Consider the following 55,524-nt stretch of genomic DNA (forward strand, 5'->3'; position numbering starts at 1 on the left):
CGGCTCAGCAAGCGTCGCCTGAAGCGCGGCGTGTTCCATTCGCTGGTCGACCTGCAGGCCGCCATCAATCGCTTCGTCGCCGAGCACAACCAGGAGCCCAGGCCGTTCGTCTGGACCGCCGATCCCGACAGGATCATCGAAGCCGTCAAACGCGGGCACCAAGAGTTAGATTCGCTCCACTAGAAGAACGCCTGGATGCCGGTCTGGGCGCGGCCCAGGATCAGCGCGTGGACGTCGTGCGTGCCCTCATAGGTGTTCACGGTCTCCAGATTGATGGCGTGGCGCAGCACGTGATATTCCTCGTGGATACCGTTGCCGCCGTGCATGTCGCGGGCCATGCGCGCGATATCGAGCGCCTTGCCGCAGGAATTGCGCTTGATGAGGGAGATCGTCTCCGGCGGGCAGCGGCCTTCGTCCTTCATCCGGCCGGCGGCGAGACAGGCCTGCAGGCCGATGGAAATCTCCGTCTGCATGTCCGCCAGCTTCTTCTGGACCAGCTGGTTGGCCGCCAGCGGGCGGTCGAACTGCTTGCGGTCGAGGACGTATTCCCGCGCCCGATGCCAGCAGAACTCGGCCGCTCCGAGCGCACCCCAGGCGATGCCGTAACGGGCGTTGTTGAGGCAGCTGAACGGCCCGCGCAGGCCCTGCACGTGGGGCAGCAGGTTCTCCTCGGGCACGAAGACGTTGTCCATGGCGATCTCGCCGGTGATCGACGCCCGGAGCGAGAGCTTGCCCTGGATCTTCGGCGCCGTGAGACCTTCCATGCCCTTCTCGAGCACGAAGCCGCGGATCTTGTCGTCGTCGGTCTTGGCCCAGACGACGAAGACGTCGGCGATCGGCGCGTTGGAGATCCACATCTTGGAGCCGCTGACGCGGTAGCCGCCGTCCACGGACTTCGCCCGGGTCTTCATGCCGCCGGGATCGGAGCCGTGATCGGGCTCGGTCAGGCCGAAACAGCCGACCCACTCGCCGCTCGCCAGCTTCGGAAGGTACTTCTCGCGCTGGGCCTCGGTGCCGAAGGCGTGGATCGGATGCATCACCAGCGAGGACTGCACGCTCATCATCGAGCGGTAGCCGGAATCGATGGCCTCGATCTCGCGCGCGATCAGGCCGTAGGTGGTGTAGTTGGTGCCGGCGCAGCCATAGCCGTCGATGGTGGAGCCGAGCAGGCCCAGTTCGCCCATCTCGTTGAAGATCGCGCGGTCGGTCTTCTCCTCGCGGAAGGCCTCGATGACCCGCGGCAGCAGCTTCTCGCGGGCGTATTTCCGCGCCATGTCGCGGACCATCACCTCGTCTTCGGTAAGCTGCCCGTCCAGGTCGAAGGGATCCTCCCAGTTGAAGCTCGCCTCGGGCTTCCGGGTCGGCGTGGTGTCCGCGTTCATGTCATTCACTCCCGTCCGGGCCGTCCTCAGTCGGGGACGACCGCCGTTGTCTCGATCTCGATCTTCGCGCGGTCCTCGACCAGCGCCGTGACTTCCACCACCGCCATGGCGGGGAAGTTGCGGCCGAAGACGTCCCGGAAGGCCTGGCCGACCTCCCGGGCATTGTCGAGATATTCGCGCTTGTCGGTGACGTACCAGGTCTGGCGCGCCATGTGCTCGGGCGACGCGCCGCCTTCGCTGAGCACCGCCAGCGTGTTCTCGAAGGCCTGACGGGCCTGGCCCGCGAAGTCGTCGGTCTCGAAGACCCCTTCGGGCGTCCAGCCGATCTGGCCGGCGACGAAGACCATCGTCCCGCGCGCGGCCACGCCATTGGCGTAACCCTTGGGCCGGGGCCATCCCGGCGGCTGCAGCAACCTGTTCATGGGCTGGTTTTAGCCTCTGCCGCCCGGGGCGGCAAACGGCTTCGCTCAGGCGGAGCGCTGGGCCAGTTCCGACAGCGTCAGCGCCAGGCGTTCGCCCTCGTGGGCGTCGACGAACTGCAGGCCCGTGCCCTGCTTGCGATGGCCGGCAACCCGGGCCATGACGCCGTGGGCGACATCGCCGATGTCGAGCGCCAGTTCGCCGCCGGGCGCCACGTGCGCCTGCGCCGGCGCGATCAGCATGCCGCCTGTCGAGATGTTGATCGCCATCGCTTCCGTGACACGGCCTTCCCGGTCCCGGATCCTTACCGGCATCCGGATGGGGAAACGGGGTGCGGCGCGCCGCTCGCTGAAGCGCAGGACGCCCTGCGCGCTCATCTGGTTCATGTCGGGTGAGGCCTTCGCATTCGACCGTGGCAACCAATTACCTACGGTAGCGTGCGCAGGGTTAACGAACTCTCAACGCTCGGCGGAGCCCCGCCGCAGGTGTGACGGCAACCACACGGCGCCCGACCGCCCCGGCTGGCGGTCGTCCCAGTAGGGCATTGGCTGGCGGGCGCTACTCCGCCGCCGCAATCTGGCCGCTGACGCCGTCCCTGACGAACTGCTTCGCGTCGAAGTCCTCGGCCACCTTGTTGTCAGCGTCGAGCAGCGCCTCGGCGTCGATCTCGGAGAACTGGATCACGCCCATGTCCTGATAGGCCTTGCGCACGCGCTCGCCCCACAGGCCGATGTCCTTGACTGTCGGAACGATGCGGGTGAACAGCCGCTGGCGGAACTGTGCCATCACCTCGCTGGTGCCGACGGCGTCGGCGATCTGTTCCCGGGAGAAGCCCAGGTTCTCCCAGACCTCGATCTGGTTGAAGCGGTCGCGCATGTGGTAGCAGGCCTCGACCACGAACTCCTCCCGCTCGTCGCGCTCGGCCTCGGTCAGTTCCGGATAGAAATCGCGCAGCGCCAGCCGGCCGAAGGCGACGTGGCGCGCCTCGTCCTGCATGACATAGGCGTTGACGGCCTGGACGAGATCGTTGCCGGAATGGTCGCGCTGACGCTGGAAGGCGGCGAGCGCCAGCCCCTCGATCAGGATCTGCATGGTCAGATAGGTCATGTCCCAGCGGCGGTCGCTCAGCCCCTGCTCCAGCAGGGACTTCAGCCCCGGCGTGATGGGATAGGCCAGCTGAACCTTCTCGTGCAGCAGGCGCGAGAACGCCTCCACGTGGCGGGCCTCGTCCATCACCTGGGTGGCGGCGTAGAACTTGGAATCGGCGTCCGGCACCGTGGCGACGATCTTGGATGTGGCGATCAGCGCGCCCTGCTCGCCGTGCAGGAACTGGCTGAGGGTCGCGCCCTGGAGATGGCGGCGCAGCTCGGCGCGCTCGTTCTCGTTCATCTTGTTCCAGGCGTCGGTGCCATAGATCGGGATCTGCTCGTCGGGCAGCGCCATCGGATTGGCCCAGTCGACCTCCTGGGTCCAGTCGATCCGCTCCGCGGCGTCCCATTGCTGCTTCTTGCCCTTGTCGTAGAGCGCCAGCAGGGCGGCGCGTTCGTCATCGTACTCCCAAGTGAAACTGATCTCGGTCGCGCCGTCGAACTCCCAGCCCGTCTGCTCGACCGGCATCGCGTAAAGGTGTTGGGTCGCCATCCGTTTCCTCCCGGCCATGGCATGCATTCGCATTCTTGTTCGAATGGCAGTCTGTTACCTAAATGACCGCCGGTCAACAATCGCGGGCTTAACGCTTCCTTCAGGACAATATTGTCGAATACAGGCGGTATTCCTGGACAAGTGACGGCGCCGTGTCGGGAAAGAAGCACACACAGAACGCACCCTATATCGACGACGGACGGGGCCTGATCCTGGGCGACCGTTTCCGCCTCGACGTCGGCAGCGCGTTGCCGCATCTGTCCCTGCCCGGCGCCGACGCGGTGGCCGTCACCGACCAGCTCAGCGGCGCCGACGAATACTACGCCCTGCTCTGCAAGCCCGGGGTCCATGTCCGTCAGTCCGCCGCCGACACACTGATGACCAAGGAGCCGCGCAACATGCGGCTGCCCCAGGCGTCCGGCACGGTGATGCTGAACGACGGGCGTCACTTCTTCGCCATCGTCTTCGACCGGCGCAATGCCGTCCCCATCCTGTCGCGCTATCCCCGGAGCGGCGTGCCGGAAAAGGACCTGATCCAGACCGTCCTGCCCGCGGTAATCGGCGCCATGGTCGACATGAAGGCCCGTGCGGTGCTGCACCGCGCGATCCGCCACGACACCATCCTGGTCGACCGCGGAGGCGACGTCATCCTGGACCAGTGCGTGGTGAACCTGCCGGGCGAGCAGCAGCCCATGGTCTACGAGCCGATCTCCTCCGCGCTGGCGACCGAAGGCGCCCGCGGCGAAGGCGTCGCGGCCGACGATTGCTACGCGCTGGGCGTCGCGGCGCTGCATCTGCTGACCGGCGAGATGCCTTGCAAGGGCATGAGCGCGCAGGAGATCCTGTCCACGAAGGTGACGCGCGGATCCTACGAATGCCTGCTCCAGCGCCGCAAGTTCGCGGCGGCGCTGCAGTCGCTGTTCGCCGGCACGCTGACCGACGAGGCGATCATGCGATGGTCCAGTGAGGAACTGAAGAGCTGGGCCGCCGGCAGCTGGGACGCGCCGCGCCCGACCATCGGCGGCCGCCGCGCCATCCGCCCCTTCCTGTTCCGCGACCGCGACTACTACAGCCCCGAACTGCTTGCCTGGGCGCTCTATACCTATCCCGAGGACGCCATGGCCTGCATCGAGGCCGGGCGGCTGCTGAAATGGACGCGCAACGTCCTGGACGACAACACCGCCGCCGACCTGATCCAGACGGCGGCCCTCTCCGGCGAAGCGACAAGGGAGGGTCCCGCCGCCGACCGTCACGAGATCATCGCCCGCGTGTGCATCGCGCTCGACCCCAACGGGCCGCTGCGTTTCCGCGATGTGGTGGTTACGCCGTCGGGCATTCCGGGCGCGATCTGGACCGCCTTCCGCAATGGCAACAAGGACCGGATACGGACCCTGAACCAGTTGCTGTCCTCGCCGCTGCTGGAGGAGTGGAGCAACATGGGCTCCCGCGCGGTGCGGGCGGCCCTGCCCGGCTTCGTCACCAGCACGATCAAGTCGATCATGCGGGAGGAGCAGAAGCGCGGCTACGGCCTGGAACGCGTGCTCTACGAAATGCTGCCCAGAACGCCCTGCATCGGCGAAAGCGTTCTGGACGCCATCGTGCGTTCGCCGGCGGAGATGATGCTGGCGCTCAACCGCCGCGCCGAGAAGAACCCGCAGACGGGCCTGGAGATCGGCCGCCACGAGGCCGCCTTCATGGCCGCCCAGGACAAGAACATCGAGAAGGAGGTGCGCGCGCTCGACGCCAGGCACACGACCAGGACAGCGGAACTGGTCTCACTGGTCGAGTTCTACGCCTCGGTCCAGCGCAGCCACTACCGCCACCCGATGCCCGGCATGACGCGGGCGTTCGTCGCAGTCCTGGCGCCCGCCGCCTCGGAAATCCGCAGCCGGCTGCGCCGCATGGTGGTGGAGAAGAAGGTCGAAAGCCTTGCCAAGCGCGGCGACATGGCGGCCATGCTGGAAGAACTGGACCTCAACCGCACGCTCGAACAGGACCGCGTCGAGTTCGAGCGCGCGAAGGACCGACTGCAGCGGCTGGACAATCTGATCGCCATCGTCTCCGCCAACGGCCCGGCCCAGGCCATCCTCGCCAAGCGCCGCGGCTACCGCTACGCGCGCCTGCTCAGCATGTCGCTCGCCTTCCTGACTGGGTTCTACTTCACCATGATTGAACTGCTGTGAGCGCCGCGGCCGCCGAAACCGGGGAGAAGACCGGCGCGCGACCCGCCCGCGCCGCCGGCGGGCGTTCCACCATGGTCATGATCTTCGCCATGGCCGGCCTGCTGATGCCGATCGCGCCCGCCAGCTTCACCGTCGTAGCCGTCTATCTCTCGCCGACATTCATCATGGGCTGCTTCCGCGGCCTTCAGGCGCCGGGCGCAATCTCCACCGTCGCCGGGTTCAATATTGCCGGCCTGCTGCCGGCGCTCTATCACCTCTGGCACAGCGGTAACGACTTCGATACTGCCCTGGCGCTGTTGTTCCACAGCGAATTCCTGGTGATCAACTTCGCCGCCGCCGGGCTCGGCCTGTCGTTGCTGGTGATCGCACCGTTCATCGCCCGTACATGGGTCGATATCGCCGGTCAGCGCCTGCTGCGCCGCGCCGAGGCGGAAAGGCGCAAACTGCTCGACGAATGGGGCGAGGCGCTGGAGCAGCAGAACAAGGAATCCTCGTCCGGCGCCAAGGCATCGGAGAAGGCCGCCGCGCGCGATTGACGCGGAAGCGGTTTCGCAGCGGCCGAACTTGCTCTACCTATCGGGCATGGCTGAAACAGCGGCAAATGGCGGCTTGCGCCGCCACGTTCCCAACCTGCTGACGGCGACGCGGATCGCGGTGATCCCGCCGCTGGTCGCCGCCTTCTACCTGCCGGACCCCTGGCGGGCATGGCTGCCGCTCGCGCTGTTCGTCTTCGCCTCGGTCACCGACTGGTTCGACGGCCTGCTGGCGCGCCGCTGGCAGGCCGGCTCCAAGCTGGGGCAGTTCATGGACCCGATCGCCGACAAGCTGCTGGTCGTCGCCGTGATCCTGATGCTCGCCGCGGACGGCCGGCTGGAAGGCGTCCACGTCATCCCGGCCATCGCCATATTGTGCCGCGAGATGTTCGTCTCCGGTCTCCGCGAGTTCCTTGCCTTCCGCGGCGCGGAGATGCCCGTCTCCAACCTGGCCAAGTGGAAGACCGCGACGCAGATGGCCGCGCTCACCATCCTGCTGCTGCCGGCGCCCGAGGCCGGTGCGCCGGGCCTGGTGCTGTTCTGGATTTCCGCCGCGCTGGCGGTGCAGACCGGCTGGGCCTATGTGGGCGCGGCGCGGCCGCACTTCCGGGAGGAGGAAGACACGCCATGAAGGTGCTGGGACTGGCGGGTTGGAGCGGTTCGGGCAAGACCACGCTGATGGTGGCCCTGATCCCGCTGCTGCGGCGGCGCGGCCTGACCGTCTCCACCATCAAGCATGCCCATCACCGCTTCGACGTCGACACGCCGGGCAAGGATTCCTGGCGCCACAGGGATGCGGGCGCCAGCGAGGTCATGGTGGCCTCGTCCCAGCGCTTCGCCCTGATGCACGAACTGCGCGGCGCGTCGGAGCCGACGCTGGACGAACTCCTGGCGCGGATGGCCCCGGTTGATCTGGTTCTGGTCGAAGGCTTCAAACGCGAGGGGCACAGCAAGATCGAGGTCCATCGCGCCGCCACCGGCAAGCCGCCGCTCTATCCCGACGACCCTGCCATCGTCGCCATCGCTTCGGACATGCCGATCGAAGCGGGCGAACTGCCCCTTCTGGACCTCAACGACGCCGAGGGCATCGCCGAGTTCGCCGCGCGCTTCGCACGCCGGCCGGGACGGGCCGCATGAGCCAGATCACCGACGACTGCTTCGCCTTCGGCGGGCCGCTGATGCGGGCGGCGGAAGCCTTGGAACTGATCCGGACCCGCACACCGGCGGTGACCGGACCGGACACGCGCCCGCTGGCCGACGCCGCCGGCCATGTCCTGGCGGAGGACATCACCGCCCTCTCCGCCTCGCCGCCGCAGGACAATGCCGCCGTGGACGGCTACGCCTTTCGCGGTGCGGATCTCGACCCGGACGGCGAGACCGCACTGACGCTCAGAGGCCGGGCGGCCGCCGGCCATCCCGAGGCCCGGCCGCTGGAACCGGGCGAGGCGGCGCGCATCTTCACGGGCGCGGCGATGCCGCGCGGCGCGGATACCGTCGTCATGCAGGAAGACGTGACGCTCGCCGAGGGCCGCGTCGTGGTGCCCGCCGGCCTGAAATCCGGCGCCAACCGCCGCCGGGCCGGCGAGGACGTCGCAGCTGGCCAGACGCTGCTGAAGGCTGGCATCCGCCTGGGACCGGCCGAGCTGGCCCTGGCCGCCGCCGGCGGGATCGCGCATCTGCCGGTGCGGGCGCGGCCACACGTGGCCCTGCTCTCGACCGGCGACGAGATCCGGCCCGCCGGCTCGCCGCTCGACCACGGCGACGTTCACGACGCCAACGCGCCGATGCTGATGGCGCTGTTGAGGCGCATCGGCATCGAAGCGCATCATCACGGCATCGTCGCCGACAGTCCCGCAGCCGTGCGCGAGGCGCTGGAACGGGCGGCCGAGGGCGCCGATCTGGTGATCACCTCTGGGGGGGCGTCCACGGGCGACGAGGATCATGTGCGCGACGCCGTCGGCGCGCTGGGCGCCGTGCATCTCTGGCGGCTGGCGATCAAGCCCGGCCGGCCGCTGGCCTTCGGCCATGTTCGCGGCACGGCTTTCGTCGGGCTGCCGGGCAACCCGGTCGCGGTGATGGTCTGCTTCCTGATGTTCGTGCGGCCCCTGCTCGATCGTCTGGAAGGCGCCGAAGCGGCGCCGCTGCGGCGCTGGCCGGTGACGGCGGGATTCGAAATGCGCTCCAAGGCCGACCGCCTGGAATGGCTGCGCGGCACGCTCCGCCAGGGGGAGAACAACGAAATGATCGCCGACCGCCATCCGCGCCAGGGATCGGGCATCATCCATTCCCTGACCGACAGCGACGGCCTGATCGAAATACCCGAGGCGACGACGGCGGTCCGGCCCGGCGACAGACTGGGATTCATTTCCTTCAGGGAGGCGCTGTCTTGAAGCTGCTCTATTTCGCCTGGGTCCGCGAACGCACCGGCATCCACGAGGAGGACTACGACCTGCCCGACGGCGTCGCCACGGTCGCGGACCTGGTCGAGCACCTCAGGGGCCGGGGCGACGGCTTCGCCCGCGCCTTCGCCGACACGGGCCAGATCCGCGCGGCGGTGAACCAGGAGACAGCCGGCCCCGGCGACGCCGTCGCCCAGGGCGACGAGGTCGCCTTCTTTCCGCCCATGACCGGAGGCCGGGCTTGAGCGTCAGCGTGCAGCGCGGGGACTTCGACCCGGGGCGCGAGCTCGAATCGCTGCTGGAAGGCCGGCGCGACATCGGCGGCGTCGTCAGCTTCGTCGGACTTGTCCGCGACTTCTCGGAGGGGAGCGGCGTCGGAGCGCTCACTCTGGAGCACTATCCGGGGATGACGGAGAAAGCGCTGGAGAAGATCGAACGCGAGGCCCATGACCGCTTCGACATCGACGCCACGCGGATCGTCCACCGCCACGGCCGGATGGAGCCGGGCGAGCGGATCGTGCTGGTGATCGCCGCCTCGTCCCATCGCGGCGAAGCCTTCCGGGCCTGTGAGTTCCTGATCGACTGGCTGAAGACGAAGGCCCCGTTCTGGAAAAGCGAGGAGACGCCCGAAGGCGCCCGTTGGGTCGAGGCCCGCGGCAGCGACGAGAACGCGACGCGGCGCTGGGACGACGAGGGCTGACTCCCGGCACTTGATCCAGTCCCTCCCCGACACGATCTCCCTCAACAGCCGGTCCACGGCCCGTACAAGAACAAGATCCGCAAGGGACGGGGGAGCAAGTCGTGAGTTCCAATACGTACCAGTCGGAGGGTCAGGCGCGGCGTGATCCTTCCGGAGACGAGGGCGGCGAAGGCCTGACGACTGTCTTCCAGAGCCTGACAGAGCAGGCCGATCACCACGAGAAGGTCTCGGTCGGAAGCCTGCTCGAAGCGTTCAGCCATCGCGGCTTTGCGCCGCTTCTGCTGATCCCGGCGGTCATCATCATCACGCCGCTTGGGGCGATTCCGGGCATCTCGGTGACGGCCGGCGCAATCTACATCCTGATCGGGGGCCAGATCCTGTTCGGGCGGAATCACCCCTGGCTGCCCGGACGCCTGCTGCGCATGACGCTGCCGGCGCAGAAACTGAGAAAGATCATTGAAAAGTCGCTGCCGGTGACGCGGTTCGTCGACCGCCTTCTGGCACAGCGGATGGAGTACATGACCCGCGGGGTCTACGGCCGCGCGGGCGGACTGCTGTGCGTGCTTATGGGGCTGCTGATGTTCCCGCTGGCTCTGATGCCGATCGGCGTCGCCGCGCCTTCCGCGGCGGTGGCCGTCTACAGTCTCGGACTGGTGGCGCGGGACGGCGCATTCGTCACCGCCGCCTATCTGCTTGGCGGTGTGAGTGTCGGCGTCGCCTTCTGGCTCGGCGGAATCCCATGACGATGGAGGCGGCCTCTCCCGGCAGGGCGCGCGGCCGCGCGGCGGGCGGCGGCGAACCGGAATCCCTGACCGAGGTGCTGGACCGACTGCTCGATCATGCGGACGGCAGACAGGTTTCCGTCGGCGAGATGCTCGACGCCTTCGACAAGCGCGCCTTCGCCCCGCTGCTGCTGGTGCCCGGCCTGGTGGCGCTGGGCCCCACGGGCGCGATCCCGGGCGTGTCGATCGCGACGGCCACCATCATCGTCCTGGTGGCCCTGCAGATGCTGGTCGGCGCGGACCATCCCTGGCTGCCCGACCGGGCGCAGCGTGTTCGCTTTCCCAAGAGCAAGCTGCAGACACTCGTGCAGAAGTCGCGGCCCGTGGCGCGCTTCATCGACCGTTTCCTGAAGCACCGTCTGACCACCCTGACCGACGGCATATTCGGCCGCCTGGGCGCCATATTCTGCATCGCCATGGCGGCAACGATGTATCCACTGGCGCTGGTGCCCTTCGGCGTCGCCCTTCCGTCGGCGGCGATCGTGGTCTTCAGCCTCGGGCTGGCCGCACGCGACGGCGTCATGGTGATTCTCGCCAACGCGCTCGGGCTTGGCGCCCTCGGCCTGGCCGGCTGGTTCGTGATGAACGGCGCCAGCCAGGTGGCCAGCGGCTGAGACGGATCAGCGCGGCAGCAGGGAACTGCCCATCAGATACTCGTCAACGGCGCGGGCGCACTGCCGGCCCTCGCGGATGGCCCATACCACCAGCGACTGGCCGCGGCGCATGTCGCCACAGGCGAAGACCTTGTCGACCGAGGCGCTGTAGCTCTCGGTGTCCGCCAGGACGTTCTTGCGCTCGTCCAGCGCAACGCCGAGGTTCTCGATCATGCCCTCGAGCACCGGGTGGACAAAGCCCATCGCCAGGAGAATGAGATCCGCCTTCAGTTCGAATTCGGTGCCCTCGATCCTGGCGAACCCCTTGTCCGGCCCCTCGCAGCGGGCGCATTCGATCGCGGTGACATGGCCGTTCTCGCCCTTGATCTGAGTGGTCATGACCGAGAAATCGCGCGTGGCGCCTTCGGCCTGGCTGGAAGAGGTGCGCATCTTCAGCGGCCAATTGGGCCAGGTCAGGCCCTTGTCTTCCTTCTCCGGCGGCGCCGGCATGATCTCGAGCTGGGTCACCGACTTCGCGCCCTGGCGGAAGCTGGTGCCGATGCAGTCGGAGCCGGTGTCGCCGCCGCCGATGACGATGACGTGCCTGTCGGTGGCCAGGATCTCCTTGTCCACGTCCAGCCGCTCCTTGCCGACGCGGCGGTTCTGCTGCGGCAGGAAGTCCATGGCGAAGTGCACGCCGTCGAGTTCGCGGCCCGGCACCGGCAGGTCGCGCGGATGCTCGGCGCCGCCGGCGAGGATGACGGCGTCGTACTTCGCCATCAGCTCCTCGACCGGCTTGGAGACGCCGATGTTCATGCCGCCGAAGAAGGTCACGCCTTCCGCCTGCATCTGGGAGATGCGCCGGTCGATGAGGTGCTTCTCCATCTTGAAGTCCGGAATGCCATAGCGGAGCAGACCGCCCATGCGGGCGTTCTTCTCGTAGACGTCGACCTTGTGGCCGACGCGCGCGAGCTGCTGCGCGGCCGACAGTCCGGCCGGGCCGGAGCCGATCACGGCGACGGACTTGCCGGTGCGGTGCGCCGGGATCTGCGGCTCCACCCAGCCCTCCGACCAGGCGCGGTCAGCGATGGCGCACTCGATCGACTTGATGGTCACGGGGTTGTCGTCGATGTTCAGCGTGCAGGCCGCCTCGCACGGCGCCGGGCAGATGCGGCCGGTGAACTCCGGGAAATTGTTGGTCGAGTGCAGAACCTCGGTCGCCTCGCGCCAGTCGCCGCGATAGACCATATCATTCCAGTCGGGAATGATGTTGTTGATCGGGCAGCCGGTGTGACAGTACGGAATGCCGCAATCCATGCAGCGTGCGCCCTGGATCTTCAGCTCGTCCTCCGGCAGGGGGACGACGAACTCCTTGAAATGGCGGATGCGCTCTTCGACGGGACGGTAGACCCTGTCCTTGCGCTGGTACTCCTTGAAGCCGGTAATCTTGCCCATCAGTCGTCTCCCGCCAGGGCCGGGACGGTCTCGTCGGCGCCCTCGGCCGCGGCGCGCAGCTCGGTCAGCGCCCGCGCGTAGTCACGCGGGGTGATCTTCACGAACTTGGTCAGGGTGTCCTCGAAATCCTCGAGCAGCGCCCTGGCGCGCCGGCTGTTGGTGTAATGCGCATGCCGCTCCAGCAGTTCACGGATGCGGCTGACGTCATGCTGCAGGTGATCGCCGATATCGCCCCCGGGCGCAACGTCCTCGGGATCGATCATCGACAGGTCGACCATTTCCGGATTGCAGCGCCGGGAGAAGTCGCCGGCTTCGTCAAGGACATAGGCAATGCCGCCCGACATGCCCGCGGCGAAGTTGCGTCCCGTCGGGCCGATCACCATGACGACGCCGCCGGTCATGTACTCGCAGCCGTGATCGCCCACGCCTTCGACCACCGCCGTGGCGCCCGAATTGCGCACGCCGAAGCGCTCGCCGGCGACACCCCGGAAATAGCACTCGCCCGCGATCGCACCGTAGAGCACGGTGTTGCCGACGACGATGCTGGTCTCCGGCTCGATCCGGCTTTTCGGATTCGGATAGATCGAGATACGGCCGCCCGACAGACCCTTGCCGACATAGTCGTTGCCGTCACCGATCAGCTCGAAGCTGACGCCGCGAGCCAGGAAGGCGCCGAAGCTCTGCCCGGCGGTGCCGGTGAAGCGGAAGGAAATGGTGTCCTCCGGCAGCCCGGCATGGCCATAGCGCTTGGCGACCTCGCCCGACAGCATCGCGCCGGTCGTGCGGTCGGTGTTCTTGATCGGCATCTCCGCCTGCACCGGCTTCTTGTCGGTCAGGGCGGGCTGAGCCGTTTCGATCAGCTTGCGGTCCAGGATCTCGTAGATGTCGTGGGCCTGGCGTTCGGAGTTGTAGATGGCGACGTCCCTGGCGACCCTGGGCCGGAAGAACAGGCGCTCGAAGTCCAGCCCGCGGGCCTTCCAGTGATCGATCGCCTTCTTCTTGTCCAGCAGGTCGGTGCGCCCGATCAGATCGTCGAACTTCCGGATACCGAGCCGGGCCATGATCTCGCGGACTTCCTCGGCCACATAGAAGAAGTAGTTGATCACGTGCTCGGGCGTGCCGGTGAACTTCTTGCGCAGTTCCGGGTCCTGGGTGGCGATGCCCACCGGGCAGGTGTTCAGATGGCACTTGCGCATCATGATGCAGCCCGCGGCAATCAGCGGCGCGGTGGCGAAGCCGAATTCGTCCGCGCCCAGCAACGCGCCCACGATGACGTCGCGGCCCGTGCGCAGGCCGCCGTCGACCTGCACGGCGATGCGGCTGCGCAGCCGGTTCAGCACCAGCGCCTGCTGGGTTTCGGCCAGCCCGATCTCCCAGGGACTGCCGGCGTGCTTGATCGAGGTCAGCGGACTGGCGCCCGTGCCGCCCTCGTAGCCGGCGATCGTCACGTGATCGGCCTTGGCCTTGGAAACGCCCGCGGCGACCACGCCCACGCCGACCTCGGAGACCAGCTTGACCGAGACGTCGCCGTCCGGATTGACGTTCTTCAGATCGTAGATGAGCTGCGCCAGATCCTCGATCGAGTAGATGTCGTGGTGCGGCGGCGGCGAGATCAGCCCGACGCCGGGCGTCGAGTGGCGCACCCGCGCGATCACCCGGTCGACCTTGTGGCCGGGAAGCTGACCGCCTTCCCCGGGCTTCGCGCCCTGGGCCATCTTGATCTGCATCATGTCGGAGTTGACGAGATACTCCGCGGTGACGCCGAAACGGCCCGACGCCACCTGCTTGATGGCGGAACGTTCGGAATCGCCATTCGGCTTCGGCACGAAGCGTTCCGGCTCCTCGCCGCCCTCGCCGGTATTCGACTTGCCGCCGATGCGGTTCATGGCGATGGCCAGCGTGGTGTGCGCCTCCCGGCTGATCGAGCCGAAGGACATGGCGCCGGTCGAGAACCGCTTGACGATCTCCGCGGCCGATTCGACCTCTTCCAGCGGCACGGGCTCGTCCTGATAGCGCAGTTCGAACAGGCCGCGCGGCGTCAGATACTGCTTGTTCTGATCGTTCACCGAGGCGGCGTAGGCCCGGTACTGGTCCTGGCTGCCGCCGCGCACGGCGTGCTGCAGCAGGCTGATGGTCTCAGGCGTCCAGATGTGGGATTCGCCGCGGACGCGGAAGGCATAGTCGCCGCCCACGTCCAGCGCGGTACGGTAGATCGGGGCGTCCGAATAGGCCAGCCGGTGGCGATCGACCGTCTCGGTGGCGATGACGTCCAGACCGACGCCTTCGATCTGGGTGTGCGTGCCGGGGAAGTATTCCGCGACGAAGGCCGACGACAGGCCCACCGCGTCGAAGATCTGCGCTCCGCAATAGGACTGATAGGTCGAGATGCCCATCTTGGACATCACCTTCAGTATGCCCTTGCCGATGGCCTTGATGTAATTCTTGTGCAGGCGCCGCTCGTCCTCCGGCGCGATGCCGGGATGCATGTCGGAGAGCGTCTGGAAGGCCAGCCAGGGGTTGATCGCCTCGGCGCCGTAGCCGGCGAGCACGCAGAAATGGTGGACCTCCCGGGCCTCGCCGGTCTCGACCACCAGGCCGACCGAGGTTCTCAGTCCGGTGCGCACCAGATGGTGGTGTACCGCCGACGTCGCCAGCACCGCCGGGATCGGGATCGAGTCCATGTCCACGTGCCGGTCGGAGAGGATGATGATGTTCTCGCCCCGGCGGACGCACTCCTCCGCCTCGAGCTGAAGCTCGGCAATGCGCTTGCGCATGCCGTCCGCGCCGTCCTCGGCCGGGTAGACCGCGTCGAGGGTCTGGGCATGGAAGGCGTTGGTCGGCACATCCTCGATGTGACGGATCTTCTCCAGATCCTCATTGGTCAGGATCGGCTGCGACATCTCCAGGCGCTTGTGGGCGCCCTCGCCCAGACCGAGCAGGTTCGGCCGCGGCCCGATGAAGGAGAGCAGCGACATGACCAGTTCCTCGCGGATCGGGTCGATCGGCGGGTTGGTGACCTGCGCGAAGAGCTGCTTGAAATAGTTGTAGAGCGGCCGGCCCTTCGACGAGAGAGCCGCGATGGGCACGTCGTTGCCCATGGAGCCGATCGCCTCCGCCCCGGTCTCCGCCATGGGCTGCATCAGGAACTTGAGGTCTTCCTGAGTGTAGCCGAAGACCTGCTGCAAATCGAGCAGGGTGGAGTGGTTGGGCCGCATCGGCGCGCTGGCCGGCGGCAAATCGTCGATCTTGAGCTGGCTCTCCTCGACCCAGCGCTGATAGGGGTGCTTCCGTGACAGTTCGGCCTTGATCTCGTCGTCGGAGATGATGCGGCCTTCCTCGGTGTCGATCAGCAGCATCTTGCCCGGCTGCAGCCGCCACTTGTGGACGATCTCGTCCTCGGGCACAGGCAGCACGCCGGCCTCCGAGGCCAGGATCACGCGGTCGTCGGTGGTAACGATGTAGCGCGCGGGCCGGAGGCCGTTGCGGTCCAGCGTCGCGCCGATCTGGCGGCCGTCGGTGAAGGCCACCGCGGCGGGGCCGTCCCACGGCTCCATCAGCGCGGCGTGATGTTCGTAGAAGGCGCGCCGCTCATCATCCATCAGCGGGTTGTCGTCCCACGCCTCCGGGATCAGCATCATCATGGCGTGGCAGAGCGAGTAGCCGCCAGCGACCAGCAGTTCCAGCGCGTTGTCGAAGCAGGCGGAGTCCGACTGCCCCTCGGCGATCAGCGGCCAGACCTTCCTCAGATCCTTGCCCAGCAGTTCCGATTCAAGCGCCTGGCCGCGTGCGGCCATCCAGTTGACGTTGCCGCGAACGGTATTGATCTCGCCATTGTGGCAGATCAGACGGAACGGATGCGCCAGGGCCCAGGCAGGGAAGGTGTTGGTGGAGAAGCGCTGGTGCACCAGCGCCAGCGCGGAGACCACGCGCGCGTCCTGCAGGTCCTCGTAATAGCTCTCGACCTGGCCGGCCAGCAGCATGCCCTTGTAGCAGACCGTGCGGCTGGAGGACGACGTGACGTAGAACTGCGCCGCCGACGGGTGCTCGACCTTGCGGACCTCGTTCGCGATCTGCTTGCGGATCACGAACAGCTTGCGCTCGAAGGCGTCCTGATCCGCCAGCGCGGGATCGCGGCCGACGAACAGCTGCCGGATGGTCGGCTCGACGCGCAGCACGCTCTCGCCGACGCCCTCGCGGTTCACCGGGACGTCGCGCCAGCCCAGGATGTGCTGCCCCTCGCCGACCACGTAGCGGTCGATGATGTTCTCGCACAGGATGCGGACGTCGCGGTCCTTCGGCAGGAAGACGTTGAGAACGCCGTAATGGCCCGGCTCGGGCAGCTCGAAGCCGCAGACCTCGCCGAAGAAGGCGTGCGGAATCTGGATGATGATTCCTGCGCCGTCGCCTTCCAGCGGGTCGGCGCCCACGGCGCCGCGATGGGTCAGGTTGACCAGGATCTGCAGGCCCTGGCTGACGATGTCGTGCGACTTGCGGCCCTTGATATCGACCACGAAGCCGATGCCGCAGGAATCCTTCTCCCGGCTCGGATCGTAGAGGCCCTGGCGGGGCGGCAGGCCAAAGGCGCGGGGCGTCTCAGTCTGTCGCGTCATGCAAACTCCGTCATCTTCCTTCGACTGCCTTGCTCGACGGGCCTGGCGTGCCTGTTCGAGCACGGCCGTCGTCGGCCCGACGGCGGTCGCAACTTATGCGCTTGATATGACAGGGGTGCTTCGACACGAGGCGGCGGCGTCCTGGCCACCGACTCATCCGACCTATCCCGCCCCCCTGCGCAGGCGCGTCTTGCACGCCTGCGGACGGCGGACTATGGCGATGCCCGCGCCGATTGGCAAGCACCCTGTTGTTTCTCTTCCATATACCGCCGGAGCAATATACGTCAATATTGTTGACGCGTTTGGGCAACACCCTTGCCCGCCGCCGCATCCCGGCGAGGGTGGAATTTCACGCTCCGGGCAGCTCAGCCGACATCGAGGGAGCGGATACGGCCGCCGCGGGCGTAACGCTGCAGATAGGCCGGGGCCACCGCCTCCATCAGGCTGAGATCTTCGATGCCGAGTTCGCCGAAGCCGGGATTGCCGCCCTCCACGACATTGTCGCCTTCCAGCGACTTCACCTGATCCAGCGTCAACGGCGGCGAGGGCAGCAACTGCAGCAGCGCACCCTGGATGCGGGCCACGCCGAAGGGGATGGGAACCAGCAGGCGCCGCCGTCCCGTCGCCTGCATGATGAATTCGAGGATTTCCTTGAAGGTGTAGATCCTGGGTCCGCCGAGGTCATAAGCCGCACCCGGTTCGCCCCGGCCCTGCAGCAGGGCCATGAAGGCGTCCGCGACATCGCCGACGAACACCGGCTGAAAGCGCGTCGTCCCGCCGCCGATGAGCGGCAGCACGGGCGAAAGCCGCGCCATCGCGGCGAAGCGGTTCAGGAAAGTGTCCTCCGGCCCGAAGATGACCGACGGCCGCACGATGGTCGCCGTCGGCACGGCTTCCAGCACCGCGGCCTCGCCGGCGGCCTTGGTGCGGCCGTAGAGCGAGGGACTGTCGGTGGAAACGCCCAGCGCCGACATCTGCACGAAGGTCTCGATGCCGGCCGCCGCCGCGGCCTCGGCGATGTGCTTCGGGCCCATGGCGTGCGCGGCGGCGAAGGACTGTTCACCCTGATGCAGGACGCCGACGAGATTGACCACCATGTCGGCGGTCTCCACCGCGCGCTGAACCGTCTTCGGCTTGCGGATGTTGGCGTAGAGCGGGGTGATCTGGCCGACATCGCCCATCGGCTTCAGGAACAGGGCGGCCTCCGGGTCGCGCACGGCCACCGTGACCTGGGCGCCGGCCTGAGCCAGTCGCCTGACCAGATGCCGTCCCACGAAACCCGATCCGCCGAATACCGCGACCCGCTTGCCACGCATTGCCCACTCCCGCCGTCAGGCCCTTGTTTCTCCGGCCCGGTCTACATCCACGCGCGCGCCTTGGCAATCGGGCCGCCGCCCTCTGCGGCGCTTGGCCCGGCGGCCGCCGCCATGCTATGGCGATGCCGCCGCCGATCACCGAGCCGTCAGGAGTCCGAGCCTTGGCCATCCACCTGCACCGCGACGACCTGCCCTCCGACATCAGCTTCGGCGACAGCGTCGCCATCGACACCGAGACCATGGGCCTGAACCCCATGCGCGACAGGCTCTGTCTGGTGCAGCTCTCCGCGGGCGACGGCGACGCGCATCTGGTCCAGATCCGGCCGGGCGGGCCGGAGGCCATCCATCTCAAGGCGCTGCTGTCCGACCGCTCCGTGCTGAAGATCTTCCATTTCGCCCGGTTCGACATCGCAGCGCTGCGTCAAGGCCTCGGCGCCGAGACGGCGCCGGTCTTCTGCACCAAGATCGCCAGCCGGCTGTGCCGCACCTATACCGACCGCCACGGCCTGAAGGATCTCTGCCGCGAGCTGCTGGGCGTCGACATCTCGAAGCAGCAGCAGTCCTCCGACTGGGGCGCGGAAGAACTGACCGAGGCGCAGATGGAGTACGCAGCCTCCGACGTGCTGCATCTGCATCGGCTGGTGGCGGCGCTGAGGCCGATGCTGGCGCGGGAAGGGCGGGCCGATATCGCCCAGGCCTGTTTCGACTTCCTGCCCGTGCGCGCGGCGCTGGACCTTGCGGGCTGGCCGGAGACCGACATATTTGCCCATTCATGAAGCAGACAGCTTCATCGGCAATCCATTGCCATGGCCAGCAATAGTCGCCATTATTGGCATGAATCTTGACTAGCGTCCGCCAACGGCGCGGGGACATGGAGTAGCTGATCGCATGGCCGATCAGACAAGGCCCGGAATTCCGGCAGCATCCGAGGATATCGTCGACGTCGGCCGCCGGGTCATCGAGACCGAGGCTGCTGCGCTTTCGGCCCTGGCCGATTCGCTGGGCCAGCCGTTCCGGAAGGCTGTCGGCCTCATCCTCGAGACCCAGGGCCGGGTGATCGTCACCGGCATGGGCAAGAGCGGCCATGTCGCGCGCAAGATCGCGGCGACCATGGCGTCGACGGGCACGCCGGCCTACTTCGTCCATCCCGGCGAGGCCAGCCACGGCGATCTGGGCATGGTCACGGCCGCCGACATCATGATCTGCCTCAGCAATTCCGGCGAGACCAGCGAGCTGGCCGACATGCTGGATTTCGCCGCACTAAACGACATCAGCGTCATCGCCATGGTCGGCCGCGAGAAGAGCTCGCTGGGCGACGCGGCGGACGTGGCTCTGGTGGCGCCGCCCGTCGAGGAGGCCTGCCCCAACCGGCTGGCGCCGACCACCTCGACCACCATGATGCTGGCGCTGGGCGATGCGCTGGCGGTGGCGTTGCTGGATCAGCGGCGTTTCACCGCCGACGACTTCCGCCGCTTCCATCCCGGCGGCAAGCTTGGCCGCAAGCTGCTGAAGGTCGACGACCTGATGCACACCGGCGAGCGCATGCCGTTGGTGGAGGAGGGCACAGGCATGTCCGACGCCCTGATCGTCATGACTCGGAAGAGCCTGGGCTGCGTCGGCATCGTCGACGGCGAGGGCGTCCTGAGCGGGCTGATCACCGATGGCGACCTGCGCCGCGGCATGGAGGAGAAGCGAGATCTGCTGGCCTGCCGGGTGGAGGACGTGATGACGCGCAATCCTCTCACCCTGCCGCTCGGGGCCATGGCCGCCGAGGCTGTGGGCCACATGAACCGCCGCAAGATCACCAGCCTGTTCATCGTCGATGGCAGCCGGCCGGCCGGTCTGGTCCACATACACGACTGCCTGCGGACGGGCGTACAGTGACCGATTCCGTCCTGGATCGGCAAAGACCGAAGCGCCACTGGACCGCGCAGCCGCGCCAGGATCAGGTGGGGGCGCCGTCGGCGCGCCGCAGCCGCCGGGTCGCGCTGCTGAAATACCTCCTGATCGGCGTCTCCCTGGCCTTGGTGGCGACGATCATCATCTGGCCCCAGTTCACCGAACGCCGCAACGGCCTGCCCATCGACTTCGCCGATGTCGACGTCAGCTCCCAGAGCTCCACCATGACCAACGCCCGCTTCGTCAGTGGCGGGGAACGGTCGTTCAACGTCACCGCCGACAAGGTGGTGCAGGATCCGGAGGTGCCGACGATGGTCCATCTCTCCGCCCTGGAGGGCGACACCACCACGGACGGCGGCGTCTGGATGCACATGTCGGCCCGTTCGGGCGTCTTCGACCGGGCGGCCGACCGCCTCGACCTTACGGGCGACGTTTCGCTCTATACCGACCAGGGCAACGAGATCCACAGCCCGAAGGCGACCATCGACATGGGCCGCGGCGAAGTCCGGGGCGACGACCGGGTCGCCGGCCACGGTCCCTATGGCCGCTTCCGGGCCGACAGCTTCGAGATCCTCGAGGAAGGTAACGTTCTGTTATTGCGCGGTAACGTTCAATTGGTGGTCGAGCCCAATGGAGAGAAGAATTGAGTTGGCGTCCTCTCTCATTGCTTCTGGCGCTGACGCTGCTGTCGTCGCCCCTGGCCGCCCAGCAGGCGCTGCAGCGCGATCCCGACGCCCCGATCGAGATCGAGGCGGACAACCTGGAGGTCCGGCGTGATCAGCAGATCGCCATCTTCACCGGCAATGTGGATGCCGTGCAGGGCGGCATGACCCTCAGGACGGACGAGCTGCGCGTCAGCTACCGCGAGGGCGACTCCGGCGGCGCGGATGTCGGCGGCGCCATCTCGAAGCTCGAGGCCGTGGGCAGCGTCGTGGTGCTGACCTCGCGCGAGCGCGCGACCGGCCGCCGCGGCGTCTACGACGTGGACGCCGGCCGCATACGGCTGGAAGGCGGCGTGCAGCTTTTCCGCGAAGACAACGTCCTGACCGGCCAGACCCTGGTGATGGACCTGAACACGGGCGTCTCCACCCTCGACGCCGAGCGCGGCGGCCGGGTCAAGGGCATCTTCCGGCCTGAGGGGGATTAGCTCCACGTCATGGCGACCCGCAACGACATCGATCAGGAACGGCCGCGTCTGGTGCACCAGAACCCGGGACTCAGCGCCCGTAATCTGGGCAAGCGCTACAAGAAGCGCCCGGTGCTGCGTGACGTTTCCATCGGTGTGCAGCGCGGCGAGGCGGTCGGCTTGCTGGGCCCCAACGGCGCCGGCAAGACCACGTGCTTCTACATCATCACCGGCCTGATCTCGGCCGACTACGGCCAGATCAGCCTGGATGGCCACGACATCACCACCCTGCCCATGTACCGCCGGGCGCGGCTGGGGATCGGCTACCTGCCCCAGGAGGCGTCGATCTTCCGCGGCATGACCGTGGAGGAGAACATCCGCGCCGTGCTCGAGGTGGTGGAACGCGAACGCGATCAGCGCGAGCAGATGCTCGAGGATCTGCTGGCGGAGTTCACCCTGACCCATCTGCGGCGAACGCCGTCGGTGGCGCTGTCGGGCGGCGAAAGACGTCGCGTGGAGATCGCCCGCGCCCTGGCCTCGCAGCCGTCCTTCATGCTGCTCGACGAGCCCCTGGCCGGCATCGACCCCATCGCGGTGGGCGAAATCCGCGACCTCGTCTTCCACCTCAAGGATCGCGGCCTCGGCGTGCTGATCACCGACCACAATGTCCGCGAGACCCTCGATCTGATCGACCGCGCCTACATCCTGCATGACGGCCGGGTCCTGATGGAGGGAACGCCCGACGACATCGTCAATCATGACGACGTGCGCCGGGTCTATCTCGGCGAACGGTTCCGCCTCTAGGATTCCGCGCGATGGCCCTCTCCACGCGACTCGAGCTCCGGCAGAGCCAGAATCTGGTGATGACGCCGCAGCTGCAGCAGGCGATCAAGCTGCTGCAGCTCAACAACATCGAGCTGAGCGCCTTCGTCGAGCAGGAGCTGGAGCGCAATCCGCTGTTGGACGACTCGGGCCCCGATGCGCCGGAGCCGGACAACCGACCCGAGTCCGATTCGGCGGACGCCGGCGGCGACGGCTTCGGCGACGAGCCTCTGAGCGAGATGTCGATCGACGCGGAGAAGGGCGGCGGCGCGGAGGCGGAGTCTGCCCTCGACGCCGGCTATGACGACGTCCATGGCAACGACAGCCCCTCCGACCGGTTGAGCGAAACGCCCGCCGGCGGCGGCGATATCGGCGACAGCGGTGGCGGAAGTCTCGGCCAGATCGGCGGCGGCGGCTCGCACAAGTTCGACGACATGGATCTGAGCCTGGAGAACACGCTCAGCAATTCCGAATCGCTCCGCGACCACCTCACGGCGCAGCTCAACCTGGCGCCGGCTTCGGTCGAGGCGCGGCTGATCGCGGCGGCGATCATCGATTCCATCGACGAGGACGGCTATTTCCGCGAGGACATCGAGGAAATGGCCGAGCGGCTCGGCTGTGCGCCCGCGGCGGTCGAAGACGCGCTGGCGCTGGTGCAGGCCTTCGACCCCACCGGCGTCGCCGCCCGCGACCTCGCGGAGTGTCTGGCGCTGCAGTTGCAGGAACTCGACCGCTACGATCCGGCGATGAAGGCCCTGGTCGGCCGTCTCGACCTGCTGGCCAGACAGGACTACCCGGCGCTGTTGCGCGAATGCGGGGTCGACGGGGAAGACCTGACGGACATGATCCGGGAACTGAAACGCCTCGACCCGCGACCCGGGCGGCAGTTCGAGACCGAAGAGGCGCAGACGGCGATCCCCGACGTCCTGCTGCGCCAGAAGCCCGACGGCGGCTGGCAGATCGAACTCAACCCCGAGACCCTGCCCAGGGTGCTGGTCAACAACCGCTACTACGCCGAGATCAGCGCCGCCACCAGGACAGCGCAGGACAAGACCTATCTGACCGACTGCTTCAACAACGCCAACTGGCTGGTGAAGTCCCTGGAGCAACGGGCCAACACGATCATGAAGGTGGCGACCGAACTGGTGCGCCAGCAGGATGGATTCTTCGCCCACGGCGTCCAGCACCTCAGGCCGCTCAACCTGCGCACCATCGCCGACGCGATCGGCATGCACGAGAGCACGGTCAGCCGCGTGACCTCGAACAAGTACATCGGCACGCCACGCGGCATCTTCGAGATGAAATACTTCTTCACCGCCTCGATCCCGGCGACCGACGGCGGCGCATCCCATTCCGCCGAGGCCGTGCGTCACCGCATCAAGGACCTGATCGAGGTAGAGACGCCGGAGGCCGTGCTTTCCGACGACCGGATCGTCGAGATACTGCGCGCCGACGGCGTCGACATCGCCCGGCGTACGGTGGCAAAATACCGCGAAGCCCTGCGGATTCCGTCGTCGGTCCAGCGGCGCCGGATGAAGCGGATGCAGCTCGACATGGCGCGCTGATACCCAGCTTGACTTGTCATGCGGCCCTACCTAAGGTCCGCGCCGCTTCGAGCGCCGGCTCCGACCATCGAGTTCGACAGACCTGTACCGGCCAAGAAGGGGTACCATGCACATCACCATTCAGGGCAAGCACATCGACCTTGGCGACGCGCTCCGCCAGCGCGTGACCGAGCGGCTGGAAGCCGCCGTGGGGAAGTATTTCGGCGACGCCATCGAGGGCAGCGCCACCTTCGCCAAGGACTCGGGCGATATCCGCGTCGACTGCCAGGTGCACGTGGGCCAGGACATTTATCTGAAGAGCCGCGGCAGCGCCGCCGACGCCCACAGCGCCTTCGATGACGCCGCCAACAGGATCGAGAAACAGCTTCGGCGCTACAAGCGCCGCCTGCGCGACCACCACGCCCGCCAGCATCAGCTCGGGCAGCCGGCAAGAGCCGCACAGGACTACGTCATCGCCGCGCAGACGGAAGACGAGGAGCCCGAGGCCGACCGCGGCGAACATCCCGCCGTCATCGCCGAGACCCGCGCCTACATTCCCTCCTGCACGGTCAGCGACGCCGTCATGCGCATGGACCTGGCCGACAGCCCCGTGATGATGTTCCGCAATCTCGGCAATGACCGGCTGAACGTCGTGTACCGCCGCCCGGACGGCAATATCGGCTGGATCGATCCCAGCGACGGCTGACGGGCCCGTTTCCGGCCTTCGCCTCGACAACACAAGGTGAGCGTAGTGGATATCTCCGATATTCTGGTTTCAGACGCCGTGGTCATCGACCTCAGGGCAGGCAGCAAGAAGCACGTGCTTCAGGAACTCGCCCGACTGGCGGCCGGCCAGACAAACCTGCACGAGCGGCGCATCTTCGACGTGCTGCTGGAACGCGAACGTTTGGGAACGACCGGCGTCGGCGACGGCGTCGCCATTCCCCACGGTCGGATCGGGGAGGTCGACCACATCACCGGCCTGTTCGCCCGTCTGAAGGAACCGGTCGATTTCGACGCCGTCGACGGCAAGCCTGTCGACCTGCTGTTCCTGCTGCTGGCGCCGGAGCAGGCCGGCGCCGACCACCTGAAGGCGCTGTCGAAGATCTCGCGTCTGTTGCGCGACAAGGACAAGTGCGAGAAGCTTCGCGGGGCGAAGTCGGCGGACGCGGTCTACGCGGTCCTGGCCAGCGGATCGGCCTCCCAGGCGGCCTGAAGCAGCCGCGGATCCCGCGCGATCCGCCAGATCGCGTGAGGTGTGCATGATCGGTCGGCTTCTTCTTCTCCTCGGCCTGGCGGCGGCGCCCGCGTTGGCGGCGGCCGCGGATGAACCGACGCTGGGGCTGCCGTTGCGTTGCGAACTCAACCGCACCTGTTTCATCCAGCAGTTCATGGACATCGATCCCGGCCCGGATGCGGCCGACTACACCTGCGGTCCGCTCACCTATGAGGGCCACAAGGGCACGGATTTCCGGCTGATCGACCGTCAAGCCATGCGCGACGGCGTCGAAGTCATCGCCGCGCTGGGCGGCGTCGTCCGCGGCACGCGCGACGGCATGGCCGATATCGACATCGCCTCGATCGGCGGCCGCGAGGCGGTTCAGGGTCGCGAATGCGGCAACGGCGTCGTCATCGACCACACGGGCGGCTGGCAGACCCAGTACTGCCACATGCGCGAAGGCTCGCTCAGGGTCCGCACCGGACAGCGCGTCGAGAAGGGCCAGACGCTCGGCCTTGTCGGCATGTCCGGCGCCGCGCAGTTCCCCCATGTCCATCTGGCGGTGCGCAAGGACGGCGCCGATGTCGACCCCTTCCGCGGCGTCGAGCCGGAGATTCAGTGCGGCGGCGACTACAACGGACTCTGGGATCGGGAACTCACCGCCCAGCTCGACTACCGTCCGGGCGGCATTCTGAGCGCCGGCCTCTATGGCAATGCGCCCCAGTACATCGACGTCAAGGAGGGCCGCGCCAAGGTGGCCCGGATCGAGCCGGGCAGCCCTGCGCTGGTGGTCTGGTTCCACGTCTTCGGCATCCGCGAGGGCGACGTCATGCGCTTGCAGATCGAAAGCCCGGATGGCGGCGCCTTCCACGATGACACCCGCCCCGCGCACCCCAAGAACCAGGCGCAGTACTTCGCCTTTTCCGGCCGCCGCGCGCCCGACGGCGGTTTGAAACCCGGCGTCTACAGCGGCCGGGTCCAGATGCTCCGCGACGGCCGCGTCTACGACGCACGCCAGGTCTCGGTCGAGGTGCGCTAGGCGGCCAGGCGCGCCATTTCCGCCCGCGCGGCACGCGCGCCCTCGGCGTCGCCGCAGAGGTCCAGCGCGTCGGCGTAGCGCCGCCAGCCATAGGCGCTGGTCGCCTTGGCGTCGACCCGCTCGGCCGCCAGCGCCCGCGCCAGCGCCCCCTTGCCGGCCGCCAGCGCGCTTTCCAGCAGCGTGCGTTCGAAGACGTCGCGCTGGGCGTGGCTGCCACCCACCAGCGCGATGTCCTCGCGGACCGGCAGCAGCGTGTCCAGCACCTGCTGGTGGCGACCGGCTCGGGCGGCCACAACCGCCTCTGCCAGCGGCAGGCCGATCCGGCGGTAGACCTCGCCCTGGCTGGAAAAGTCGCCGTCAGAAGCGTCGCGCATGGCCGCGATCATGTCCTTCGCCTCGGCCTCGCGCCCGGCGGCGGCCAGCGCCATGACATAGTGCATGTCGGCAAAACACAGGATGTGGTCGTGGACGCGCTCCGCGGAGCGGTCGGCAAGTTCGTCCCAGCGGCCGCCGACGTTCACGCCCTCCTGCTCCAGCCGCCAGAGCATGGCGACGCCGTTGGTGATGTCGAGATACTCATCGGTGCTCTCGGCCCTCACGGCCCGGTCGTAGAGCGCCAGCACCTCGTCGTGCTCGCCCAGCTCCAGATGGTAGAGGCAACGGTGCCACCAGACATGGAAGCGGAAATTGTTGGTCCGGTTCCAGTCGGCCTCGTTGGCGCGGATCCACCCGATGCCCTCGCGGTGGCGGCCCTGCATCTCCATGGCGTGGGCGACGGCGTGGGTCGCCCAGATGTCGGCCGGATTCATCTCCACGGCCATGCGGCCGTGTCGCTCCGCGTTCGCATAGTCGCCCGATTCTTCACAGGAGAAGGCGTGGACGCCGTGGATGAAGCCCGCGCCGGGCAGATCCCGCCCGGCCCAGTCGCGGATGACGCGCGCTGACTGCCGGCGCATGGCCGTGCCGCCGCGCATGTAAAAGCTGGTGTAATGCGCCAGACGGATTGCCATGGGATCGAACGGCCAGTCGAGCATGACCGCTTCCCAGGCGTCGTTGGCGCCCTGCATGTCGCCGTCGACCCAGAGATCGAGGGCGCGGAAATGAAGCCTCTCGCGGGCGTTGAGCGCGCCGCCTTCGGCCATCGGCAGCAACCGCTCGCGGGTCTCGGCCGCCTTGCGCGCCAGCGCCGGATGACAGAACAGAAGGAAGAAATAGCCGCGGTAGATCAGCGCCAGCGGCATCTCCGGATCGGCGGTCAGCGCCGCCTTCAGATGCGCGCCGGTGTCGAGGCGGAATCCCATATAGGCCAGCGCCGTCTCGTCCAGCGCCCGCGCCGCCTCAGCGCTCGCCGCGGTGACCGCGTTGCCCCAGGCATCCTCTTCCATCGCACCCTCCCAGCTGCCGAACGCTTGCAGCCTAGTACATCGGTCGACCATGCGGAACAGAGGGGACGATCCCCCGCCCCATCCCTCCCCCTTGGTCAAGGGGGAGGGGTGTTTCCACAACAGTGGAAACGGGAGGGGGTTCTCAGCATTGCCGCCATGCATGACCGGGATTCGTGATGACACGCCGCGGGCGAGCGGCGAGACTTCCCGCCCATGACTGCCGCCGCCGATCCACCCGACGTCCTGCACCGGGTCCTGCCCCATATCGCGCTGTTCTTCGCCGTGGTCTTCCTCGGCACATCCTTCGTCGCGGCACGCGCGATCATGGCGGACCACGAAGGACCGGCGACGCTGGGGCTCGCGCGATATGTCCTGGGCGCCCTGACGCTGCTGCCCTTCGCGCTCGCGCTCTCCAAATGGCGGATCGGCCCGAAGGCGCTGGCCCTGTCGCTCGTCCTCGGCATGCTGCAATTCGGCCTTTTCCACCTGTTCGTGAACACGGCGCTGCAGCAGATCCCGGCGGCGCGCGGCGCGGTGATCTTCGCGCTGATCCCGATCCTGACCATGCTGATCGCCGCCGCCGGCGGGCGCGACCGGCTGTCATGGGTAATGACGGCCGCCGCCGTCCTCTCCTTCGCCGGGGTGGCGCTCGCGGTGGGGGAGGCGGCATTCCGCCCCGCCGTCGGCGGCCACAGCTTCCTGGGCGAGGCGCTGTTCTTTCTCGCCGTCTGCTGCGGCGCGACCTACAACGCCTTCTCCGCGCGGCTCTACCAGAACCATTCCCTGTTCGCGATCTCGATCCTGACCATGACCGGCGGCTGCCTGTTCCTGCTGCCCTGGTCGCTGGCCGAGGGACCCGCGGACGTGCTCGCGACCTACACGGGCGACGACTGGCTGTGGTTCGCCTGGCTCGCCGTCTTCGGCGGCGCCGGCTCCATGGGCCTGTTCAATTACGGCCTGAGACGGCTTTCACCCACCCGCGCGGCCATCTACGTGCCACTCAGCCCCATCGCCGCGACCGCCGCGGGCGCCGTGCTGCTGGGCGAGACCATCACGCCGCTGTTCCTTGTCGGTCTCGCCTGCGCCGTCGCCGGGCCGTTCCTGGTCGCCTATAGTCGGAGAAGGGAGGCGCGCACATGAACACATCGGAGAACAAGGTCGCCATCGTCACCGGCGCGGCCCGCTATCGCGGCATCGGGCGGGCCATTGCGCTCCGGCTGGCGCAGGACGGCTTCGACGTCGTGGTCTCGGCGCGCAAGGCCGATCCGTCGACCTTTCCGGAACACGAACGCGCCATGGACTGGCAGGGCGCCGAGAGCCTGGCCGAGGAAATCCGGGCGATGGACCGGCGGGCGCTGGCCGTCGACTGCGACGTCACCAACCAGAAGCAGGTCGACGCCATGATCGCGGCGACCCTGACAGAGTTCGGGCGGCTCGACGCCGTGATCAACAATGCCGGCGTGCCCAGCGGCGCGGGCGACACGCCGATCCTGGAGATCGACGACGCCGAATGGCTGCGGACGGTCGACGTCAATCTGAACGGCGTCTACCGGGTCTCGAAGGCCGCGGCGCAGGCCATGGTCGAGGCGGGCAACGGCGGCGCCATCGTCAACCTGTCGTCGACCGCCGGCCGGGTGGGGATGCCGAACTACGGCGCCTACAGCGCCACCAAGTTCGCCGTGATCGGCCTGACCCAGCAGATGGCAGTCGAGCTGGCGCCCCACGGCATCAGGGTGAACTGCATCTGCCCGGGCTCGACCGACACCGACATGATGGACGGCACCTTCCGCCGCACCGCCGGCCGCGCCGGCACCGAGTTCGAGCGGATCAAGAAAGGCGTGCGCCGCCAGATCCCGCTCGGCCGCCAGGGCGACGTCGCCGAGCAGGCTTCGGCCGTGTCGTTCCTCGTCGGCCCGGACGCCAGCTACGTCACCGGACAGACGCTGAACGTCGACGGCGGGCTGAGAATGGATTGAGGGGGGCAGGAGAGATGAAGATCGACGGCGGCTGCCTCTGCGGCCATATCACCTACGAGGCGGATATCGACCCGGAAAAGGTCGGCGTCTGCCACTGCACCGACTGCCAGATCAACTCCGGCACGGCCTTCCGCGTCGCGGTCATGGTGCCGCGGGAGAACCTGCGCATTCTCACCGGCGAGATGAAGGTCTACGTCAAGACCGCCGAGAGTGGGAACAGGCGCGCGCTGTCCTTCTGCCCCGAATGCGGCACCTCGATCCACGGCGGCAATGTCGACGGCACGGGGCCGGTCTCGCTGCGCATCGGCACGTCGCGGCAGCGCGCCGAACTGCCGCCGCGGACGCAGATATGGTGCCGCTCCGCCCTGCCCTGGGTCGACGATCTGGGCGCGGTGCGGAAGATCGAGATGCAGGGCCGCCCGCCCCGCTGACGGCGTTTGGCCCCGCTTCCGCAATCGTCTACCCTGATGCCGCCGGGGAAAGCGATTGGGGAGCCATGCCATGAAACCGTCGATACTCGAAGCCACCAAGATCCAGGCCAGGATGCTCATTCCAGTGGTGAAAAGGCTGGAACAGGAACTCGGCAAGGAAGAGGCGCACCGCATCGTCGGCGAAGCCATCGCCCAGAATTATGTCGCCTGGCGCGAGAAGCTGGGTTTTGTCGAGGACAGCCATCCTTCAGAAGAACACGGCGAAGGCGGCAATGCGCCGGCCTTCCCCGTCGAGCAGGAAGTGGTCGAGAATACGCCCGACGCCTATGGCCACAACATCACCGGCTGCGCCTTCGCCGACTGGTTCCGCGCGATCGGGGAGCCCGAGATCGGCGCGCTGATGACCTGCGGCGTCGACTTCGCTGCGGAAGAACGCATCCGGCCGGGCTGGGAATTCACCCGCACCCAGACCCGGATGCAGGGCGCGCCGCACTGCGACTTCCGCTGGCGGCGCAAGACGGCCGGATAAGCGCGCTCAACCTACCTCGACGTCATCGCGATGGCCGGCGAGGCGGGCGGCATATTTCGGCATGACGTCGGGCATCATCGATCCGCCCGGCGGCGGCCGGCCGACGCCGAACACCACCTTCGGAAAATCCAGATCCTTCTGGACTGCCCAGATGGCGTCATGCTCCACCGGCGGCAGGATCCGGGCCGGATCGCCGACCGCCACCCAGCCGATGGGGACGGTCGCGCCCTCGGCCAGCACCGTGCGGATGTGGACCACGCCGTTGATGCGGACCTCCGCGCCTGCGCCGATCACCGCGCCGTTGAAGACCGATGCCCCCGTGGCGATGAAGACGTTGTGGCCGACCCGGCAGCCGGTCAGACAGGCGCGCGGGCCGACGAGGACGTTGTCGCCGATGACGAGGGCCGCGCCGCGCACGCCGCGCAGCACAGCGGTATCCATGATCACGCAGTTGGCGCCGACGGCGATCGGGCCCGATTCGGCGGTCAGCACCGCACCGAAGCCGACGGAGGTGTTGGCGCCCACGGTGACGTCGCCGCAGATGACGGCATTCGGTGCGATCCGCGCCAAGGGATCGATCCGGGGCGCCTTGCCCTCGTGCTCCAGCAGCGTCATGCGGACTCCCTGAGCGCCGCCGCCTGGGCGAGGTCGACGGAGACCAGCTGGCTCACGCCGCGCTCGGCCATGGTGACGCCGAACAGCCGGTCCATCCGCGCCATGGTGATCGGGTTGTGGGTGATCACCAGAAAACGCGTGCCGCCATGGCCGGCGAGTTCATCCAGCAGGTCGGCGAGGCGCTCCACATTGGAATCGTCCAGCGGCGCGTCGATTTCGTCGAGCACGCAGATCGGCGCCGGGTTGGTCAGGAAGACCGCAAACAGCAGCGCCGTCGCCGTCAGCGCCTGCTCGCCGCCCGAGAGCAGGGTCAGGATCTGCATGCGCTTGCCCGGCGGGCTCGCCATGATCTCCAGCCCGGCCTCCAGCGGATCGTCGGCCTCGGTCAGGGCCAGCCGCGCCTCGCCGCCGCCGAAGACCCGGCGGAACAGCTTCTCGAAATGCTTGTTGACGGTCTCGAAGGCTTCCAGCAACCGCGCCCGGGCTTCCCGGTTCAGACTGCCGATGCCCTGGCGCAGGCGCTGGATCGCGCCTTCCAGGTCGGCCCGCTCGGCGGCCAGGGTGTCCAGCTTCTCCTGCACCTCCTGGGATTCGATCTCGGCCCGCAGGTTCACCGGACCCATGTTCTCGCGCTCCCGGCGCAGCCGCTCGATCTTCCGCTCGCAGTCGTCCAGCGGCGGCAGTTCGGCGTCGGGCTCCAGACCCGCGACCTCGAGCACCTTCTGCGGCGGGCACTCCATGGCCTCGCGGACTTCCCGGGTCAGACGCTCGATCGCCTCGCGGGCATGTTCGGCGGCGGCTTCGCGGCGGACCAGGTCCTCGCGCGCCGCCTGCACCGTCGCCTGGACCTGTTTCAGCGCCCGGTCGGCCTCGGCCAGTTCGGTCTGGGCGGCGGCGAGGCGCTCGACGGCGCCGGCCCGCGCCTGCTCCGCCTCGGTGATCCTGCCCCCCAGTTCCACGCGCCGGGCGGCGATCTCCTCGGGACGATGCTTCAGATCCTCGATCGCCTGTGCGGAGGCATCGCGGCGCTCGGCGAGTTGCGCCATGCCCCGGGCCGCCTCGTCGGCGCGCTTCTGCCAGTCCTCCCGATCGCGGACGATCTCCTCAAGCCGGCGGCGGCGGAAGCGGCGTTCGCGCTCGATTCGATCCTGGGTCTGGCGCGCCTGATCAAGCGCTTCGCGGGCCTGCCGGACAGCCTCGCGGCGTTCGTTCGATTCCCGTTCGGCCGTATCGACCGCCGGCAGGCCGGCCATCTCCTTCTGCAGCGCAACACGGGAGCCGGCGGCCTCGGCAAGTTCGGTCTTCAGCGCTTCGAGCATGGAGCCCAGCCGGTCGCGCTTCTGGCGCTCGGCCTCGGCCTGCCGGCGCAGCACATCCAGTTCCCGCCCCGCCTCCGTGAAGCGGGCCTCGGCGTCCTTGCGTCTGGCCCGGGCAGCCCGCTCGGCCTCGATGGCGCGGGCGACGGCGTTGCGGGCGGTGTTCATCGCGGCTTCGGCCCCGGTCACCGCCTCGGCGGCGGGTTGGCGGTCGGTCTTCAGGGCCGCCAGCCGGTTCTGCTGCTCCAGCCGGATGGCGCCGGCGGCCTGCTTGCCCGCGCGGCGGCGGTAGCCGTCCCACCGCCAGAGATCGCCCGCGCGGCTCACCAGCCGCTGACCGGGTTTCAGTTCCGCCGCCAGTGCTTCGCCGGCTTCGATATCCTGCACAACGCCCGTTGCCGCCAGCCGCCGCGCCAGCGCTGCCGGTCCCTCGACCTCTTCAGCCAGCGCCGGGACGCCGCCGGGCAGCGAGCCCGCGTCCAGAGGGGCCATCTCGTCCCAGCGTGATGCGGCCTCACGCTCCAATCCTCCGTCCACGCCTTCGCCCAGCGCCGCGGCGAATGCGTTCTCGAAGCCGGCGGCGACCTTCACCAAGTCGATGATGCGCACATGGCTCGACGGCTTCTCCTTCGCCAGCAGCCGCTCCAGCGTCGCCATCTCCGTTTCCAGCGCCGACAGCCGCCCCCTGGCCGCGCGCTCGGCCTCGGCGGCGCCATCAAGCCGCTTCTCCGCTTCTGCACGGGCTGTCTCGGCATTCTCGGTATCTGCGCCCGCACCGTCGGCGATCGCCCGCTGCTCGGCCTGAACCTTCTCCAGCGCGTCAAGCCGCTCGTCGAAGCCGCCGGTGACGGCCTGTGCCAGGTCGCGATCGGCATTGGCGATGCGGCGATCAAGCTCGCCCTTGCGGCGGCCCTGCTCGTCGAGCTGCCGCGCCAGCGCACCGCGCCGCGCCTTCAGTTCGGCCAGGCGCTCGGTCGCCTCGGCCAGGCCCGCTTCGGCGGCTTCGACGGCCTGAGCGGCATCGCGGGCCTTCGCCGCCGCGGCCTCCAGCGCCGCGTCCTCGCCCTCCGAAGCGTCCTTCAGGTCTTCCGCTTCCCGGTCCAGTTCCTTCAGCCGGTCGAGCGCATCCTGGCGGCGGGCTTCCTCGCGGGCGATATCGCCGTCGGACTGCGCGAGACGGTCCCTGAGATTGGCCACTGTCTCGTTGAGCCGCGCTTCCTCGTCATCGAGCTTTTCGCGCCCCGCCAGCAGCCGCTGCAGTGCGGCCGCCGTCTCCGCCTCCCGCTGGCGCAGCGGCTCGATCCGTGCGGCCTGCTCGGCCTGCACGGCGCTGGCGGCAGCCGCGCTCCGCGTCGCCTCGTTGACCGCGCGTTGCGCGTCTTCCAGCGCGCTGCGGGCCGCGTTCATCTCTTCCAGGGCAGCCGTGAAGCGCAGGTGATGGATCATACCCTCAACCTGGCGGATCTGCGCCGAGAGGTTGCGGTAGCGCGAGGCCTGCCGGGCCTGCTTCTTCAGATTGCCGAGTTGCTGCTCAAGCTGGCTGGTGACGTCGTCCAGCCGCTCGAGGTTGGTCTCGGCTCCCCGGAGACGGAGTTCCGCTTCATGCCGCCGCGAATGCAGCCCGGTTATGCCGGCGGCCTCCTCCAGCAGCAGGCGGCGTTCCTGCGGCTTGGCGCCGATCAGCGCCCCGACCCGGCCCTGGCTGACGATCGCGGTCGAGCGCGCACCGGTCGCCATGTCGGCGAACAGGAGCTGCACGTCCTTGGCGCGCACCGGCCCGCCATTGATGCGGTAGTCCGAGCCGTGCTCGCGGGTGATCTTCCGCGTGATGGCGAGTTCGGGATGCTCGGCGTAGTCGGGCGGGCCGTCGCGGCCTGCATTGTCCAGCGTGACCTGCACTTCCGCCTGGTTGCGCGCCGGCCGCGTCGCCGAGCCGGCGAATATGACGTCGTCCATCTCGCCGCCGCGCATGTTCTTGGGCGAGGTCTCGCCCATCACCCAGCGCAGGGCCTCGACCAGGTTGGACTTGCCGCAGCCATTGGGGCCCACCACGCCGGTCATGCCCGGCGCGATGGAGAGCTCCGTCGATTCGACGAAAGACTTGAATCCGACCAGTCTGAGCTTGGTGAATTGCAACGCCTTCCGCAGACCTCCGTTCAGACTCTAGGACGAGAGGCCCCGAAGCGCCTCGGCCACGCTCTCGTAGTCGTTGCCGCCCTCGTGCTTCTCGCCGTTGATGATCAGCGTCGGCGTACCCTGGACACCGAACTTCTCGTGGCCGGTCAGGCGCGACTCCAGGATCATGTCCTGCAGTTCCTCGCTGGCCAGGCAGCGGTCGAACGCCTCCGGCGAGACGCCGCCCAGAGTGGCGATCCGGCGCAGTTCCGCCATCGGATCCTGCGCGCGCGTCCACTTCTCCTGCTGCTTGAACAGGATGTCGATGAAGGCGAAAAAGCGCTGCTCGCCGCCGCAGCGCGCCAGCATGGCCGCAGCGAGGCCGGGCCGGTCGAAGGGAAACTCCCGGAAGATGAAGCGGACCTTGCCCGTGTCGATCCAATTTTCCTTCAGCTTCGGCCAGGTGGCGTGATGGAAACTGGCGCAGTGCGGACAGGTCATCGAGGCGTATTCGATCACCTCGATCGGCGCGTCCTCGGCGCCCATCGTCATGTCGCCGGTGGCCCAGGGCTTGTCCTCGGCCAGCGCCGGCGCGAACGGAAGCGCCAGTCCCAGGGCCGCCCCGCCGATCATCACCTGTCGCCGTGATAGTGTCATCACCGCCTCGCGCACACCAGATATAGTGTCAGTATAGGTGGGCATGATGCTCTCCTCAATCTCTAAAAGCCGCTGCAATGGATGATGGGGAATATGGCCTGAATTGGGCCTGACGGATCATCCCACGATCACGTGAGCAGTGATATAAACACCGCCCGTCCCATCGCCAGCCCCCCATGGAGCGACGCCATGCAACTGACCGAAGATCAGAAACTGATTCGCGATGCCGCGCGCGCCTTCTGTCTGGGCGAACTGGCCCCGGGCGCCATGGAGCGCGACCGTACCGGCGAACCGCCGATGGCGCTGCTGCGGCAGATGGGCGAACTGGGCCTGATGGGCATGACCGTGCCCGAGGAGCTGGGCGGGGCCGGCGCGGACATGACCGCCTACGTGCTGGCGCTGATGGAGGTCGCGGCCGCCGACGGCGCGGTTTCCACCATCATGAGCGTCAACAACTCGCCCTGCTGTGCGGCGCTGCTGCGCTACGGCACCGATGCGCAGAAGGCGCGCTGGCTGAAACCCATGGCCGCGGGCGAGATCATCGGCGCCTTCTGTCTGACCGAGCCGCAGGCGGGCTCCGAAGCCTCCAACCTGAAGACCCGGGCCGTACGCAGGGGCGACAGGTGGGTGATCAACGGCACCAAGCAGTTCATCACTTCCGGCTCGATCGGCGGCGTGGCCCTGGTCTTCGCCATGACCGATCCGGACAAGGGCGCCAAGGGCATCTCCGCCTTCCTGGTGCCCACGGACACGCCCGGCTACCGCGTCGCCTCCAGGGAGGAGAAGCTGGGCCAGCGCTGCTCCGACACCTGTCAGATCGCCTTCGAGGACTGCGAAATCCCGGCGGAGAACCTGGTCGGCGAGGAAGGCCGCGGCTACGCCATCGCGCTCGCCAACCTGGAGACCGGCCGCATCGGCATCGCCGCCCAGGCCATCGGCATGGCGCGCGCGGCCTACGAGCGGGCGGCCGCCTACGCCCGCGAGCGGACCGCCTTCGGCAAGGCCATCGTCGAGCATCAGGCCGTGGGCTTCCGGCTGGCCGACATGAAGACGCGGATCGAGGCCGCCAGCCAGATGACGTTCCACGCCGCCGACCTGAAGCAGCGCGGCGAGCCCTGCCTGCAGGAGGCGTCGATGTGCAAGCTGTTCGCCTCGGAGATGGCCGAGCAGGTCTGTTCCGACGCCATCCAGATCCACGGCGGCTACGGCTATGTCGCCGACTACGACGTCGAGCGCATCTACCGCGACGTCCGGGTCTGCCAGATCTACGAAGGCACCTCGGACGTGCAGCGACTGGTCATCGCCCGCCAGATCGCCGCCGGGGCGTAGCGATCACGGCAGTTCGCTGTCCTTCGGCGGCCAGGCGGGGCGGTCGGGCGCGTAGAGTTTCGTGACATGCCCCATCTTGCGGCCGGGCCGGACCTCCGCCTTGCCGTAGAGGTGCAGGCTGACGTCGCCGGCGGCGAGCCGGGCCCAGTCCTTCGCATCGTCGCCAATCAGGTTGCGCATTACCGCGCGGTGGTGGAACCCGGGCGCGCCCAGCGGCAGGCCTGCGGTGGCGCGCACCTGCTGCTCGAACTGGCTGACGCGGCATGCCTCGATGGTCCAGTGACCGGAATTGTGCGGCCGGGGCGCCATCTCGTTGAACAGCACGCCTTCCTCGGGGGTCACGAAGAACTCGACCGCCAGCAGGCCGATCACGTTCAGCGCCTCGATCAGCGCGCGCGTCGCCTCCTCGGCCAGCTTCGAGGCGGCCGAGGGCCCCGGCGATGGCGCGATGGTCAGCGAGAGGATATGATTGCGGTGGCGGTTCTCGACCGCCGGATAGCAGCGCACCTCGCCGTCGACGCCGCGCGCCGCGATCACCGAGATCTCCGATGTGAAGTCGACGAAGGACTCCAGGATCGCCGCGGGCCGGCCCAGCTCGGCGAACGCGGCGGCCGCATCTGCCGCCTCGCGGATCATCCGCTGGCCCTTGCCGTCATAGCCCTCGCGCCGGGTCTTCAGCACCGCCGGCGCGCCGATGGCCGCGATCGCGTCCGCAAGGTCGGTGTCGCTGGTCACCGGCTCGAAGGGCGCCACCGGCACGCCGAGTTCCCGCGCCACGGTCTTCTCCCGAAGCCGGTCCTGGGCGACCGCCAGCACTATGGCCCCGGGGCGGACAGGGACCTTTTCCGCCAGCCTCTCGACGGCCGATACCGGCACGTTCTCGAATTCAAGGGTCACGGCGTCGACCTGATCAGCGAAGGCGTCCAGCGCGCCCAGATCGTCCCACCGGGCCACGGTCGCCGCCGCCGACACCTGGGCGGCGGGGCTGTCGGCTTCCGGCGTGAAAACATGCACGCGGTAACCCAGCCGCGCGGCGGCGAGCGCCATCATCCGGCCGAGCTGGCCGCCGCCCAGCACGCCGATGGCCGAACCTGGTGGCAGGGCCGTCATCCGCGCTCGGGCTCTTCCGCGACGGCCTCGCTCTGACGGCGGCGCCAGTCGTCCAGCCGGGCGGTCAGTTCGGCGTCCTGCAGCCCGACGATGGCGGCGGCGAGCAGGGCGGCGTTCTTCGCCCCGGCCTTGCCGATGGCCAGCGTGCCGACGGGCACGCCGCCCGGCATCTGGACGATCGAAAGCAGGCTGTCCATGCCGCTGAGCGCCTTGCTTTCGACGGGCACGCCGAGCACCGGAACGCTGGTCTGCGCGGCGACCATGCCGGGCAGATGCGCGGCGCCGCCGGCGCCGGCGATGATCGCCTGCAGCCCCCGCTCGCGGGCCGTCCGGGCATAATCGGCCATTCGGTCGGGCGTGCGGTGCGCCGAGACGATGCGGACCTCGTGCGGCACTGCCAGCGCCTCCAGGATCTCCACGGCATGCGCCATGGTATCCCAATCCGACTGGCTGCCCATGATGACGCCGACTTTCACGTCGGCCGGATTGGCGCTCATGTCGTCTTTCGCCCTCAGTGCGTTCGGCGGGAAAAGAAAGCGGCGGAGTATAGGCGGCGCGCCCCCCGAGGCAAGCGGGGAAAGCCGGAGAGGCCGGGAAAGCGTTTGTTAACATTCCTGCATCAGACTACCTCAGACAAGCACCGAGGCCCGACCGGGAGCAACCCATGAAGATCGGCGGATATCCGTCTGTCCAGAATGTCCGCCCGACCGAAAGGAAGCACCCGGCCTCGCGGTCCTCGGCGTCGACGCCTGCCGATTCCAGTGGAATCGGCGAGATCCGCGACACCGCCGAGCTGTTCGGCGTGCCGGATGCGGAACTGACGCCGAAGGTGCGCCAGGCCTTCCTGAACCTGATGGCGGAAGTCGAGACCCTGCGCCAGGAGCTGCATGCGTCCCAGCGCCGCGTCGGCGAACTGGAGAAGCTGGCCGACCAGGATCCGCTGGCGCCGGTTGCCAACCGCCGCGCCTTCGTCCGCGACATGAGCCGGATGATGTCCTACACGGATCGGTACGGCGTGCCGTCCAGCCTCGTCTTCTTCGACGTCAACGGACTGAAGGACATCAACGACCGCTACGGCCACGCCGCGGGCGACCGTGCGCTGCTGAACGTGGCGCAGGCGCTGCTGGAGAATACCCGCGAATCGGACGTCGTGGGCCGGCTGGGCGGCGACGAGTTCGGCGTCATCCTGGCCCAGGCCACCGACGAGGTGGCGAACGCGAAGGCGGAGGAACTGGCCGAGAGCATCCGCGCCCGGCCGGTGGTGACGGAAAACGCCACGGTCCCGCTGGATGTCGCCTACGGGGTCTTCCCCTTCCGCGCCGAAGAGGACGCATCCGAAGCGCTGGCCGAGGCCGACCGGCGCATGTACGAGAAGAAGCGGCAGATGAAGGCCGACGCGGCCTGACGAACCGTCAGGCGATGATGTCGGGCTCCAGCAGCACTTCCAGCTTGCGGATCTCGTCGCGGACCTGAAGCTTGCGCCGTTTCATGCGCTGCATCTGCAGATCGTCATAGGCGCCGCGCTGGCTGAGCGCGTCGATAGCCGCATCCAGATCGTTGTGCGCGACCCTGAGTTCGGCCAGCCGCCCTTCGATCCTTTGCCGATCCGCGCCGACGACTTCCGTCATGGCATTCGCTCCCGCTGGTCAATGATGCCGATCGAACGGCTCGATCACAGCCGCTTTGCGCGTGGCGGCGCTTCTGGCATAGTCCGCCGGCGCCGAACGGCCGTGGCCGGGAAATTCTATCACGGGTCCGGCGCGCAATCACGGTTTTGAGCCTGGAAGGGCGTGCAGCGGGAGCGAATTCTATGGCGGTGTTCTCCGCAGGCGTCTTTCCTCCGAATGAATTGTGGGACTACACGACCCGCGTCTATGCGCGCGGGCGCGCCAAGGACGCCTGTCTGACCCTGCAGGAGCGCGTCGGGCTGGACGTCAACGTCGTTCTGTACTGCTGCTGGGTCGCATCGAGCGGCCGCGGCGCCTTCCGGAAGGACGAACTGGAAGGTGCGCTGGACGCCGTCGCCGAGTGGCGCGTTCATGTCGTCGAAACGCTGCGCGAACTGCGCCGGCAGCTGAAGGGCGGCATCGGCGAGGCGCCCCGGCCGCTTTCCGACGACCTGAGGCGCGTGGTCGTCGAGTGCGAACTCCATTCCGAACATGTCGAGATCCTGATCCTGCACAGGTCGATGGCGCGCCCCGGCACGGGAACCTTCGACCGCTACCAGCAGATTGAGGATTCGATCGCCAACCTGCTGCGCTACCTGACCGTTATGGAAGTGGAGCCGGAGGACGCGGGCTTCGAAGAACTGGTCGAGGTGCTGGCGGCGGCCTTCCCCGAGGAAAACCCCCAGCGGATCGCCTCGATGTGTCAGGGGATGGCCTTCCGGCTCACGGCGGGCGACGAGGGCGTACTCGGCCGCTGAAACGGTGATCGCGCGGCCGGAAGTTGTCCGGCCGACGTCACTTTTTTGCAATCGGCGCTTGAACCCTGCGCTTCCGAATCTCAACATTGCATTTGGATGACAGCCGTGTTCGCGGCTGCCGCGTCACTCAACCTGAACAAAGGGGAAGCACGTGACAGCGAAGCATGAATTCCAGCAGTTGAAGAAGAAGCACGCGGACCTGGACGAGGCCCTGCGGCGCGAAGAAGCGCGTCCGTTGCCGGACGAGGCCCTGATTACCCGACTGAAGAAGCAGAAGCTCATGCTGAAGGACGAGATGGCCGCTCTGGAGTCCAGCGCCGCCTGACCCCTCTTCGAGGCTCAAGCGCAGGAGGCCCTGTCTGAACGGCGGGGCCTTTTGTTATTCTGACCCCATGGAACAGGAAAACGACCTCGGCCCCCGCCTCGCCAGGGCCTTTGACAGACGGTTCGGCGTTGGCCACGCGGTCGAGCGTCTGGAACGCCTGTCGGCCGGCGCGTCCCGCGAATCCTATATCTTCGAGGTTCTCGCCCCCAAAGGCGGGCGGCAGTCCCTGATTCTCAAACGCGATCCTCCTGGCGCGGTCCACGACGAGGACGACCCCGACAACCGCTTCGGAGCCGACCGGCCGGCGGAGGCTGCGATCGTCGCCGCCGCCCATGCGGCAGGCGCCCACGCCCCGGCGATGATCTTCTGCGCCGACGATGATGACGGCCTCGGCGCAGCCTTCGTCATGGAGGCGCTGGAGGGCGAGACCCTGCCCCAGAAGATCCTGCGCGATCCGGCGCTGGCCGGGGCGCGGGCGCGCCTGCCCGCGGAAATGGGCGCGGCGCTGGCGCGCCTGCACGCGGTGCCGAGGCGGGAATTGCCCCGGCTGCGCACGTTCCGCCTGGATGATCACCTGGCCGCCTTCCGGGCCATTCTGGACGGGTACGGCCAGCCGCAACCGGGCTTCGAATACGGTCTGCGCTGGCTGGAGAAGCATCGCCCACCCGACGAACCGCCGGTCTTCGCCCATGGCGACTTCCGGATGGGCAACATCATCGTCGATACGCAGGGCCTGGCCGGCATTCTCGACTGGGAGGTCGGCCACCTGGGCGACCGGCATGTCGACCTGGCCTGGCCGTCCGTTCGCGCCTGGCGATTCGGGCGCGACGACCGTCCCTTCGCCGGCGTCGGGCCACGCGAGACGTTTTTCGAGGCCTACGAGGCAGCCGGCGGCGCCCCGATAGATCCCGAAATCGTGCGCTACTGGGAAGTGCTCGGCACGCTGCGCTGGGGCGTCATGTGCATGACCATCGGCCAGCGGTTCACCTCCGGCCGCGAGGCCTCGGTCGAGAAGGCTGTCATCGGGCGGCGGGTCGCCGAGACCGAACTCGACTTCCTGGACCTGATCGACGCCCTGTGACCCCGCGGCCGCCGCGAAGGCGGAACAGCCCGGGCAAATGCCGCCGCGTGGCCTACTGGCAGAGGCGGTAGCCGCGCCTGCGCACCTTCACGTCCAGATGCAGGTGGTCGGCGTGCGCCGCATCGGTGCCGGGTCCGATCACGGTCGTGAAGCTCAGGCAGGCGGCGGCACGAACGGCCTGCTGGAACGCCTCTTCCGCGTCGCCCTCCCCCTCGCGCGGCTCGACCGTCAATCCGTCGCCGCCGGCGAAGCGGAACCCCATGACGTCGACCGCGTTGCCGAACGCATGTTCGGAAAGCCGCCCGCTGCCCGAATTGTTGCGCCGGCGGCAGACATAGACCGAGCCGTGATCCAGACCGGTCAGCCGCCTCCGGTCCGGAAGATGCGTGGCGGCCGGGACGACGAAGCCCGATACCCACTCCGCCAGGGCGCGCGCCGTCTCGCAACGCATGCGGGCGGCGGGACGCAGCACGACGCCGGGAACGATCTCCGTCACACGGAGCGGCCGGACGACGCCGCAGCCGGCGTCCGCGTTTTCGATCCGGTCGGCGATCTCGTAGGCCGCGCCATATACATCCAGCGCCGCCCGACAGGCCGCGAACTCGACGTCGGATTCGGCAAGGCGCTCCGGCGCCGGGGTCGGCGGCGGTTCGGGTCCCGGCGCACGCGTGATTTCCGCTTCGGCGGCCTCGGTCCTGTCTGTGGCATCGGGTGGCGGCGAGGATGGCGTTTCCGCCGGTCTGGGCGGCGGCAACGGGGGCGGCTCGCCGTTCCCATCGCCCGTGTCCTGCGCCAGGACGGACACCGTCAGCCCCGCCAGCAGCGCCATGCCCGCCATGATCGTGCGGATACGTTCCATCGTCCCTTCCGCCTGTCGCCATCGCGCGCGCCCGGGCAACGCGGCTGGACGGTCAGATGGGTTCGGCGAAAGGGGACGCAAGCGGCCCGAAGGTCGCGGGCCTCAGATGCGAACGGAGGGGAAAAATGGTGGAGCCAGGCGGAATCGAACCGCCGACCTCTTGAATGCCATTCAAGCGCTCTCCCAACTGAGCTATGGCCCCACCGGGGGCACGAGCCGCGGCCCGTGCCTTCGAGGAAGCGGGTTTTATGCAAGCCCCGAAGGGATTGCAAGCCCGGATTGGACCTTACCGTTCCTCGTCGTCCTCATCGTCGGTGACGGCGGTATCGTCTTCCTCGTCGTCGTCGGAATCCGAATCCGAATCCAGCGGATCGAGGATGACCTCCTTCTCCTCGTCGAGGTCCATCGGCTCGTTGTTATCCTCGCTGTCGACGTCGGAGGACGCGGTGTCGTCCTCGTCATCTTCGTCGTCGTCGTCCTCGATGAGGGCCTCGTCCTCGTCGTCATCCTCCAGAAGCGTGCCGTCATCATCGTCGTCGTCGACTTCCTTCTCGACCTTCTTCGGAGCCGGCTTCTTGACCTTCTCCTCCTGCGTCGGACGGCGCTGCTTGAACACGACGACGGGCTGATTCTCCGTGCCGCAGCTCGGGCAGACCAGTGGCGTCTTGTTGAAGTCGTAGAATTTCGTGCCGCAATTGCTGCAGCTATGCTTGGTGCCCCATTCGGGTTTCGCCATGACGGCAGCTCCGCAATTGTTCGGTGTCAACCATGGATTCTCGGACGGCGGTCAATAGCCACTGTCCGGCAGGGATGTCAAAGCATGTTTGACCCGCGCCCCGCCCGCCGGTCACCAGCCCGCGCGCCAGCGATACAGGACCACCCGTATGCGCCAGAGCAACCTGCCCGTCGCCGCATAGCGCCAGGTGTTTGCGATCCGCCGCCAGGCCGTGCGTCCGGCAAGGCGGAAACGCTGCGCCAGAAGATTCACGCGGCCGGCGCGGCGTCCGGCCGTCATGTCGGGTTCGTATCCCTTCTTCGCAAGCATCTCGCCGGCGCCCTGCTGGGTCAGCGCGATCTCCACGTCGGTGAGTTCCTGCCGCCAGGCCTCGATGCGGTCGGCCTTCGGCTTCTCGGCGAGGTTCCCGTGCAGATGACGCTGATCCTCGGGAATGCGCGCCAGATAGGCGTCGCCTTGCGGTCCGGCGGCGTTACCCAGCGGCGGCAGGTCCGCACGGCTGACAAAGCGGCGAACCGCCGCCATGGTAGCGTCATAGGCGGTGATCAGGTCTTCGTAGCGGACCTCCATCAGGTCCGGGCCCGCCACCCGGTCCACGCGCCGCGCATTGGCCGCCCAGCGCCGTCCGGCGTCCAGCGGGTCCTCGTTCATCGCCCGCGCGGTGTAGGAGCCGACGGACTGTTTCTGGCTGCCGAAGACGCCGCGGGGATCTCGGATGATATGGAGGAATTTCGCCGACGGTATCTCCCGTCTGAGACGGGAGATGTGGTGGGTCAGACGCGTCCCCTTCACCAGGTAGCAGGGCGCCGCCGCGCCGGCGAAATGCAGGTCCAGAACGGCGCGGACGATCGCCTCGAAAGGCGCCGGCATGGCGAGTCCCGCCAGCCGCGCGCGCAGTTCCTCGCGCCCGACGCCCCATTGGCCGAACTTCTCGTCGCCGAAGAACGTCTCCACCACCCGGTCGACGTCCGCCGCCGAACGGATCGCCGGACCTGTTTCCAGCAGATCCGCGAAGGCCTCCGTCTCGATGGTAACCGCGACTTCCTCATGCTTGTCGAGGCGGCTGGCGAGAAAGGTCGAGCCCGACCTGTTCTCGTACATCAGGAAGACGATCTGGCGCTGTTCGAGGGGGACGGTCATCGCCGGCGCAGGATAGACCGCAACGCGCCGAAGGTCAGCGTCTTCGGGTCGGGCAGCGATAGCGCGCCGGTCAGCCGCCAGGCAAAATAGGTATGCAGGGCCATGCGCGCGGTGATGGTCAGCGCCGTGACCACGGCGACGCCGGTCGCGCCGTGCTGCTCCACGACCAGGATATTGGCGATCACGTTCACGGCCAGCGCGCCCAGCGTCAGCGCCGACATCAGGTTCTGGTGCCCGGCCATCTGCAGCATCATGCCGGGACTGCCGACCACTGCGCTGACCACATGGCCGGCCGCGAGGATGATGAGAACCGTCGCCGCCTCGCCGTAGGGGGCGCCGAACAGCAGATCGAGCATGGGTTCGGCGAACAGCACGATCAGCACGAAGACCGGCACCGAGACGACCGTCGACCAGGTGGCCGCGATCCGCGCCATGCGCTCGAAATCGCGGATACGCCCCTCCGCATGCAGCGCGGCGAGAAGCTGCGGCAGGGCCATGTTGATGACCGACAGGCCGAAGATCACCAGGTTGGTGACCCGGATCGCGGCGCCATAGAGCGCGACTTCCGTGGCGTCGCGGTAGAGGCTGAGGATCCAGACGTCGGTCGCCTTCAGCACCAGCGCGCCGGAGGAGTGCAGCAGCATGGGCGCGGACAGCATGGCGAGATGCCGCGCGCCGAATGCCTCGTCCGCCGGCGGGCCGCCGCTGTGCCGCGCCACGAAACGCAGGCACAGCGCCATGGTCAGCAGCGCGATCAGGGCCGACGCGGCGGCGTAGATCTCGACCACCGCCCAGACGCCGGCGGCCTGGCCGCCGGCCAGCAAGGCGAGGGCCGCGAGAAACACCAGCCCCTCGCGCGGCGCCGACAGCAGCAGGGCGCCCGACCGCACCCGTCCGACACCGCGCAGGAAGGCTGAGCCGATCTCCTCGGCCGCACGGGTCAGGATCACCACGGCGATGAGGCCGGCCATCAGCCAGCCCAGTTCGCGCTTGAACAGCGACGCCTCCATCGCTGGCCAGAGACCGAGCAGCACCGCGGTCAGCGCGATGCCGACGGCCGCGAAAATCAGCGCCGTCGCCTTCAGGATCGCCCGCGCCCGGTCCCACGCCCCCGCCCCACCGGCGATCCCGGCGAGCTTGGTGACGCCGGTCTGCATGCCGAAGCTCTGGAGCATGGCGCCGACGGCGACGATCTGTGCGAACACCGTGTAGAAGCCGAAATCCGCCGGACTCAGCAGCCGGGTGAGCACCATGGCCACGGCGATATTGAGAAAGCCCAGCGCGGCCCGGTTGACCAGGCCGAAGAGCGCCCCCGCCCTGAGGCGTCGGTTATGGCGGCCTTGGTCGGCGATGGCGGGGCCCCGTTGCTGCGGATCGGCGAATCAGACGCTCACGACGCCGGACCGGCGATTCTTAGAGCGAATCCGCGCGCCCGCCAACGCGGGAAAGCGGCGTCAGAGCCAGCGCCGCGCCGCGTTCACCGTGTCTTCGGGACCCGTGTTGAAGCAGATGTTCGCCGTGGGCGCATGCTCGTGCACCAGATTGAGGACCTTCTCGAACAGCGGGAACCGCTCGTCGTCCGCGCGCAGGCCCGCGTCGATCACCACGCAATCATAGGGCCGCCGATCCAGCGCCTCGGTCACGGCCTCGGAAGCCGTGCGGCCGCTGTCGACGAGACAGAGGGCGGCGTCGACGCCCTCCTCCTCGAGAGCATGCTTCTGCTCCTCCAGCTGCCGGCGCAGCCGGTCCGCGTCCAGCCCCGGCCAGCGCCGGTAGTTCACCGCGTCCGGGTGCAATGCGATCAGGACGACATTCTTCTTGTTCGTCATTCGGTCGCTCCATCATGTCCTGCCGGCTTCTGAGGTGGGGGGATCGGGCAATTCCGGCAAGACCGGGCAGGAACTCACCCGGTCAGCCGGTCCAGACGGATGCGGTGGCGGCGGTCGGAAAGCCGCCAGGCCGCACCCCACAGGGCCACGACTAGTCCGATGCCGGTCGCGCCGGCGATCAGGAACATGACCAGGATCTGGTAGCGCACGGCCTGCTCAGGGTCGGCGCCGGCCAGGATCTGTCCGGTCATCATGCCCGGCAGGGAGACCACGCCCGTCGCGGCCATGGCGTTGATGATCGGGATCAGGCCGGCCCGCGCCGCGCGGCGCATGGACGGGGCCAGCGCCTGCCAGCGCGTGGCGCCGGTCAACAGGTGGGCCTCTACCGCCGCGCGGCGGCTGGCCAGGTCGTTGGCGAGCGCATTCAGGCCGATGGCGATGCCCGTCATGGCGTTGCCCAGCATCATGCCGAACAGCGGAATGGCGTAGCGCGGGTCGTACCAGGGATCGGGGCGGATGGTGACGTTGAGCGCGAACAGCATCACCACGGACGCGCCAAGCAGCATGGTCGCCGCGCCCAGACCATAGCCCCAGACCCCCTTCAGCCGCCGTTCCTGCCGCGCCATGACCTCGTAGCCGGCAACCGCCAGCATCACCGTCGCGACCAGCGCCGTCAGGCCCGGCGACTTCGTGGTCAGGATCACCTTCAGCACCAGGCCGATCAGCGCCATCTGCACCACCATGCGCAGCGCCGCGACCGTCATCTGCCGCACGAAGCCGAGATTCAGCGCCAGCGACAGTCCCGCGTTGATCACCAGGAACACCGCGGCGAGCAAGACCTCCCAGTTCTCCGGGTCGATGGTCATGGAGACACCTCGTCCCGGACAGCGGGATCGACCCGCACCCTGTCCTCCCCCTGGCAGGGGGAGGGTGATCGAGCGGCAATGCCGTGAGATCGGGAGGGGGTCAGGCGCGAATTCATTCTGCCTCCGCCACCCGGCCGTCCTGCATGCGCAGGACGGCCAGTCCCAGCCGTCCCACCTGCGCGGGGTCATGGCTGGCGATGAGCAGCGCCGCGCCGCCGGCCAGCATCTCCAGGATCGCGTCCTCCACATCGCCGCGATTGGCCTCGTCCAGCGCCGAGGTCGGTTCGTCCAGAAGCAGAACCTGCGGCGCGCGGGCGAAGGCCGCGGCCAGGGCGAGACGCTGGCGCTCGCCGGTGGAAAGCGACGCAACCGGCTTTCCCAGAAGCGCCGGCGCAAGCCCGAGCCGCTTCGCCATCGCCGCGCCGCCTTCGGGCAGGTGCTCCCCTGCGGTCTCCAGCCACCAGGCCGGCTCGGCCGGCACATAGGCGACGCGCCGGCGCCACTCCGGGGCCGGCATGCGGCTGCGCGCCTCGCCGGAAAGCAGCACCTCGCCCTCGTTCGGATCGAGGTCGGCGATGGCGCGGAACAGGCTGGTCTTGCCGCTGCCCGAAGGGCCGGTGACGGCCAGCCCCTCACCGGGCCCGAGACGGAGCGAGACGTCGCGGATGACGGCCGAACCCAGCCCGCGGACCTCGAGTCGGGACACCCCTTCGCCATTGTCCTGCGATCCCATTCCGCAACGATAGGAGGGGCAGGTGAGACCGGCAATCGGCTTCGCCCGTCATCCGCACCGACGCGCGCCGCTTGACGGCTCGAAGGCGGGGCGATAGCGAACGGCCTCGAACCTCAGGTCCGGCTTGCCGGCGTTCCGCGCTGCTGGGCGGCGGGGATGACAACATGATTGCGGGGGCCGCAAATGACGAAAGACAAGATCAACAAGGTCGTGCTGGCCTTCTCCGGCGGCCTCGACACTTCGGTCATCCTGAAATGGCTCCAGACGACATATGAATGCGAGGTCGTCACCTTCACCGCCGATCTCGGTCAGGGCGAGGAACTGGAGCCGGCCCGCGCCAAGGCCGAGCTGCTGGGCGTGAAACAGATCTACATCGACGACCTGAGGGAAGAATTCGTGCGCGACTACGTCTTCCCGATGTTCCGCGCCAATGCGATCTACGAGGGCACCTACCTGCTGGGCACGTCCATCGCCCGGCCGCTGATCGCCAAGCGCCAGATCGAGATCGCCAAGGAAGTCGGCGCCGACGCCGTCGCCCACGGCGCAACCGGCAAGGGCAACGACCAGGTCCGCTTCGAGCTCGGCTACTACGCCCTGAAACCCGACATCCACGTGATCAGCCCCTGGCGCGAATGGGACCTGACCAGCCGCACGAAGCTGATCGAGTTCGCCGAACAGCACCAGATCCCGATCCCCCGCGACAAGCGCGGCGAGGCCCCGTTCAGCCAGGACGCGAACCTGCTGCACATCTCATCGGAAGGGAACATCCTGGAGGATCCGTGGCAGGAGGCCGACCTCGACCTGATCCTGACCCGGATCGTGAAGCCCGAGGACGCGCCCGACAAACCGACCGAGATCACCATCCAGTTCGAGAAGGGCGACCCGGTCGCCATCGACGGCAAGAAACTCTCGCCGGCGGCCTTGCTGACAGAGCTCAACCGCCTGGGCGGCGAGAACGGCATCGGCATTCTCGATATCGTCGAGAACCGCTTCATCGGCATGAAGTCCCGCGGCGTCTACGAGACGCCGGGCGGCACGGTGCTGTTCCACGCCCGCCGGGCGATGGAGTCCATCACGCTGGAGCGCGGCGCGATGCACCAGAAGGACGAGCTGATGCCGCGCTATGCGGAACTGCTCTACAACGGCTTCTGGTTCGCGCCCGAGCGCGAGATGCTGCAGGCGGCGATCGACCACGCGTCACTGCGCGTCAACGGCGAGGTCCGGCTGAAGCTCTACAAGGGCAATGTCATGATCACCGGACGGCGCTCGCCCAACAGCCTCTATGACGAGGCCATCGTCACTTTCGAGGACGACGCCGGCGCCTACGACCAGCGCGACGCGGAGGGCTTCATCAAGCTGAACGCGCTGCGCCTGCGTCTGCTGGGGCGGCAGTAGGGGCGGCGATACCCCCGCGGCCTCTTCCATGTCATCCCCGCCGCCGCGCAGCGGCGCGCGGGGATCGGGACGATGCCGGGCTTGATCGTCCCTACGTCCGATGCCCGCTCAAGGCGGGCATGACGACCCATGGCGCCCCCGCGGCGTAGCCCTTCATGTCCTGCTTGATTGCGGCGCGCGGACGGGCGAAGGGTGTCCGCGAGGAGCCCGAAGACGATGAGCGCAACGGCAACGACGGACGAGAGCAACCGGCCGCTGGTCGGCATCTTCTTCATCCTGCTCGGCATGGTGGCGATTTCCGCCAACGACATGCTGGTGAAGTACCTCTCCGACGGCTATCCGCTGCACCAGATCGTCTTCATCCGCTCCGGCATCGGCATCGCCATCAGCCTCGCCCTGGTCCAGTTCGAGGGCGGCTGGGCGATCCTGAAGACCCGGCGGCCCGGCCTGCACATCCTGCGCGGCCTGCTGATCGTGGTCGCCAATCTCTGCTTCTTCATGGCGTTGGCGGTGATGCCGCTGGCCGAGGCGACGGCGATCTTCTTCGTCGCGCCTCTGTTCATCACCCTGCTGTCGATCCCGCTGCTGGGCGAACCTGTGGGCCCGCGCCGCCTGATCGCCTGCGTCGTCGGCTTTGCCGGCGTACTGGTCATGCTGCGCCCGTCCGCCGCCGGCGAGGGGCCGGGCCTGCTGGTGTCCCTCCTGCCGGTGCTGGCGGCGCTCTGCTACGCGCTGTTCCAGATCATGACCCGGCGCCTCGGCGGCCTCTCCAAGGCGTCCGCCATGGCGGTCTACCTGCAGGGGGTTTTCATGGCGGTCAGCCTGGCATTCTTCGCGGTCGCCGGCGACGGCCGCTTCGCCGAGGGCGTCGACAACCGCAGCCTGGTATTCCTGTTCCGCGCCTGGACCTGGCCGACGGCGGACGACTGGCTGCTGTTCGCGGCATTGGGCATCGCCTCGGGCGTCATCGCCTACGCGCTTTCCCAGGCCTACCGCTCGGCCAGCGCCGCCACCGTGGCGCCGTTCGAATATGTCGCCCTGCCGCTCGCCGGCCTGTGGGGCTTCCTGATCTTCGGCGAGATTCCGGACCTGAGGGCGCTGGCGGGTATCGCGCTGATCCTGGGCGCGGGCCTCTACGTCCTTGCCCGCGAGCGCGCGCGCGACCGTCCCCGCCGCGATGCGCGGCCCATCCGGCGCTAGTTTGCGTTTCCAGCGCCCCCGCGGTGCGCTAGATCAGGAACAAGGTTCCGAAAACGCAGGGGAGGCAATCATGGCGGATCTGGAAACCACCATCGAGAACGGCATCGCGCGGGTGGTGATGAACCGGCCCGACGCGCGCAACGCGCTGTCGATGGACATGCGGGCGATGATGTCGGAGACATTCCACGAACTGGAAAAGGACGACAGCGTGCGCTGCGTCGTGCTGGAGGGCGCGGGCGACCACTTCATGGCCGGCGGCGACGTCAAGAACATGCACGAATATCTCAAGACCGCTTCCGGTCCGGAGATCGAGAACTACTTCGTCAACCGCATCCACAACCTGCATCCGATCATGTTCGCCATGCGCCGGATGCCGAAGCCGATCGTCGCCAAGGTGCGCGGCGCGGCCGCCGGCGCCGGCGTCTCGGTCGCCGCGGCCTGCGACCTGATCATCGCCGCCGAAAGCAGCTTCTTCACGCTGGCCTATGTCCACATCGGCACGACGCCGGACGGCTCCGCCAGCTTCCACCTGCCGCGCGCCATCGGCATCAAGAAAACCATGGAGATGACGCTGCTGGGCGACCGCTTCACGTCGCAGCAGATGGCCGATCACGGGCTGGTCAACTTCGTCGTGCCCGACGCGGAGCTGGACGACGAGACCGACCGTCTGGCCACGCGCCTCGCCAATGGCCCGACCTTCGTCTACGGCCAGGCCAAGAAGCTGATGTACCGCAGTCAGCAGAACGAGTTCGAAAGCCAGCTGCAGATGGAGGGCGAGATGTTCGCCTCCTGCGCCAGCCGCCAGGACTACCGGGAGGGCGTCGCCGCCTTCGTCGAGAAGCGCAAGGCGAAGTTCACCGGCAAGTAGCGTATGGCGGAATTCCGCGACCCCGCCCCCTCCCCTTCCCTCCCCCTTGGCCAAGGGGGAGGGTGGTCGAGCGAGAGCGAGGCCGGGTGGGGGATGGACCGCCCTACTCGTAGCCCTTCGGGACCTGAACGCCGCCGAAGGCCTGCTCCAGCAGGTGGGCGAAGCGGATGGTCGTCAGGTCGCCCATGTACGGCCCGACGATCTGCACGCCCAGCGGCAGGCCGCTCTTCGCGCCGAGGCCGATGGGCGCGACCGTGCCCGGCAGATAGACCGCGCCCGAAATGCCGGCCCAGAAGAGCTGGTCGTTGTAGCCGGCCTTGCGGCCGTTGATCTCGAGCTCCCGCACCTCCCTGGGCTGGTCCTCGTTCCGCGGGAACGCGGCGGAGGCGGCCTGCGGGCAGAGCAGCAGGTCGAAATCGCGGAAAAACGCCGCCCACTTGTCACGGTAATCGTAGCGGCGCCGGTCGGCCGCAGCCCAGTCGTAATAGGTGATCGTGCCCGCCCGGGCGTTCATGGCGAAGTAGCTGTCGTCATCGTCCTTCAGGTTGGCGACCAGTTCCTGGAATTCGCGATAGGCGTCCAGGGGCAGGCGGCTGTGGGTGACCGGGCGGAACAGCCGGAAATAGTCGAGGTGATATTCGAACCAGTCGACGTCGATCGGATCGCGTTCCTCGACCGTCGCGCCCGCGGCCTCCAGCCGCCCGGCCAGATCGCGCAGCGCGTCCTGGTACTCCTGCTCCACGTCCGAGACCGGCGAGGTCGTCATCAGGCAGACGCGGAAGTCGCCCAGATCGTCCTTCTCCGGCTTCGGCAATTCGAGCTTCCAGCCCGCGCCGTAGACGGGGTCGTCGCCGGCGACAGCGAGCAACGCCGCCTTCAGGTCCCGGGCCGAGCGCGCCAACGGGCCGCAGACCGCAATATCGGAGGGCGCCATGGACGGCGCCTTCCAGTGCCCGCGCTTGGGCACGATGCCGTAGGTCGGCTTGTGGCCGAAGACGCCGCAGAAATGCGCCGGATTGCGCACCGACGCGCCGATGTCGGAACCGAACTCCAGCCCGGTCAGGCCCGCAACGAGCGCCGCCGCCGAGCCGCCCGAGGATCCGCCGGGCGTCCGCGAAGGATCCCAGGGATTGCCGCAACTGCCGTAGACCGCGTTGTAGGACTGCCAGTCGGTGAGATTGAGCGGCACGTTGGTCTTGCCGAAGACATTGGCGCCGGCGCGCTTGATGCGCTCCACGACCACCGAGTCCGCTTCGGCCACGTTCTCCGCATAGGCCGGGTCGCCCCAGGTCGTCCGGAAACCGGTGAGGTCGTAGCTTTCCTTCACCGTCATCGGCACGCCGTGGAAGGGGCCCAGGGAATATCCGCGGCGCTGCAGCCGGTCGAGCCCTTCCGCCGCGTCCCGCGCGCCATCGAAGTCGTCGGCGATGACGGCGTTGATCACCGGGTTGAGCCGCTCGACGCGGTCCCTGAAATGCTCCAGCGCCTCCACGGCGCTGGTCCGGCCCTCGCGGATGTCCTCGGCAATTCCCAGCGCGTCGCGGCGATGCAATGGCGTGGCGGCCATGCGGCTCCCTCCCGTGTTCTTCTTCTACCGGGCGGCAGTTTCGGCGATTTGCGCAGGGCGCGATAGCCCGTCCCGCGCGCCCCTGCTATCAAGCCGCGCATGGACGCTCTCGCCCTCATCGTCGGCCTTTCCGCACTCGCCTGGCTTTACCTGCTGGCGTTTCACGGCCGCTTCTGGCGCGCCGCCGAACGGTTGCCGGACGATATCGAGACGCCGGGTGCCTGGCCCCCGGTCGCGGTCGTCGTGCCGGCGCGCAATGAGGCCGATGTCGTTGGCGAGACGGTGCGGCGGCTGGCGGCGCAGGACTATCCGGGCGCCTTGCGGATCGTCGTCGTCGACGACCGCTCGGAGGACGGCACCGGCGAGGCTGCCCGCGCCGCCGCCGACACACGTACCGCGGTCCTGCGCGCCGGGGAACGGCCGGCAGGCTGGGTGGGCAAGGTCTGGGCAATGGAACAGGGCCTCAGGCATCTGCGCAGCCTGTCCGAACAGCCCGACTGGATCCTGTTTACCGACGCCGATATCCATCACCCGCCGGATTCGCTCCGCCGCCTCGTCGCCTTCGCCCTGGACGACGACCGCGATCTCGTCTCCCTGATGGTGAAGCTGAAGGTCGCGACATTCTGGGAGCGGCTGCTGGTTCCGGCCTTCGTGTTCTTCTTCGCCAAGCTCTACCCCTTCGCCCGGGTCAACGATCCGGCGGACGGGACGGCCGCCGCTGCCGGCGGCTGCATGCTGGCGCGGCGGACAATTGTCGAGAAGGCGGGGCTGATGGAGAGCATTCGTGACCGGCTGATCGACGACTGCGCCCTGGCGCGCGCGGTGCATCACGCCGGGTCGGGGCGAATCTGGATTGGCCTGACCGAAACCGTCGAAAGCGCCCGACCCTATGACGGCCTGAAAGGCGTCTGGCAGATGGTGGTGCGTTCGGCCTTCACGCAGCTCCGCCATTCGCCGCTGCTGCTGGCCGGCACGGTGATCGGCATGGCTTTTCTGTATCTCGCCGGACCCGTGGCGCTGGCGGTCGCGGGCGCCGGCACCGGCCTCGCCGCCTGGGGCCTGATGGCATTGGCCTTCGTGCCCATGCTCCGGCTCTACCGCCAGCCGGTCTGGTTCGCCCCCCTTCTCCCGCTTGCAGGCTTCATGTACACGCTAATGACCATCGACAGCGCCGCCCGGCACTGGCGCGGCAGGGGCGGCGGCTGGAAGGGCCGCTATCAGGCGAGGAAGAAGGCGTGAGCATGGCTGCGGTAGAGACGCCGTCGGGCAAGGGCGCGGGGGACGAGAACTTCCCCGTCGGTTCCTTCCTGCTGCCGAAGCCGCTCCGCCCGCATGTCGCCTGCTTCTACACCTTCGCCCGCGCCGCAGACGACATCGCCGACAACCCGGCGCTCACCCCGGAGCAGAAGATCGCGCGCCTGGACGCCTTCGACCGGGCGCTGGTGCAGGGTTCCGGCGATCCGGACCTCGCCAGGGCGGACCGGCTGCGCGACAGCCTGGCCGCCTCGGGCGTGGCGGATGTCCATGCCCGCGATCTGCTGCGCGCCTTCAGGCAGGACGCGGTCAAGACGCGCTACGAAAGCTGGGACGACCTGATGGCCTATTGCCGGCTGTCGGCCTCTCCGGTCGGGCGCTATCTGCTCGACCTGCACGGCGAGGACCCGGCGGATTACGCCGTCTCCGATCCGCTCTGCGACGCGCTGCAGGTGATCAACCATCTGCAGGACTGCCAGGACGACTACCGTGAGATGAATCGGGTCTACCTGCCGCAGGACTGGCTGGCCGAGGCCGGGACGGACGTCACGGCGCTGGATGCGCCGGCCACAAGCCCGGCGCTGCGGCAGGTGCTGGACCGGTGCCTCGACGGCTGCGAGGAACTCATGGACCGCGCGCGGTTGATGCCGGGGCAGTTGAAGTCCCGCAGGCTGGGCGCGGAATCGGCGGTGATCGTCGCGCTCGCCGACCGCCTGACAGGGGAGCTGCGCCGCCGCGACCCGCTGGCCAAACGCGTCGCCTTCGGCAAGCCGCGAATGGCGCTGATCGCGCTGGGCGCGCTGGCGCGCTTCCACCTGGGCGGGCGCAGATGAACGAGGAGGAATTGCGCGCGGCGCAGGCGCACGCCGAGCGGATCGTCAAGGCGTCCGGCACGTCCTTCGGGCTGGGGATGCGGGTGCTCCCGGAAGCCGAGCGCCGCGCGATGTACGCCGTCTACGCCTTCTGCCGGGAGATCGACGACATCGCCGACGAGCCGGGCGAGGAACAGGCCAAGCGCGACGCCCTGGACGAATGGCGCCGCGAGATCGACGCCCTCTATCAGGGCCACCCCACCCGCCCCACGGCGCAGGCGCTGCTGCCGGCGGTGGACGCCTACGAACTGCCCCACGGGGAGTTCGTGGAACTGATCGAGGGCATGGTGATGGACGTCGACATGGACTTCCGCCGCCGCACCTGGCTGGACCATGACGGCCTGCATCTCTATTGCCGGCGCGTCGCGGGCGCCGTGGGCCTGCTGTCGGTGCGCATCTTCGGCGAGCCGGACGCGACACAGTTCGCGCTGGCCATGGGCGATGCGCTGCAGCTCACCAACATTCTCCGCGACATCGGCGAGGACGCCGCCGAGGGCCGGCTCTACCTGCCCATCGAAATGATCCGCGAACAGGGCATCACCGCCGAAGAACCGTCGGAAATCGTCCGCGACCCGCGCCTGAAACCCGTCTGCGAAGCGATCGCCGGGGAAGCCAAACAGCGCTTCCGCGACGCCGACGAACTGCTGGCCCGCCATGACAGGCGCAAGCTGAAACCGGCGCTGATCATGGGATCGGTCTATCGCGGCTATCTGGAACGGCTCGAGACGCGCGGCTTCGGCGACCCGGCCGCGCCGGTCCGCCTGTCGAAATTCGCCAAGGCGGGCCGGGCGCTGCGCGCCTGGCTGGGATGACCGCCGCCCGCGCCCACGTCGTCGGCGCCGGCCTGGCCGGTCTGGCGGCGGCGCTGTCGCTCTCGGCGGCGGGACGGCAGGTCACGATTCACGAGACCGCGAGCCGCGCCGGCGGGCGCTGCCGCAGCTATCACGATCCCTTCCTCGACCGGGTGATCGACAACGGCAACCACCTGATGATGTCGGCCAACGCCCACGTCTTCGCCTATCTCGACGAGATCGGCGCGCGGGATCGCGTCGAGGTGACCAGGCCCGCCCGCTACCCCTTCGTCGACGTCGCCACTGGCGAACGCTGGACGCTCAGGCCCAATGCCGGCCGCCTGCCGTGGTGGATCCTGAAGCGCTCGCGCAGCGTGAAGGGCGCGCGCCTGGGCGACTGGCTCGACGGCCGGAATCTGCTCGCCGCCGGCCCGGAGGCGACGGTCGCCGATTGCCT

Annotated in this window: 56 protein-coding genes, 1 tRNA gene and 1 pseudogene (1 of these 58 only partly in view); 35 read left to right on the forward strand and 23 right to left on the reverse strand. The window is 68.3% G+C overall.

The window, feature by feature from the left end; translation table 11 throughout:
• A pseudogene (locus CWC60_RS12785) lies at positions 1–183 on the forward strand (IS630 family transposase); the annotation flags it as partial.
• On the opposite strand, the gene CWC60_RS12790 reads toward CWC60_RS12785, so the two are convergent.
• The 4 genes from CWC60_RS12790 to CWC60_RS12805 form a co-directional block, all read right to left on the reverse strand.
• Entirely contained in the window at positions 180–1,382 is a 1,203-nt protein-coding gene (locus tag CWC60_RS12790; protein WP_109794334.1) for an acyl-CoA dehydrogenase, read from the reverse strand. The pseudogene CWC60_RS12785 and the gene CWC60_RS12790 overlap by 4 nt on opposite strands.
• Before the next feature lie 26 nt (positions 1,383–1,408).
• A complete protein-coding gene (locus tag CWC60_RS12795; RefSeq protein WP_109794335.1) occupies positions 1,409–1,804 on the reverse strand; it encodes a RidA family protein in 396 nt (131 codons plus the stop codon).
• Positions 1,805–1,849: 45 nt separating this feature from the next.
• A complete protein-coding gene (locus tag CWC60_RS12800; protein WP_109794336.1) occupies positions 1,850–2,188 on the reverse strand; it encodes a PilZ domain-containing protein in 339 nt (112 codons plus the stop codon).
• A 172-nt stretch (positions 2,189–2,360) separates the two neighbouring features.
• Complete coding sequence (locus CWC60_RS12805) at positions 2,361–3,443, reverse strand: diiron oxygenase (RefSeq protein WP_109794525.1); 1,083 nt, start codon at positions 3,441–3,443, stop codon at positions 2,361–2,363.
• A gap of 152 nt (positions 3,444–3,595) precedes the next feature.
• On the opposite strand from CWC60_RS12805, the gene CWC60_RS12810 reads away from it, so the two are divergent.
• The 9 genes from CWC60_RS12810 to CWC60_RS12850 all read left to right on the forward strand — a co-directional run bounded on the left by CWC60_RS12810 (position 3,596) and on the right by CWC60_RS12850 (position 10,654).
• On the forward strand, positions 3,596–5,626 hold the full coding sequence (locus tag CWC60_RS12810) for a serine/threonine-protein kinase (RefSeq protein ID WP_109794337.1): 2,031 nt from the start codon (positions 3,596–3,598) through the stop codon (positions 5,624–5,626).
• Positions 5,623–6,162 (forward strand): hypothetical protein, encoded by a 540-nt coding sequence (locus CWC60_RS12815; protein WP_109794338.1) that lies wholly within the window; start codon positions 5,623–5,625, stop codon positions 6,160–6,162. Before CWC60_RS12810 ends, CWC60_RS12815 begins: the two co-directional genes overlap by 4 nt.
• A gap of 73 nt (positions 6,163–6,235) precedes the next feature.
• Positions 6,236–6,790 carry a CDP-diacylglycerol--glycerol-3-phosphate 3-phosphatidyltransferase gene (pgsA, locus tag CWC60_RS12820; RefSeq protein ID WP_109794339.1) on the forward strand — a complete coding sequence of 185 codons (555 nt, stop codon included), beginning with the start codon at positions 6,236–6,238 and terminating at the stop codon, positions 6,788–6,790.
• Positions 6,787–7,296 (forward strand): molybdopterin-guanine dinucleotide biosynthesis protein B, encoded by a 510-nt coding sequence (gene mobB, locus CWC60_RS12825; protein ID WP_109794340.1) that lies wholly within the window; start codon positions 6,787–6,789, stop codon positions 7,294–7,296. Before pgsA ends, mobB begins: the two co-directional genes overlap by 4 nt.
• The gene (locus CWC60_RS12830) at positions 7,293–8,549 is read left to right on the forward strand and encodes a molybdopterin molybdotransferase MoeA (protein WP_109794341.1); all 1,257 of its coding nucleotides are present in this window, start codon (positions 7,293–7,295) and stop codon (positions 8,547–8,549) included. The genes mobB and CWC60_RS12830 overlap by 4 nt, the downstream gene beginning before the upstream one ends.
• The gene (moaD, locus tag CWC60_RS12835; RefSeq protein ID WP_109794342.1) at positions 8,546–8,803 is read left to right on the forward strand and encodes a molybdopterin converting factor subunit 1; all 258 of its coding nucleotides are present in this window, start codon (positions 8,546–8,548) and stop codon (positions 8,801–8,803) included. The genes CWC60_RS12830 and moaD overlap by 4 nt, the downstream gene beginning before the upstream one ends.
• Complete coding sequence (locus CWC60_RS12840) at positions 8,800–9,258, forward strand: molybdenum cofactor biosynthesis protein MoaE (protein WP_109794343.1); 459 nt, start codon at positions 8,800–8,802, stop codon at positions 9,256–9,258. The genes moaD and CWC60_RS12840 overlap by 4 nt, the downstream gene beginning before the upstream one ends.
• A 101-nt stretch (positions 9,259–9,359) precedes the next feature.
• Positions 9,360–10,001, forward strand: coding sequence for an exopolysaccharide biosynthesis protein (locus CWC60_RS12845; protein ID WP_109794344.1), 642 nt, complete (start codon positions 9,360–9,362; stop codon positions 9,999–10,001).
• Positions 9,998–10,654 (forward strand): exopolysaccharide biosynthesis protein, encoded by a 657-nt coding sequence (locus CWC60_RS12850; protein WP_109794345.1) that lies wholly within the window; start codon positions 9,998–10,000, stop codon positions 10,652–10,654. The genes CWC60_RS12845 and CWC60_RS12850 overlap by 4 nt, the downstream gene beginning before the upstream one ends.
• Positions 10,655–10,660: 6 nt before the next feature.
• On the opposite strand, the gene CWC60_RS12855 is transcribed toward CWC60_RS12850, so the two are convergent.
• The 3 genes from CWC60_RS12855 to CWC60_RS12865 all read right to left on the reverse strand — a co-directional run bounded on the left by CWC60_RS12855 (position 10,661) and on the right by CWC60_RS12865 (position 18,014).
• The gene (locus tag CWC60_RS12855; protein WP_109794346.1) at positions 10,661–12,088 is read right to left on the reverse strand and encodes a glutamate synthase subunit beta; all 1,428 of its coding nucleotides are present in this window, start codon (positions 12,086–12,088) and stop codon (positions 10,661–10,663) included.
• Positions 12,088–16,698, reverse strand: a complete 4,611-nt coding sequence (gltB, locus tag CWC60_RS12860; RefSeq protein ID WP_109794347.1) for a glutamate synthase large subunit — start codon at positions 16,696–16,698, stop codon at positions 12,088–12,090. The genes CWC60_RS12855 and gltB overlap by 1 nt, the downstream gene beginning before the upstream one ends.
• 365 nt (positions 16,699–17,063) lie before the next feature.
• Positions 17,064–18,014 carry a complex I NDUFA9 subunit family protein gene (locus CWC60_RS12865; protein ID WP_109794348.1) on the reverse strand — a complete coding sequence of 317 codons (951 nt, stop codon included), beginning with the start codon at positions 18,012–18,014 and terminating at the stop codon, positions 17,064–17,066.
• 161 nt (positions 18,015–18,175) lie between these two features.
• On the opposite strand from CWC60_RS12865, the gene CWC60_RS12870 reads away from it, so the two are divergent.
• From CWC60_RS12870 to CWC60_RS12910, 9 genes are all read left to right on the forward strand, one after another.
• Positions 18,176–18,790, forward strand: a complete 615-nt coding sequence (locus tag CWC60_RS12870; protein WP_109794349.1) for a ribonuclease D — start codon at positions 18,176–18,178, stop codon at positions 18,788–18,790.
• A 112-nt stretch (positions 18,791–18,902) separates the two neighbouring features.
• The gene (locus CWC60_RS12875) at positions 18,903–19,898 is read left to right on the forward strand and encodes a KpsF/GutQ family sugar-phosphate isomerase (RefSeq protein WP_109794350.1); all 996 of its coding nucleotides are present in this window, start codon (positions 18,903–18,905) and stop codon (positions 19,896–19,898) included.
• Complete coding sequence (gene lptC, locus CWC60_RS12880; RefSeq protein ID WP_164516526.1) at positions 19,895–20,560, forward strand: LPS export ABC transporter periplasmic protein LptC; 666 nt, start codon at positions 19,895–19,897, stop codon at positions 20,558–20,560. Before CWC60_RS12875 ends, lptC begins: the two co-directional genes overlap by 4 nt.
• Complete coding sequence (locus CWC60_RS12885; RefSeq protein ID WP_164516527.1) at positions 20,557–21,060, forward strand: LptA/OstA family protein; 504 nt, start codon at positions 20,557–20,559, stop codon at positions 21,058–21,060. The genes lptC and CWC60_RS12885 overlap by 4 nt, the downstream gene beginning before the upstream one ends.
• Before the next feature lie 9 nt (positions 21,061–21,069).
• Positions 21,070–21,843 (forward strand): LPS export ABC transporter ATP-binding protein, encoded by a 774-nt coding sequence (gene lptB / locus CWC60_RS12890; RefSeq protein ID WP_109794353.1) that lies wholly within the window; start codon positions 21,070–21,072, stop codon positions 21,841–21,843.
• 11 nt (positions 21,844–21,854) lie between these two features.
• Positions 21,855–23,426 carry an RNA polymerase factor sigma-54 gene (gene rpoN, locus CWC60_RS12895; protein WP_109794354.1) on the forward strand — a complete coding sequence of 524 codons (1,572 nt, stop codon included), beginning with the start codon at positions 21,855–21,857 and terminating at the stop codon, positions 23,424–23,426.
• 106 nt (positions 23,427–23,532) lie between these two features.
• Positions 23,533–24,111: a ribosome hibernation-promoting factor, HPF/YfiA family gene (gene hpf, locus CWC60_RS12900; protein WP_109794355.1), complete on the forward strand. Its 579-nt coding sequence runs from the start codon at positions 23,533–23,535 to the stop codon at positions 24,109–24,111.
• A 45-nt stretch (positions 24,112–24,156) separates the two neighbouring features.
• Positions 24,157–24,621 carry a PTS IIA-like nitrogen regulatory protein PtsN gene (gene ptsN / locus CWC60_RS12905; protein ID WP_109794356.1) on the forward strand — a complete coding sequence of 155 codons (465 nt, stop codon included), beginning with the start codon at positions 24,157–24,159 and terminating at the stop codon, positions 24,619–24,621.
• A 46-nt stretch (positions 24,622–24,667) separates the two neighbouring features.
• Complete coding sequence (locus CWC60_RS12910) at positions 24,668–25,663, forward strand: M23 family metallopeptidase (RefSeq protein ID WP_109794357.1); 996 nt, start codon at positions 24,668–24,670, stop codon at positions 25,661–25,663.
• Here the strand turns inward: CWC60_RS12910 and CWC60_RS12915 are convergent.
• Positions 25,660–27,048 carry a tetratricopeptide repeat protein gene (locus CWC60_RS12915; RefSeq protein WP_109794358.1) on the reverse strand — a complete coding sequence of 463 codons (1,389 nt, stop codon included), beginning with the start codon at positions 27,046–27,048 and terminating at the stop codon, positions 25,660–25,662. The two genes, CWC60_RS12910 and CWC60_RS12915, sit on opposite strands and share 4 nt — an antisense overlap.
• Positions 27,049–27,261: 213 nt before the next feature.
• Here CWC60_RS12915 and CWC60_RS12920 point away from each other — a divergent pair, with 213 nt between their 5' ends.
• The 4 genes from CWC60_RS12920 (at position 27,262) to CWC60_RS12935 (ending at position 29,984) form a co-directional block, all read left to right on the forward strand.
• A complete protein-coding gene (locus CWC60_RS12920) occupies positions 27,262–28,188 on the forward strand; it encodes a DMT family transporter (RefSeq protein ID WP_109794359.1) in 927 nt (308 codons plus the stop codon).
• Positions 28,185–29,024 (forward strand): SDR family NAD(P)-dependent oxidoreductase, encoded by an 840-nt coding sequence (locus CWC60_RS12925; RefSeq protein ID WP_109794360.1) that lies wholly within the window; start codon positions 28,185–28,187, stop codon positions 29,022–29,024. Before CWC60_RS12920 ends, CWC60_RS12925 begins: the two co-directional genes overlap by 4 nt.
• A 14-nt stretch (positions 29,025–29,038) precedes the next feature.
• Positions 29,039–29,455, forward strand: a complete 417-nt coding sequence (locus CWC60_RS12930) for a GFA family protein (protein WP_109794361.1) — start codon at positions 29,039–29,041, stop codon at positions 29,453–29,455.
• A gap of 70 nt (positions 29,456–29,525) precedes the next feature.
• Positions 29,526–29,984 (forward strand): L-2-amino-thiazoline-4-carboxylic acid hydrolase, encoded by a 459-nt coding sequence (locus CWC60_RS12935; RefSeq protein WP_109794362.1) that lies wholly within the window; start codon positions 29,526–29,528, stop codon positions 29,982–29,984.
• Positions 29,985–29,990: 6 nt separating this feature from the next.
• On the opposite strand, the gene CWC60_RS12940 is transcribed toward CWC60_RS12935, so the two are convergent.
• Genes CWC60_RS12940 through CWC60_RS12950 form a run of 3 tightly spaced genes read right to left on the reverse strand, consistent with a single transcriptional unit; the run spans position 29,991 to position 34,732 of the window.
• Positions 29,991–30,599: a gamma carbonic anhydrase family protein gene (locus CWC60_RS12940; protein ID WP_109794363.1), complete on the reverse strand. Its 609-nt coding sequence runs from the start codon at positions 30,597–30,599 to the stop codon at positions 29,991–29,993.
• Positions 30,596–34,051 (reverse strand): chromosome segregation protein SMC, encoded by a 3,456-nt coding sequence (gene smc / locus CWC60_RS12945; protein WP_109794364.1) that lies wholly within the window; start codon positions 34,049–34,051, stop codon positions 30,596–30,598. Before smc ends, CWC60_RS12940 begins: the two co-directional genes overlap by 4 nt.
• 27 nt (positions 34,052–34,078) lie before the next feature.
• Positions 34,079–34,732: a DsbA family protein gene (locus tag CWC60_RS12950; RefSeq protein ID WP_109794365.1), complete on the reverse strand. Its 654-nt coding sequence runs from the start codon at positions 34,730–34,732 to the stop codon at positions 34,079–34,081.
• 144 nt (positions 34,733–34,876) lie between these two features.
• Here CWC60_RS12950 and CWC60_RS12955 point away from each other — a divergent pair, with 144 nt between their 5' ends.
• Entirely contained in the window at positions 34,877–36,016 is a 1,140-nt protein-coding gene (locus CWC60_RS12955; protein ID WP_109794366.1) for an acyl-CoA dehydrogenase family protein, read from the forward strand.
• 3 nt (positions 36,017–36,019) lie between these two features.
• On the opposite strand, the gene CWC60_RS12960 is transcribed toward CWC60_RS12955, so the two are convergent.
• Positions 36,020–37,126, reverse strand: coding sequence for a 5-(carboxyamino)imidazole ribonucleotide synthase (locus CWC60_RS12960; RefSeq protein WP_109794367.1), 1,107 nt, complete (start codon positions 37,124–37,126; stop codon positions 36,020–36,022).
• On the reverse strand, positions 37,123–37,623 hold the full coding sequence (gene purE / locus CWC60_RS12965) for a 5-(carboxyamino)imidazole ribonucleotide mutase (RefSeq protein WP_109794368.1): 501 nt from the start codon (positions 37,621–37,623) through the stop codon (positions 37,123–37,125). The genes CWC60_RS12960 and purE overlap by 4 nt, the downstream gene beginning before the upstream one ends.
• 167 nt (positions 37,624–37,790) lie before the next feature.
• Here purE and CWC60_RS12970 point away from each other — a divergent pair, with 167 nt between their 5' ends.
• Positions 37,791–38,531, forward strand: coding sequence for a GGDEF domain-containing protein (locus tag CWC60_RS12970; protein ID WP_109794369.1), 741 nt, complete (start codon positions 37,791–37,793; stop codon positions 38,529–38,531).
• A gap of 7 nt (positions 38,532–38,538) precedes the next feature.
• On the opposite strand, the gene CWC60_RS12975 is transcribed toward CWC60_RS12970, so the two are convergent.
• Complete coding sequence (locus CWC60_RS12975; RefSeq protein WP_109794370.1) at positions 38,539–38,754, reverse strand: YdcH family protein; 216 nt, start codon at positions 38,752–38,754, stop codon at positions 38,539–38,541.
• Positions 38,755–38,936: 182 nt separating this feature from the next.
• Between CWC60_RS12975 and CWC60_RS12980 the strand changes: the two genes are divergently transcribed.
• The 3 genes from CWC60_RS12980 (at position 38,937) to CWC60_RS12990 (ending at position 40,957) form a co-directional block, all read left to right on the forward strand.
• The gene (locus tag CWC60_RS12980) at positions 38,937–39,551 is read left to right on the forward strand and encodes a TIGR02444 family protein (RefSeq protein ID WP_109794371.1); all 615 of its coding nucleotides are present in this window, start codon (positions 38,937–38,939) and stop codon (positions 39,549–39,551) included.
• Between the two features lie 151 nt (positions 39,552–39,702).
• Positions 39,703–39,876 (forward strand): YdcH family protein, encoded by a 174-nt coding sequence (locus tag CWC60_RS12985; protein WP_109794372.1) that lies wholly within the window; start codon positions 39,703–39,705, stop codon positions 39,874–39,876.
• A gap of 67 nt (positions 39,877–39,943) precedes the next feature.
• Positions 39,944–40,957, forward strand: a complete 1,014-nt coding sequence (locus CWC60_RS12990; RefSeq protein WP_109794373.1) for a phosphotransferase family protein — start codon at positions 39,944–39,946, stop codon at positions 40,955–40,957.
• Positions 40,958–41,009: 52 nt separating this feature from the next.
• On the opposite strand, the gene CWC60_RS12995 is transcribed toward CWC60_RS12990, so the two are convergent.
• The 8 genes from CWC60_RS12995 to CWC60_RS13030 form a co-directional block, all read right to left on the reverse strand.
• Complete coding sequence (locus tag CWC60_RS12995) at positions 41,010–41,816, reverse strand: extensin-like domain-containing protein (protein ID WP_109794374.1); 807 nt, start codon at positions 41,814–41,816, stop codon at positions 41,010–41,012.
• 126 nt (positions 41,817–41,942) lie between these two features.
• Positions 41,943–42,018: transfer RNA gene (locus CWC60_RS13000), tRNA-Ala, on the reverse strand.
• A gap of 84 nt (positions 42,019–42,102) precedes the next feature.
• Positions 42,103–42,552: an FYDLN acid domain-containing protein gene (locus CWC60_RS13005; protein WP_109794375.1), complete on the reverse strand. Its 450-nt coding sequence runs from the start codon at positions 42,550–42,552 to the stop codon at positions 42,103–42,105.
• A gap of 111 nt (positions 42,553–42,663) precedes the next feature.
• Positions 42,664–43,692: a sulfotransferase gene (locus CWC60_RS13010; RefSeq protein WP_109794376.1), complete on the reverse strand. Its 1,029-nt coding sequence runs from the start codon at positions 43,690–43,692 to the stop codon at positions 42,664–42,666.
• Positions 43,689–44,945: a lipopolysaccharide biosynthesis protein gene (locus tag CWC60_RS13015; protein WP_109794377.1), complete on the reverse strand. Its 1,257-nt coding sequence runs from the start codon at positions 44,943–44,945 to the stop codon at positions 43,689–43,691. The genes CWC60_RS13010 and CWC60_RS13015 overlap by 4 nt, the downstream gene beginning before the upstream one ends.
• A gap of 201 nt (positions 44,946–45,146) precedes the next feature.
• Positions 45,147–45,521, reverse strand: a complete 375-nt coding sequence (locus CWC60_RS13020) for a hypothetical protein (RefSeq protein ID WP_109794378.1) — start codon at positions 45,519–45,521, stop codon at positions 45,147–45,149.
• A gap of 74 nt (positions 45,522–45,595) precedes the next feature.
• Positions 45,596–46,387, reverse strand: a complete 792-nt coding sequence (locus CWC60_RS13025; protein WP_109794379.1) for an ABC transporter permease — start codon at positions 46,385–46,387, stop codon at positions 45,596–45,598.
• 112 nt (positions 46,388–46,499) lie between these two features.
• Positions 46,500–47,093 carry an ABC transporter ATP-binding protein gene (locus tag CWC60_RS13030; RefSeq protein ID WP_206419917.1) on the reverse strand — a complete coding sequence of 198 codons (594 nt, stop codon included), beginning with the start codon at positions 47,091–47,093 and terminating at the stop codon, positions 46,500–46,502.
• A gap of 210 nt (positions 47,094–47,303) precedes the next feature.
• On the opposite strand from CWC60_RS13030, the gene CWC60_RS13035 reads away from it, so the two are divergent.
• From CWC60_RS13035 to CWC60_RS13045, 3 genes are all read left to right on the forward strand, one after another.
• Entirely contained in the window at positions 47,304–48,515 is a 1,212-nt protein-coding gene (locus CWC60_RS13035) for an argininosuccinate synthase (protein WP_109794381.1), read from the forward strand.
• Between the two features lie 216 nt (positions 48,516–48,731).
• Positions 48,732–49,715 carry a DMT family transporter gene (locus CWC60_RS13040; protein WP_109794382.1) on the forward strand — a complete coding sequence of 328 codons (984 nt, stop codon included), beginning with the start codon at positions 48,732–48,734 and terminating at the stop codon, positions 49,713–49,715.
• Between the two features lie 70 nt (positions 49,716–49,785).
• A complete protein-coding gene (locus tag CWC60_RS13045) occupies positions 49,786–50,583 on the forward strand; it encodes an enoyl-CoA hydratase/isomerase family protein (RefSeq protein ID WP_164516528.1) in 798 nt (265 codons plus the stop codon).
• 103 nt (positions 50,584–50,686) lie between these two features.
• Here the strand turns inward: CWC60_RS13045 and CWC60_RS13050 are convergent, their stop codons facing one another.
• Positions 50,687–52,150 carry an amidase gene (locus CWC60_RS13050; RefSeq protein ID WP_109794384.1) on the reverse strand — a complete coding sequence of 488 codons (1,464 nt, stop codon included), beginning with the start codon at positions 52,148–52,150 and terminating at the stop codon, positions 50,687–50,689.
• A 99-nt stretch (positions 52,151–52,249) separates the two neighbouring features.
• Here CWC60_RS13050 and CWC60_RS13055 point away from each other — a divergent pair, with 99 nt between their 5' ends.
• The 4 genes in view from CWC60_RS13055 to hpnE are tightly spaced (at most 2 nt apart) and all read left to right on the forward strand, a layout consistent with a single transcriptional unit that may run on beyond the window.
• Positions 52,250–53,389, forward strand: a complete 1,140-nt coding sequence (locus CWC60_RS13055) for a glycosyltransferase (RefSeq protein ID WP_109794385.1) — start codon at positions 52,250–52,252, stop codon at positions 53,387–53,389.
• 2 nt (positions 53,390–53,391) lie between these two features.
• Complete coding sequence (gene hpnC, locus CWC60_RS13060; RefSeq protein ID WP_164516529.1) at positions 53,392–54,237, forward strand: squalene synthase HpnC; 846 nt, start codon at positions 53,392–53,394, stop codon at positions 54,235–54,237.
• The gene (gene hpnD, locus CWC60_RS13065; protein ID WP_109794387.1) at positions 54,234–55,088 is read left to right on the forward strand and encodes a presqualene diphosphate synthase HpnD; all 855 of its coding nucleotides are present in this window, start codon (positions 54,234–54,236) and stop codon (positions 55,086–55,088) included. Before hpnC ends, hpnD begins: the two co-directional genes overlap by 4 nt.
• Positions 55,085–55,524: the beginning of a hydroxysqualene dehydroxylase HpnE gene (hpnE, locus tag CWC60_RS13070; RefSeq protein WP_109794388.1), read on the forward strand. It continues 838 nt past the right edge of the window; only the first 440 of its 1,278 coding nucleotides appear in the window; its start codon is at positions 55,085–55,087; the stop codon falls past the right edge of the window. Before hpnD ends, hpnE begins: the two co-directional genes overlap by 4 nt.

Source organism: Minwuia thermotolerans (assembly GCF_002924445.1).
Taxonomy (GTDB): domain Bacteria; phylum Pseudomonadota; class Alphaproteobacteria; order Minwuiales; family Minwuiaceae; genus Minwuia; species Minwuia thermotolerans.

Excerpts from the sequence above, each read along its gene's own strand:
- CWC60_RS13040 (WP_109794382.1), top strand. The coding sequence starts at position 48,732 with ATGAGCGCAACGGCAACGACGGACGAGAGCAACCGGCCGCTGGTCGGC.
- CWC60_RS13020 (WP_109794378.1), bottom strand. The coding sequence starts at position 45,521 with ATGACGAACAAGAAGAATGTCGTCCTGATCGCATTGCACCCGGACGCG.
- CWC60_RS12920 (WP_109794359.1), top strand. The coding sequence starts at position 27,262 with ATGACTGCCGCCGCCGATCCACCCGACGTCCTGCACCGGGTCCTGCCC.
- CWC60_RS12980 (WP_109794371.1), top strand. The coding sequence starts at position 38,937 with ATGGCGGTGTTCTCCGCAGGCGTCTTTCCTCCGAATGAATTGTGGGAC.
- CWC60_RS12790 (WP_109794334.1), bottom strand. The coding sequence starts at position 1,382 with ATGAACGCGGACACCACGCCGACCCGGAAGCCCGAGGCGAGCTTCAAC.
- lptB (WP_109794353.1), top strand. The coding sequence starts at position 21,070 with ATGGCGACCCGCAACGACATCGATCAGGAACGGCCGCGTCTGGTGCAC.
- mobB (WP_109794340.1), top strand. The coding sequence starts at position 6,787 with ATGAAGGTGCTGGGACTGGCGGGTTGGAGCGGTTCGGGCAAGACCACG.
- CWC60_RS13045 (WP_164516528.1), top strand. The coding sequence starts at position 49,786 with ATGGCGGATCTGGAAACCACCATCGAGAACGGCATCGCGCGGGTGGTG.
- CWC60_RS12925 (WP_109794360.1), top strand. The coding sequence starts at position 28,185 with ATGAACACATCGGAGAACAAGGTCGCCATCGTCACCGGCGCGGCCCGC.
- CWC60_RS13010 (WP_109794376.1), bottom strand. The coding sequence starts at position 43,692 with ATGACCGTCCCCCTCGAACAGCGCCAGATCGTCTTCCTGATGTACGAG.
- hpnD (WP_109794387.1), top strand. The coding sequence starts at position 54,234 with ATGAACGAGGAGGAATTGCGCGCGGCGCAGGCGCACGCCGAGCGGATC.
- CWC60_RS12850 (WP_109794345.1), top strand. The coding sequence starts at position 9,998 with ATGACGATGGAGGCGGCCTCTCCCGGCAGGGCGCGCGGCCGCGCGGCG.
- CWC60_RS13015 (WP_109794377.1), bottom strand. The coding sequence starts at position 44,945 with ATGGTGCTCACCCGGCTGCTGAGTCCGGCGGATTTCGGCTTCTACACG.
- CWC60_RS12950 (WP_109794365.1), bottom strand. The coding sequence starts at position 34,732 with ATGCCCACCTATACTGACACTATATCTGGTGTGCGCGAGGCGGTGATG.
- CWC60_RS13055 (WP_109794385.1), top strand. The coding sequence starts at position 52,250 with ATGGACGCTCTCGCCCTCATCGTCGGCCTTTCCGCACTCGCCTGGCTT.
- CWC60_RS12955 (WP_109794366.1), top strand. The coding sequence starts at position 34,877 with ATGCAACTGACCGAAGATCAGAAACTGATTCGCGATGCCGCGCGCGCC.
- CWC60_RS12805 (WP_109794525.1), bottom strand. The coding sequence starts at position 3,443 with ATGGCGACCCAACACCTTTACGCGATGCCGGTCGAGCAGACGGGCTGG.
- CWC60_RS12940 (WP_109794363.1), bottom strand. The coding sequence starts at position 30,599 with ATGACGCTGCTGGAGCACGAGGGCAAGGCGCCCCGGATCGATCCCTTG.
- CWC60_RS12935 (WP_109794362.1), top strand. The coding sequence starts at position 29,526 with ATGAAACCGTCGATACTCGAAGCCACCAAGATCCAGGCCAGGATGCTC.
- CWC60_RS12795 (WP_109794335.1), bottom strand. The coding sequence starts at position 1,804 with ATGAACAGGTTGCTGCAGCCGCCGGGATGGCCCCGGCCCAAGGGTTAC.
- CWC60_RS12875 (WP_109794350.1), top strand. The coding sequence starts at position 18,903 with ATGGCCGATCAGACAAGGCCCGGAATTCCGGCAGCATCCGAGGATATC.
- purE (WP_109794368.1), bottom strand. The coding sequence starts at position 37,623 with ATGAGCGCCAATCCGGCCGACGTGAAAGTCGGCGTCATCATGGGCAGC.
- CWC60_RS12915 (WP_109794358.1), bottom strand. The coding sequence starts at position 27,048 with ATGGAAGAGGATGCCTGGGGCAACGCGGTCACCGCGGCGAGCGCTGAG.
- CWC60_RS12910 (WP_109794357.1), top strand. The coding sequence starts at position 24,668 with ATGATCGGTCGGCTTCTTCTTCTCCTCGGCCTGGCGGCGGCGCCCGCG.
- CWC60_RS12960 (WP_109794367.1), bottom strand. The coding sequence starts at position 37,126 with ATGACGGCCCTGCCACCAGGTTCGGCCATCGGCGTGCTGGGCGGCGGC.
- CWC60_RS13050 (WP_109794384.1), bottom strand. The coding sequence starts at position 52,150 with ATGGCCGCCACGCCATTGCATCGCCGCGACGCGCTGGGAATTGCCGAG.
- CWC60_RS12865 (WP_109794348.1), bottom strand. The coding sequence starts at position 18,014 with ATGCGTGGCAAGCGGGTCGCGGTATTCGGCGGATCGGGTTTCGTGGGA.
- CWC60_RS12990 (WP_109794373.1), top strand. The coding sequence starts at position 39,944 with ATGGAACAGGAAAACGACCTCGGCCCCCGCCTCGCCAGGGCCTTTGAC.
- CWC60_RS12800 (WP_109794336.1), bottom strand. The coding sequence starts at position 2,188 with ATGAACCAGATGAGCGCGCAGGGCGTCCTGCGCTTCAGCGAGCGGCGC.
- CWC60_RS12975 (WP_109794370.1), bottom strand. The coding sequence starts at position 38,754 with ATGACGGAAGTCGTCGGCGCGGATCGGCAAAGGATCGAAGGGCGGCTG.
- CWC60_RS13025 (WP_109794379.1), bottom strand. The coding sequence starts at position 46,387 with ATGACCATCGACCCGGAGAACTGGGAGGTCTTGCTCGCCGCGGTGTTC.
- CWC60_RS13035 (WP_109794381.1), top strand. The coding sequence starts at position 47,304 with ATGACGAAAGACAAGATCAACAAGGTCGTGCTGGCCTTCTCCGGCGGC.
- CWC60_RS12995 (WP_109794374.1), bottom strand. The coding sequence starts at position 41,816 with ATGGAACGTATCCGCACGATCATGGCGGGCATGGCGCTGCTGGCGGGG.
- CWC60_RS12930 (WP_109794361.1), top strand. The coding sequence starts at position 29,039 with ATGAAGATCGACGGCGGCTGCCTCTGCGGCCATATCACCTACGAGGCG.
- rpoN (WP_109794354.1), top strand. The coding sequence starts at position 21,855 with ATGGCCCTCTCCACGCGACTCGAGCTCCGGCAGAGCCAGAATCTGGTG.
- CWC60_RS13005 (WP_109794375.1), bottom strand. The coding sequence starts at position 42,552 with ATGGCGAAACCCGAATGGGGCACCAAGCATAGCTGCAGCAATTGCGGC.
- hpf (WP_109794355.1), top strand. The coding sequence starts at position 23,533 with ATGCACATCACCATTCAGGGCAAGCACATCGACCTTGGCGACGCGCTC.
- CWC60_RS12830 (WP_109794341.1), top strand. The coding sequence starts at position 7,293 with ATGAGCCAGATCACCGACGACTGCTTCGCCTTCGGCGGGCCGCTGATG.
- gltB (WP_109794347.1), bottom strand. The coding sequence starts at position 16,698 with ATGACGCGACAGACTGAGACGCCCCGCGCCTTTGGCCTGCCGCCCCGC.
- CWC60_RS12855 (WP_109794346.1), bottom strand. The coding sequence starts at position 12,088 with ATGGGCAAGATTACCGGCTTCAAGGAGTACCAGCGCAAGGACAGGGTC.
- CWC60_RS12970 (WP_109794369.1), top strand. The coding sequence starts at position 37,791 with ATGAAGATCGGCGGATATCCGTCTGTCCAGAATGTCCGCCCGACCGAA.
- hpnC (WP_164516529.1), top strand. The coding sequence starts at position 53,392 with ATGGCTGCGGTAGAGACGCCGTCGGGCAAGGGCGCGGGGGACGAGAAC.